This is a genomic window from Kitasatospora sp. NPDC029367 (assembly GCF_055569135.1).
In genome coordinates this window covers 1-56,161 of the sequence record NZ_JBVHYH010000021.1, presented here as the reverse complement: position 1 = coordinate 56,161, position 56,161 = coordinate 1, and the positions used below count along the sequence as shown (strand labels likewise).

The following is a 56,161-nucleotide window of genomic DNA, read 5'->3' as shown; positions in this document are numbered from 1 at the left end:
GCTCTTGAGGACGGTGGTCAGGCCCCGGACGGCACGGACGGTGAGTCTGCGCGCCGCGCGACGACGGCTCTCCGCGCGCTCCTGGGCGGGGACGACGATCCCGGGGTGCTCGGGGGCGAGGGCGGTGAACAGCCCGTGCGCGGCGGCCTTGGACTCGTAGCGGCGTACGGCGGCCAGCTCGGGCCCCTCGCCCTGCGCGGTGGTGCGGCCCCAACTGACCACCGGACGGCCGGACTCGGCGATCCTGGCGGCAAGTGCGGGGCGGGCGGCGAGCGCCTCGGCGAGCGTCCGGTCGGCGGCCACCCCGGTGTGCACCTCGACCGGCCCCCAGGCGAGTTCGCGGCCCAGCCAGTCGGTCCAGGCCCGGTCGACCTCGGCGGGCAGCACCAGCACGGCCGGTTCCGGGCTGTAGCCGACGGCCAGACAGGCGTAGTGGTGCGCCTGCCGCAGCCGCCGCGCCCGCTGGGCGGCGTCCATGCCCGGGGCGAAGAACTGGGCGTTGAAGTCCGCGACGTTGCCCAGGTGCACCGCCGCCCGCCCGCCGGTCCAGGCCCCCACCCATCCGTCCATGGAGCGGAAGCATAGGGCGTCGCAGCGCCGACGGGCCCCGCCTCGGTAGTCGACCGTCACGACGGCAGTGTGGACGGCTTGTTAAGTTCCGATCATTTTTGACTGGACCAGGACACAACTTGGCAAAGTTATGACTTTTCCTCTAGCCCGATCTGACTGATCGCCGTCAATCTCGGTCGCAGCTCTTTGCAGCCCCTTTTCCTGCACCCCACCCCCACTGGAGTCAGAGTGAGCCCCAACTCCTCCTCCCGTCGTGCCCGCACGGCCGGAGCGATAGCCGTCGTCGCCGCCCTCGCCGCCGTGGCCGTCCCCACCACGGCCTCCGCCGCCCCGGTCGGCCGCGAGGCCGCGATCGCCCAGGCCCGCGCCAACGTCACCCACAACCCCGGGGTGTTCGGCTACGGCGCGGGCCAGGACCTCGTCCTCAAGGACGTCGTCCTCGACCCCGACGGCACCTCGCACATCCGCTTCGACCGCACCTACCAGGGACTTCCCGTGGTCGGCGGCGACCTGGTCGTCCACCAGGACGCCCGCGGCAGGCTCAAGGACTCCTCCCGGGCGGCCGCCCACGACGCCGCCGTGAAGACCACCGTCCCCAAGGTCCCCGCCCAGGCCGGCGCCGCCGACGCGCTCTCCGCCGCCCCCGGCGTCCGGGACGCCACCAGCAGCCCCGAACTGGTCGTCTGGGCCGCCGACGGCACCCCGCGACTGGCCTGGCGCACCGTCGTCGAGGGCACCGGCGAGCACGGCCAGCCGGCCGGCAAGGTCGTCGTCACCGACGCCACCACCGGCGAGCAGATCGAGTCCTACGACGCCGAGCACCAGGCCGCCGGCACCGGGAACTCCGAGTACACCGGCCAGGTCACCGTCGACACCACCCCGGCCAACGGCGGCTACACCCTCACCGACCCGGTCCGCGGCCACGTCACCAAGGACGCCGGCAACCTGTCCGCGAGCTCGATCAAGGCGAGCTCCGGCACCCCGTTCACCAGCACCACCAACGTCTGGGGCGACGGGAGGAAGTTCTCCACCAACCGTGCCACCGCCGCCGTCGACGCCCACGCCAACACGGCCTGGACGTACGACTACTACAAGAACGTGCACGGCCGGAACGGCATCAAGAACGACGGCAAGGGCGCCACCGTCTTCGTGCACGTCGGCACCAACTGGGACAACGCCCAGTGGTCCGACAGCTGCTTCTGCATGATGACCGGCGACGGCGACGGCACCACCGACCCCGAGCAGGTCGACCTCGACACCATGGGCCACGAGATGACCCACGGCGTCACCAGCGCCACCGCCAACCTGCGCTACAGCGGCGAGTCCGGCGGCCTCAACGAGTCGACCAGCGACATCTTCGGCACCATGGTCGAGTGGTACGCCAACAACAGGATCGACACCGGCGACTACCTGTTCAGCGACCAGTCCACCCCGCCGTGGCTGCGCCGCTTCGACAAGCCCTCGCTGGACGGCAAGTCGGCCGACTGCTGGAGCAGTTCGGTCGGCAAGCTGGACGTCCACAACTCCTCCGGCGTCGGCAACCACTGGTTCTACCTCGCCAGCGAGGGCAGCGGCAGCAAGACCGTCAACGGGGTCGCCTACAACAGCCCCACCTGCAACAAGTCCACGGTCACCGGCATCGGCAACCAGAAGGTCGCCAAGATCTGGTACCGCGCGCTGACCGTCTACATGACCTCCACCACCAACTACAAGGGCGCCCGCGCCGCCTCGCTCAACGCCGCCCGCGACCTCTACGGCGCGGGCAGCACCGAGTACAACGCGGTCGCTGCGGCCTGGAGCGCCGTCAGCGTCAACTGATGCGTCAAGCAGTGCGTCACAAGTAATGCGTCAACTGATGCGTCAACCAGTGTGCGGAGATCAGCTGTTGAACCCGACGTGGACGTGGTCGTGATGGGTGTCGTCGGTGAAGAACTGGTTGCCGACGCCCGCGATCGCCACCGGCCCGCCCACGTTGTACGAACCGGCCGCCGCCGCGTCCCGCATGAAGGACTCGATCAGCTGCCGGGGCGTGGCCGGGTCCACCACCGCCCGGCCGTCGATCCGCCAGACGTCGAAGGCCCGGCCCAGCGGATGGTCGCTGGGCCGGGTCGTCCCGAAGACGTCCAGGGGGTGGCCGGTGCGCACCACGCTCACCGACAGCGCGTACGGGCCGGCCAGCCGCAGCATCGCCGTCAGGACGGTGTCGTGGACGGTGCCGCTGAGCAGGTCGGCGGCGGCCTCGGGCGGCAGTTCGATCCTCGGCTCGGCCAGCACCTTCGCCACCGCGGGGGCGGGTGAGGCGGTGGCCGGGCCCGGGTCCCCCGGGTTCACGGCGGTGACCGTCCAGCGCGGCGCCGCCCGGCTCAGCCGGACGTCCACCGTGATGCCGCCCGCCGCCACCGAGCCGTCCGGCCGCCTGGTCCACTGGCGGCAGACCACCAGCACGCTCGCCGAGTCGGCGAGGATCCCGCCGTACTGGGCGTCGATCACCTCCAGGGCCGCCTCCGGCGCCGCCGGGGCGAGCCGCCCGGCCCCGTCCGCCAGGCCCGGCGGCAGGCCCAGCGCGGCCACCCGGGCCCGGGCCGCCCCGGCCCCCTGGCCGCCGGGCGGCCAGGCGCCGAGCGCGGCGACCAGCTCGACGGCGCGGCGCTTGACGTCGGGCTGGATCTCGCCGGGGCCGGGCTGCCAGAGCGGCGGGGTGGGCAGCGGGGTCGGGGGCTGGGTAGGGGGCTCTGTCGTGGTCGGGGCCGTCGTGGGAGTTGGGGTGGGCCGGTCGGTCGAGTGCGGGGTCGGCGGCGAACTCGCTGGGGCCACGGCGGACTTCGCTCCGCTCGTACACCCCACCGCGCCCAGCAGCACCGCCGCCGCACCCGCCCGCAGCACCCCGCGTCGGCCCGTACCCCGGCCACCGTCTCCGCTCGTCATGCCGTCAGTATGCGACCGGCGGCCGGGCCGGGGCGCGGGCGTCAGCCCAGACGGCGGATCGGCTCACCCGCCAGGAACGCCGCGATGTCCTCCACCGCCTCGGTGAAGTACCGCCGGTAGTTCTCCTGCGAGACGTACCCCAGGTGCGGGGTGGCCAGCAGCCGGGGCGCGCGGCGCATCGGGTGGTCGGCGGGCAGCGGCTCGACGTCGAAGACGTCCACGGCGGCCCCCGCGATCCGGCCGCCGGTGAGGGCGGCGAGCAGCGCGTCCTGGTCGACGATCGCCGCCCGGGAGGTGTTCACCAGGTAGGCCTCCGGCTTCATCAGGGCGAGCTCGGCGGCGCCGATCAGCCCCCGGGTGCCCGCGTCGGACGCGAGGTGGATCGACACGAAGTCGCTCTCCCCGAGCAGTTGCTCCTTCGAGGCGGCCCGGCGCACACCGGCCGCGGCCGCCCGTTCGTCGGTCAGGCTCCGGCTCCAGGCGAGCACCTCCATGCCGAAGGCCAGCCCGACCCGGGCCACGGCGCCGCCGATCCGGCCGAGGCCGAGCACTCCGAGCGTCCGGCCGTGCAGATCGGCCCCGACGGTGCTCTGCCAGGGCCCGCCCTCGCGCAGCGCGGTGTTCTCCTGGACGATGCCGCGGGCCAGACCCAGCAGCAGCGCCCAGGTCAGCTCGACCGGCGGGGTGCCGGAGCTGGCCGTACCGCAGACGGTGACGCCGTGCGCCGCGGCGGCCGGGAGGTCGATCACCGAGTTGCGCATGCCGGAGGCGATCAGCAGCTTGAGGCGGGGCAGCCGGGCGAACAGCGTGGCGGGGAACGGCACCCGCTCGCGCAGGGTGACCACGATGTCGAACCCGGCGAGCACGGCGGCCAGTTCCGCCTCCGAGGCGTGGTGCTCGCGGAAGGCGGTCACCTCGACCCGGTCGGCGACCGGGGTCCAGTCGGCGGAGCTGGTGGCGACGCCCTGGAAGTCGTCCAGGACGGCGCAGCGAAGGAGCGGAAACGTCATGCCCGCAGCTTCCCAGACGGCGGCGGACCGGGGGGCCGCAGGCCGTAGCGGTCCCGGTCCCGTTCCCTGTCCCTTTCCCGGACGATCCACGGGGGCTCGCCGAGCTTGGCCCGCAGGACGGCCATCGGGTGGCGCAGCTCCCGGGGGTCGAACAGGCCGTCCCAGCCGTGCTGTTGGATGTCCAGCAGGTCGTGCATTCCCTCGCCGAGCTCGATCAGGGTGCGCAGCACCCGGGTGTCCTGGCGGGTGAGCGGGACCTCCCGGCCGTCCACGGTGGCGATCCGGGTGGTCAGGTCGAGGACGATGCGGCCGTCGAAGGCGGTCAGCGGGCCCGGCGACTCGTCCACGGGGTGTTCCTGCTCCATGCCGGGCAGCCTATCCATTTGCGGCTCCGCGCCGAACTCCCCCCGGCCCGAGGGCACATGACCGGCGGACCGGGTTCGTGGCCCTGGCCAGGCGGCCGGGGGAACAGCGGCCGAGAGAGCGGCCGCGCCGCTCAGCCGTCCGGGGCGAGCAGCGCCTCGGCGGTGGCCGTCCGGGCGTACAGCACCCAGCGGCCGGCGCGGTGGGCGCTGACCAGGCGGGCGTCCCGCAGCGCCGTCAGGTACTGGGAGACGGCCGAGGGGGACAGGCCGGTGCGGTGGGCGAGATCGGTGGTCGAGGCGGGGGCGGCGAGTTCGGCGAGCAGCAGGGCGCGGGAGCGGCCGAGCACCGCGGCCAGGGCCGCCGTGCCGGGGGCCGGTGCCTCCGCGGTCCAGAGACGGCCGATCCCCCGTGCCGGGTAGGCGAGTTGGGGCGGGGCCGGCGGGGCGAGCAGGGTGAACAGGCCGGGGCCGGTGAACGCGGAGGGGATCAGCAGCAGGCCCGGCCCGGCGGTGCGGCGGGGCATCGGGCGGGAGCGGTGGCTCAGCCGTAGGGCGCCGTCGGTCCAGCGCAGTTCGGCGTGCAGGTCGTTCAGCACCCGCTCGGCGCCGTGCTCGGCGGCCTGCCGGGCCCGGTACAACACGTCGGCGTCGAGCACGGCGCGGATCCGCGCCCAGTACGGCGCGAGGGCCAGCTCCCAGTAGGCCTCGACCGCCTCGGCGAGCCGGGCCAGCCCGGCCTCCGGGTCGGCGTGCAGGGCCCGCAGCCTCGGGCCGAGCCCGCCCTGGTCCGCGTGGTGCGCCCGGTCCGTCCGGTCCGTCCGGTCCGTCCGGTGCGGGCGGTGCGCCCGGTCCGCCTGGTCCGCCTGGTCCGCCTGGTCCGCCGCCAGCCGGTCCAGGTCGCGCCGGACCTGCGCGGCGGGGGTGGCCCGGATCGCGGCGAGTTCCCCGGCCAGGGTCGGCGCGGGGCCGGTCGGGGCCGGGTTGAGGAAGTCCGGCACGTAGCCGGTGGGCGGCACGAGTTCGGCGAGCAGCCCGTACGCCGGGCCGAGCGCCGCCAGCCGGGGCCGGACCTGCTCCACCCAGGGGCCGTGGACGGCGTGCGGCACTCCCGAGCGCAGCAGGCGCAGGCTCGGCCCAACCTCCCACATCGGTGCGACCACGAACCGCATCCGGGCCAGGTCACCCGCCGTGAACAGCAGTTCCGCCAACGCCCGCCCCCGTGGATTCACACATTCCCGAATCAGTGGCGATCAGGTTAGTTCAATGGCGATCATGACCAGCATGACTTCCGACACCACTCTGACCGCCCCCTCCGTGTCCGCCGCCTCCTCCGGCACCTGGCAGCTCGGCGACCGCACCGTCCACCGGATCGGCTTCGGCACCATGCGCCTGCCGCAGACCGGACCGGCGCTCGTACCGGAAGCCGTGCCGCGCGACCGCGACCAGCCCTGCGGGTGCTGCGCCGCGCGGTCGAACTGGGCGTCAACCACATCGACACCGCCGCCTTCTACTTCTCCCCGCTGCGCTCCGCCAACGAGCTGATCAACAGCGCCCTCGCCCCGTACTCCGACGACCTGGTGATCGCCACCAAGGTCGGCCCGGCCCGTGGCACCGACGGCCAGTGGATCGACCACGCCCGCACCCCCGAGGCCCTGCGCGCCCAGGTCGAGGAGAACCTGCGACAGCTCGGCCGCGACCACCTCGACCTGGTCAACCTGCGCATCCTGGGCACCGACTCGATCGCCGAGCGCTTCGGCGCACTCGCCGAGTTGCGGCAGGCCGGACTGATCCGACAGCTCGGCCTCTCCAACGTCCACCCGCACCAGCTCACCGAGGCCCAGGCCATCGCCCCGGTCATCTGCGTACAGAACCCGTACGGGATCGGCGCCTCGGCCGCCCAGGACGAGGTGCTGCGGCTCTGCGGCGAGCAGGGCATCGCCTTCGTCCCGTTCTACGCCATCGCCGGTGCCGGGCGGGAGGGCGGCGCCGGCGGGACGGAACCCGGCGAGGTCCGGACGGTTGCCGAGGCGCGCGGCGTCAGCACGGCCCAGGTCCGGCTCGCGTGGACGCTCCACCGGGGCCCGCACGTCCTCGCCATCCCGGGCACCGGCGACGTGGCGCACCTGGAGGACAACCTCGCGGCCGGCGCCCTGCGGCTGACGGCCGAGGAACTCGCCCTGCTGAACCGGGCCCACACCGGCTGACCGGGAACCACCACCGACCGAACGGGCGTCACTCCGGGGCCAGACCGTCGCACCGAACGAACCCCGGAGCCCGCCCGTGCCCGACAGCGCCACCCGCTACCTCTACCTCGCCCGCCACGGCGAGGCCGCCCACCACAGCCCCACCGACAAGGAGTCGGGGCGCGAGCCGGAGGGCGAGTCGGAGAGCTGCGGACTCACCCCCACCGGCCGCCGGCAGGCCGTCCTGCTCGGCCGCCGCCTGGCGGAGCGCCCCCTCACGGCCGTCCACCACGGGCCGCTCCCCCGGGCCGCGCAGACCGCCCGGCTGATCGGGGAACAGCTCGGCGGGGTGCCGGTGTCGGCCTGTGAGGAGGCCGGCGACTACGTCCCGTACGCGCCGTCGGCCGACGAACTGCCGCCCGACAGCGCAGAGTTCCTGCTGCGCTTCCTGGCCGGAGCCTCCGCCGAGGAGCTCTCCCGCGGGCCGGAACTGGCCCGCCGGGCCGTCGACCGCTTCACCGGACCGGTCGACGGCCCCGAGGACCGGCACGAACTGGTCGTCACCCACGCCTTCCTGATCGGCTGGCTGGTCCGCCACACCCTGGATGCCCCCGCCTGGCGCTGGCTCGGCCTCAACGCGGCCAACTCGGCGCTCACCGTGCTCCGCTTCGCTCCCGGCCGCCCCTCCGCCGTCCTCCTCCTGAACGACCAGTCCCACCTGCCCGAGGAACTGCGCTGGACGGGCTTCCCGCCGGAGCTGCGGGCCTGAGCAGGCGTCGCTGAGCAGCCGTCGCGAGGCCTCCGCCCGGGCTGGCGCGTTGAGACGAGTGGGGGCAGGTCCGTCGGCAGGCATGCGGCCGCCAGAATTGTGGTCGACAGGAATATGCAGACCGGTCTACAGTCTCCATCCATGGGAGCAAAGGGCGAGGAGACCCGGGCCCGGCTGATCGCCGGCACCCGGGAACTGATCGAGCAGCACGGGTACTCCGGCACGGGCCTCAACCAGGTCCTGGCCGTCACCGGCGCACCGCGCGGCTCCCTCTACTTCCACTTCCCCGGCGGCAAGGACCAACTGGTCGCGGCCGCACTGCTGCAGTCCGGCCAAGAGGTCGCCGACCTGCTGACCGGACTCGCCGCCGACGGAGCCGACGCCGCCGCGCTGAGCCGGCACCTCACCGAGGTGTTCGCGGACCGCCTGGCCCGCTCCGACTACACCAAGGGCTGCCCCATCGCCACCGTCGCCCTGGAGGTCGCCGGCACCAACGAGGCACTGCGCGCCGTGTGCGCCGAGGTGTACGAGGGCTGGCAGCGCATCCTTGCCGAGCAGCTGACCGCCGGCGGCTTCCGCCCGGCCGAGGCTGCGGTGGCCGCCGGCCAGGCCCTGGCCCTGCTGGAGGGCGCGGTGCTGCTGGCCTCGGTCCGACGCAGCCGCGAGCCCCTGGACGACGCCCGGCACGCCGTCCTCCACCTCCTCGGCGCGAAGGCGTCCGGCCGCTCGTAGCCGTCGCGCGGGCACCCCGTGGCCGGGGCCGTACCCGTAGCCGTGGCCGGCCGGTTGCCGCGCCGACCGCTCGGCCAAGAATATGCAGACCGGTCTACAGACCAACTGTGCGCCTGCCATCCCACTAACCCCTCCCCCTTCCACTTCCACTCCCCGCCCCGCCCCACCATGACCAGAAATTATGCAGATCGGTCTACAGAAATATGCCGACCGGTCCACAGAAAGCAGGAACACTCACGCCATCCGCTCCCCCGCCCCCGCCCCCGCAGACCCTCGTCCTCGGCGCCGGCGGCTTCCTCGGCCGCTGGCTGATCCTCGAACTCCTCGGCCGCGGCGAGCCCGTGGCCGCCGCCGTCCGCACCACCGGGAGCGGCACAGCCCTCCGCGCCTGGCTGCGCGAGCACGACACCGACCCGACCCCGCTGACCACCGTCACCGCCGACCTCACCCGCCCCGGCCTCGGCCTCTCCCCCGAGGACGACGCCCGCCTCGCCGAGGTCCGCGACGTCCACAACCTCGCCGCCCGCTACCAGTTCGGCCTCACCCGCGCCCAGGCCGAACCCGCCAACCTCCACGGCGCCCTCCACGCACTGCACTGGTCCGCGACCCGACCCCGGCTGCGCCGCCTGGTCCACCTCTCCGGCTACCGCGTCGGCCGCGACCCCCACCCCCGCCACCCGCTCGACCAGGGCGCCACCGCCGCCCTCTACGCCCGCCTCGGCGCCTACGAGGCCTCCAAGCAACTCGCCGACGCCGCCGTCCGCGTCACCGCACCCCGGCTCGGCGTCCCGCTCACCACCGTCAACCCGAGCAGCGTCATCGGCCACTCGGCCACCGGCGAGGCCGGCCAGTACCTCGGCCTCGCCCAACTGGTCCACCAACTGCACCGCGGCCGCCTCCCCCTGCTGCCGGGCACCCGCCGCACCTTCGTCCCCGTCGTCACCGTCGACCACCTGACCCGCTTCCTGGCCGCCGTCCCGGCACACGACCACGCGCCCAGCGCCGCCCACACCGTCCTCGACCCGACCACCCCCGCCCTCCCCGACCTGGTCGCCCTCCTCGCCACCCACCTCGGCGTGCGCCCACCCCGCGGCCTGATCCCCGTCCCCCTCGTCCGCCGCCTCCCCCGCGCCCTCACCGGCGCCGACCCGGAGACCCTCAGCTTCCTCTCCGAGGACCGCTACGACACCACCTCCGCCGACCACCTCGCCACCGCCGCCGGCCTCACCCACCCGCCCCTCACCCCCGCCCTCCACCACTGGGCCGACCGCCTCGTCCACGACGCCTTCGGCACCCGATAGCCACCCCCGCCCCGCACCGGAAGTCGACCCACCCGACTTCCGGTGCGTCCCACACCCACCCGCCGCAAGTGGACCGTCTGGATCATCGGTTGAGGTGTGCCGTCGCGTGATGCCCAATGAGCCGGGATCGAGCCGCTGTTGCCGGATCCGGCTCCGAAGAACGGTTGGCGTTGGCGCGCGGACGACGCTGGAGTCGACCGCCACGACCCTGCCGAGATCGCCTTCGGCATCGGCCTGAGCGAGCAGGGCGGTGGAGATCCTCTCCCAGGTTCCGACAGCGGCCCGGTTCCTCAGTTGCTCGTGGGCGCCACTCCACTGCTCCGGGGCAGGCCCACAGCTTGGCCCAGTCACCGCGCGCACAGCCGGTCCAGGGCCGCGCGGCTCTCCTCGTCCGCGGCGCGGTAGACCAGCAGGCGCAGTTCCGGATCCTGGAGCGGCAGCAGGACTTCGAAGTCGACGGTGATCGCACCGGCGACCGGATGCCGCAGCAACTTCCGGCCGCGTCCGTTGACGCCGACCTCCCGCTCCGACCACAGGCGGGCGAAGTCCTCGTCCTGCGTGGCGAATTCGGCGATGAGGCCGGACAGCTCCCGGTCCGGCGGATGCGCGGCCCATGCCGCGCGCAGGTGGGCGATCCCGTCCCGCAGCGCCTGCTCCCGGTCGACGTAGAAGCCGCGCATCGCCGGGTGCAGCAGGCACAGCCACATCGCGTTGCGCCGTGACGGCAGCACGGCCTCGAAGTCCGGTAGCAGCCGGGCCATTTCGGGGTTCCAGGCGAGGATGTCGTAACGGTGGTCCAGCAGCATGGCCGGCAGCGGCGAGAGGTCATCCACCAGGCGGGCCAGCGACGGCGCCGCACCGGCGGCCGGCCCACCGGTGGTGCCGGGACGGCGGTGTCCGGCCAGGTCGAAGAGGTAGTCGCGTTCGCTCGGGTCCAGGCACAGGGCCCGGGCCAGCGCCGCCAGCACCTCTGCCGAGGGCCGCAGCCCGCGGCCCTGCTCCAGCCGGACCACGTAGTCGGTGCTGACCCCGGCCAGTTCGGCGACCTCCTCCCGGCGCAGCCCCGGCGTCCGCCGGGCCCGCCGGTGCGACGGCAGGCCCATCCGGTCGGGGTCGAGGCGTTCGCGCCTACTCCGCAGGAAGGCGGCCAGCTCCTGGGTGGTGTCCATGGTTCGGGTCGTCATGACCGGTCCAACCGCCAGGGTGGGACCGGCCTTCCCAGGAAGTGCCGTCCCTTACCTCCGGACCGCCGCCGCCACAGACTCGGTCCCGGCAACGGATCACGAGCACAGGAGGACCTGATGGCACTGACCCTCGACGCCTACCGGCTGCTGGGCCGCTCGGGACTGCGGGTCTCACCGCTGGCCCTGGGTACGGCGACCTTCGGCACCGAGTGGGGCTGGGGCGCCGAACGGGCCGAGGCACGCAAGCTGTTCGACCACTACGTCGGGCTCGGCGGCAACCTCCTCGACACCGCCGACACCTACACCGACGGCAGCTCCGAGCGACTGCTGGGCGAGTTCGCCCGCGAGGAGCGCGAACGTCTGGTGCTGGCGACCAAGTACTCGACGCTGCGCCGCCCCGGCGACCCCAACTCCGGGGGCGGTCATCGTAAGGCCCTGTTCGGTTCGGTGGAGGGGAGCCTTCGGCGGCTGGACACCGACTACCTCGACCTGCTGTACCTGCACGTCTGGGACTTCCGGACGCCGGTCGAGGAGGTCCTGCGCGGCCTGGACGACCTGGTCCGGCAGGGCAAGGTGCTGTACGTGGCGATCTCCAACACCCCAGCCTGGCAGGTGTCCCGGATGCAGGCGATCGCCGACCTGCGCGGCTGGTCGCCGCTGGTCGCACTGCAGGTCGAGTACAGCCTGCTCGAACGCACTGCGGAGCGCGACCTGATCCCGATGGCCCGGGAACTGGGCCTGGGCGTGGTCCCGTACTCGCCGCTGGGCGGCGGGGTACTCAGCGGCAAGTACGGCCGGGACGACCTGAGCGCGACGGGTGCCGCCGCCGGCGCCAGCACCCGCAGGGGCGTCAACCTCGCCCTGGGCACGCTCACCGAGCGCAATCTTGCCGTGGCCGGGGCCGCCCGGGAGGTCGCCGCCGAGCTGGGCCGCACCCCGGCCCAGGTCGCGCTGGCCTGGACCTTGCGGAACCCGGGCGTGGCGACCACGCTGATCGGGGCGCGCACCCCCGCCCAACTGGAGGAGAACCTGGGCGCCCTGGAGGTCGAGTTCACGGCCGCCCAGCTGGCCCGCCTGGACACGGCGAGCGCGATCGAGCTCGGCCAGCCGCACGACCTGCTGGCGAGCGACCACATCCGCCGGGTGACCACGGGCGGCCTGCGGATCGAGACCCGCCGCTGAGGGCCGACGGTCAGCCTGGGCATGCGCTGCCGCCAGCCTTGCGGTGCCGGATCCGCCTCCAGTCCTCGCCGGTCAAGTCCTTGATGATGTCGCTGGCGGCGAGGTGCAAGGGCGGGGCGAGTCCCCGATTTCGGGTAAGAGCCGTGGCAGAGTCCGTCGATCCGGTCCCGCTACGCGAGGCGTGCCACGGCCAGGGCCAGTGCGCGGTCGAGCGCCGCATCGGGGTCGCACGGCACGTCGGGACGGACGCCGGTGCCCTCCCAGTTGGTGCCCGAGACCGGGTTGAGCGCGCGGGCGACCGGCACGCTGAGTTCCAGGTTCGGGTGCACCGTCCAGCCCTCGCGCGGGTGCGCGCCGCCCCGGGTGGCCTCCCCGACGACCTCGGCGCGGCCGAGCTGCTGGAGGTCGTAGGCGAGTTCCTCGCCCGCCGAGAAGGTGTTCCCGCTGGTCAGCACGTACAGCGGCTTGCTGCCGCCGAAGCGGGCGCCGGGCACGAACGGGGGCGTCCAGGACTGCTCGGCCACCTCGCCCTGCCGCGAGAGCAGGGTGTTGAGGTGCGTACGGCGGTCGAGCAGGTAGCCGCAGACGAAGGCGACCGTGTCCGGGTCACCGCCGGTGTTGCGGCGCAGGTCCAGGACGAGGGCGCGGGCGGGGGCCACCAGCGAGAGCGCCGCGGCCAGCGGCTGTGCCGCCCAGTCCAGCGGGAACATCTTGGGCCCGATCTCCAGGACGGCGACGCCGCCGTCGAGCAGTTCCACCCGCGGCACACCGCCCAGGGAGGAGTCGAAGTCCCGCCGCATCGCTGCGAGTACGGCCGCGCCGCGCTCCGGCGGCACCGGCACGGCATGGTGCTTGAGGGCCAGGTGCAGGTCGCCGTTGACGGACCGCAGGTCGGTGGTGACCGCGTCGGCCAAGTCCTCGATGTTCAGGGACCGGTAGCAGCCCTCGGCGTTGCGGCGGCGCAGCAGGTCCGCCAACTGCCTGGCGGCGTCGGGGAAGACGTAGTTCTCGCCGACCAGGTCGGCGATCGACTCGACGACGGTGACGGCGTCCAGCGGCACGGACAGCGACTCGGACAGCGACTCGGACAGCGACGTGGGCAGCGACGTGGGGGAAGGTGTGGAGGTCATGGGAGGGAGTAGACCAGCGACTTGCAAAAGCGTCAACCGTACTTAACGCTTGATTGGGTGAGCCATCAACAGGACGAAGTCGAAAGCGAAGACGTGCAGCGGATCACCACGCCGCTCCAGCACACCGCGCTCGCCCACCCCATGCGCCAGCGCCTGCTGTTCGCCCTCAGCACCCGGCCGTCGACGATCAGCCGACTCGCCGCGCAGCTGGGAGCGAACAAGGGCAGCGTCTCCCACCACCTCAGGGTGCTGTGCGAGGCGGGGCTGGTCCAGGACGCGGGAACGCGGCGGGTACGCGGCGGCACCGAGAAGTACTACCGGCGGGCCGCCGAACGACTCCTCGTCGCCGAACCTCGGGCCGAGGGCACGGCCGCGCTGTTCGGGGCCGTCGCCCAGGAGCTGGACCGCTCACCCGTCGACCATCTCATGACGCTGCGTCACCTGCGGCTCAGCCCGGCCAAGGCGGCGAAGCTGGCCGAGGCGCTGGCCGCACTGGTCGACGGGGCCGAGGAGGACCCGGAGGGCGAGCCGGTGCACGGCCTCCTGGTGACGCTCTACCAGCAGGCCGGGGGGTAGCAGGTGGCGGCCGCCCCCGGTCGGCCGCCGGTCGCAGAGGGGCGGCCGGCGTCGCGGAGAGGGCCTGGAGAACGGTGACGTAGGAGCGTGCCGCCGCCGTACCCGCTGCCGTGCCGAGGTCGACGGCGATGTTGGTGGTTCGGAAGCCCCCCAGTTCATCGACAGAGTCCGCGACATCGTGGGCCTCTGAGGCGAGCCGCTGCAGGATCTCGTCCGCATCCTTCGTCCAGAGATCTTGATCGAATTCCTGGCGCAGGACGCTAGCCAGGCGTTATCTTCGCGATCATGAACAGAGTGCGAGCCACCAGGCTCATCGGGGCGGGCTTCGGGCTCGTCTTCGTCCAGGCCAACGCCGGTGCCCTTCCGAACGCCGCCGGCGTGCCCCTTCGGGTGCTCTCCATCGTCGCCTTCCTCTTCCTCGGGGTCTTCAACCGCCAGCCCATCCCCGCGACCGCCACGACCGTCTCCTCACCGCGGTTCGGTCGGCGCTACTGGCTCGTCGTCGCAGCCGAAGTCGTCGCCATAGCCGTCGGCCTCGCCGTCATCAACAAGGCCCTCCACACCCCCACGGCCACCGTCGGCTGGATCGCCTTCGTCGTCGGCGTCCACTTCTTCGGGCTCGCGACAGCCTGGAGCCGCCCCCAACTCCGCATCCTCGGTGGCTCGATGGCGGCCTGCGGTGCCCTCGGCATGGCTCTCGCCTTCCTCGGTGCCCCCACCGCCGCCACCTCCACCGTTGCCGGCATCCTCCCCGGTGCACTCCTCTTCGGCTCGGTCTGGTGGTCGAGCCGCACCACGGCCTAATTTCCTGCTCCAGGAACCGATCAGACAGGCCGTCCAGGCGGGCGTCCAAACAGGCCGTCCAGGAGCAGGCCGGCGACCTCGCGTGCGCGGGAGCAGGGCTCATGCCCGGATCGTTGCGCCCCCGGGGACCGCTGTCAGAGCAACGGCGGCGGAGGCCGGTGGCCGCGCTGAAAGACCAGCTCGGTCCAGCTCACGTCCGCGCGGGCGTGAAGGTCGGACCGCTCGCCCTGGTGGAGGAGGTGGAGGCCGTGGGCTTCCGCGAGGGCGGTGGTGTGGTCGGGCGGGAGGTCGAACATCCGGCGGCCGGGCGGGACGGGGCCGTGGCGCAGGGTGAGGGCGAGGCGGGCGCCGGGGGCGAGGAGGCGGGCCACAGCCCGCATGGCGGGCGGGCGTTCGGCGGGGGCGAGGTGCATCCACACGGCGGTGACCAGGACGAGGTCGTACTGCTCGCCCCGCGCCGTCAGCTCGGGCAGGTCGGGCAGAGCGTCGGCGATCCAGCGGATGCCTGCCCGAGGGTGCAGGCGGGCGCCGACGGCGCGCAGTTCGGGGGTCGGCTCGACGGCGGTGACCCGGTGGCCGAGGGCGGCGAGGGCGGCCGCGTCGCGGCCGGTGCCGGCGCCGATGTCGAGGACGGCGGCGGGCGCGGCCGGATAGAGGTGCAGCAGGGAGCGGTGGACCTCGGCGAAGTCCACGCTCTCGTACTGGACGGCGAGTTGTTCCGCCGCCTCGCCGTAGCCGACCGTCCCCGGCGGGCGCTCCTGGTCCGCCAGGCGCGCCGGGTCGGCGGGCCCTATCGGATCGGCAGGGCGTATCGGTTCAGTGGATCGCATCGGTTCCCTCATGCGGATTCCCGGACGACGACGGCATCCCCCGCAGCGGCCGCGCCGGCGAAGAAGTCCCGCAGTTCGCGCAGGTCGTTGACGACGCGGGCGGCCCAGGACTCGGACCAGGGCGGTTCGAGGTCGAGCTGGGCGACCCGCCGGGCGAGCACCGTGTCCTGCTGGCGGACGAGTTCGCCGAGCGCCGAGTCGCGCAGGAAGGTGAAGGCGGCGGCCACCTGGTCGGGCCGCAGCACCGGCATCCCGACCCCGATGTCACGGCGGGTGCCGCCGTAGACGGGGAGCCGGGCGGCCGGGTCGGGGTGGAGGCCGTTCTCGGTGAGGGCGAGTTCCATCAGGACGGCGGTCCGCCGTACGCCGAGGGCGAGTCCGGCGGCGACCAGCCGGTCGTAGCGGACGTCGCGGCTCCGGGGCACGAGTTCGCCGAGTTCCTCGGGCGAACAGGCGTCCACGGCCTGACCTGGCAGGCGGCGCCAGAAGTGATCCACGCTCACCCGGAAAGCGTAGCGAACCCGTCGTCGGGGCGATCACTGACTCAGGCTTCGCCGGGGTGCCAACTCGGCCACTCCCAGGGGCGGTCGGCCCAGTGCACCTTGACGGGGTCGTGCGGGTCGAGGTCGGGGAAGACCTGGTGGAGGCGGGGTTCGAACTCCTCGGGGGCGAGGGGTTCCCAGCCGTGGCCTTCGAGGTGGACGAGGCGGTAGCGACTGTCGGTCCGGAACTCGGCCACCTCGACCAGGTGTGCGGACGTGCTGTTGGTCTCCATGACCCCAGCATGTGGGTCGGCGGCAATCAGCGCCCGTCCAGGCCCCTCTTCCGGGTCATGTCCCGTGGTCGGCGCGCTCGTTGAGCACGGTAGAAACGGCGGGGGCGGCGCTGGAAGGACGAGCACATGACTGGGCAGCCCACCGGAGGACAGTGGCAGTGGCCGTCGAACGCCTGGCAACCACCTCCCGTACCCCTCCCGATCCCGTCGCAGGCGGAGCCGTTCCGCACGGCGCCCCCGCAGGCCGGGCCGTCGCAGGCGGAACCGCCGCCCGGCGGCACACCCCCGCCGCGGCGCCGGTCGCGGAAGGCCCGGGCGGTGGCGGCCGGCGGGACGCTGGTGGTGCTGGCCGCATTGCTGGTGATGTGCGGTCCGGGGTCGGGCGACGACGTCCGGGTGGTGGCCCTGCCGGAGGCCTCGCCGTCGGCCACGCCGTCCGGTCTGTTGCCGCTCGCTCCGCCGGCCGGCACGCCCTCGCCGTCCCCCGGCCCCTCCCCCACGCTGGCGGGCACCCCGGCCCTGCCGGGCGGCGGCGACCCGGCCGCGGCGGCCGCCCCGGGCAGCGGGGCGGAGCAGACGGGGGCCCAGCACGCCTCGGCCTCGCCGCACACCAAGGCGGGCCGCAGCCCGCGGCCGAGCCCGTCCGGCCGCCCGGCACCGAACGCGGGCCCGGGTGCGCCGGGGCTGCCCTCGCTCGGCCCGGGGACGATCTGCGACCAGGCGGAGCGGGTGGGCCGCTGGCCGGCCGGTTCCGAGCAGGCGCGGATCTGCCGCGGCGTCTACGGCTGACCGGAACGCCGACGCCCGCGCCAACACCGACCTCCACGCCCGCACCCACACCCACACCCACACCCGCACCCACGCCCAGGGCCCGATCGCTATACCACGGCGGGCCCGCCCCCGCCCCCGGAACGCCGGTGTTTCCCGAGGATCGGTGCCCTGCGGGGTGCCGGACCCGGCAGTGCACGGCCCGGTGCACCAGCATGGTCGGCGAGAGGGCCGTCGGGAATCAACGGTGCGGTGGGTGCGAGGAGTTGCTCGGATGCAGATGCTGGCTGCATGCCTGTGGGGGTTCGGTGGCGCGGCTGCCATCGAGGCGTGGACCCTCCACGAGCGGATCAACTCCGTGGGCGGCTTCCCGTGGACGTACCGGGGGCAGATGAAGCTGGCCCCGTACGTGGTGGCGGTGGCGATCCGGCTGAGCGTCGGGGTGATCGTGACAGCGGCGTCCACCGCCTCGAACCAGGTGGCGGGCCCAGTGGGGGCGTTGGCGATCGGCATCGCGGCGCCGCAGATCCTGCAGCAGATGTTCGCGCGCGGCCCGTCACGTCCGGAGCTCCCCTCGCCGCCCCGGACCGGTTCCGAGCCACGGCCCGGACCGCGCCGGACCCCGATCGTGCCCCGGGTGGACGACAGGGTGAACAACCGGGTGAACGACCGGGTGAACGCCAGGATGGGCGTCAGGTACGGCCCCGCCGACGGGGCCGACCAGCGGAGGAGGCGTCGTGGCCGGTGATTCCGTACGGGACGGACGGGGGTCGGCGGCGGCCCGGCCCGCGGAGCCGCCGAGGGAGGGCTTCCGGACCTGGCTGCGGGCCGCGCTGGCCTTCGAGCCGCTCCGGGTGCCCGGCCCGGGCGCGGTGCTCCACAACGCCGAGCTGGCCGGAGCCGACCTGTCCGGGGCGGACCTGCGGGCGGCGGACCTGACGGGCGCGAGCCTGGCCGGCGCGCGCCTGCACGACGTGGACCTGAGCTCGGCGATCATGACCGACATCAACCTCTGCCAGGCCGAACTGTGGCGCGCCGACCTGTCGGACGCGACGCTGGACGACGCGAACCTGTACGCCGCCGACCTGTCCGGCGCCACCCTGGTGCGGGCCCAGCTCTTCAACGCCCACCTGGCGGGCGCCCGGCTCCGCGACACCCGGCTGCCGGAGTCCGACCTGCGCTACGCCCTGCTCACCGGCGCCGCCATGGACGGGGCGGACCTGCGCCGGGCCCAGCTGTGCGGGGCGGTGCTGGCCGGGGCGACGCTGCGCGGCGGGGCCCTGGCCAGGGCCGACCTGAGCCAGGCGTACGTCACCTCGGCGGACCTCACCGGCGCCGACCTGTCCCGCGCGACCCTGGACCACGCCTGCCTCGCGGCCGCCGTCCTGGTCGACGGGAACTTCACGGGCGCCGGCCTGGCCCACGCCGATCTGACCGACGCGGACCTGACCGGCGCCCGGCTGGACGGCGCCGATCTGATCGGCGTCAGCTGGTCGCTGCGGACGGAGTGGCCCGCCCACCTCTACATGGACATCCGCAGCCGCTCCGAGGAGGTGGGGCCGGGGGTGTTCCGGATCGTCGGGGCGGACTCCCGCCTGGAGGAGCTGCCCCGCGAGCCGGTGCTGATCTGAGCCCGCGGGGCAGCGCGGGGCGGCAGGTCGGCGAGGGGAGGCGGGGGCGGCGCGGGGCCGCACGGCGTCCGTCACGCCCACCGGGTGCTCACTGCGCGCCCAGCACCCCCTTGTCGATCCGCGGCGCCAGCACCCGGGCCAGGGTGTCCGTGATGTGCCCGGTGTCCCGGTAGAGCACCACGCCCTCCAGCACGGCCGGGCAGCTCGCCCCGCTGCCCGGGCAGAGCAGCGGCCCGAGGTCGAGGGTGCGGACGCCGTAGCGGGCCGCGAGGCCGCCGTCGAGCATCGGGTCGGGCTCGAAGGCGGTGTCGCGGGGGAAGAAGCAGGCGTCGGAGCGGCCGTCGGAGGCGGCCAGGCAGGTGGGGATGTCCTTGCCCGGCATCGGGGTGTCGCCGAGGTAGGCGAGCGGGGCGCCGAGGGCGGTGAGGCGGTCGAGGGTGCGGGTCCAGCCCTCGGTGCGTTCCTCCTGGCTGCCGTAGCGGTTGAGGCCGGAGAACAGAACCAGCCGGGGCTTGGGCCCGGAGGTGAGCCGGGTGAGGGTGTTCTCGCGCCAGCGGTCGCACTCGTCGAAGGTGCGGCCGAGGACGTTGTTGCGCACGGTCAGGGTGGCCAGCGGGCAGCCGGGCTTGACCAGCACTTCCAGGGCCCAGTGCCGCTGCTCGGCGAGGGCGAGCCCGGCGGAGATCCACTGCCCGGCGTGCGAGTCGCCGAGCAGCACGATCCGGTCGGGGCTGTCCTGGTTGCCGAAGAGGCAGCGGGGGCTGCTGTCGGCGTTGAGCGGGATCTCGCAGCCCTTGCCGGGCGGGAAGTCCTCCCGGGCGCGGGCGAGCGAGGGGGTGAGGCCGAGCACCCGGGTGCCGGGCGCGAGCAGCGCGGGGCCGTCGACGGCCCCGGCGGGGGCGACGGTCCGGGCGTCCGCGGTGCCGCCGAGCGCGCGGACGGTGCCGCCGCCGAGGGTGAGTGCGGCGATCAGCGGGATGACGAGCGCGCTGGCGCCGACGGCGAGGCCGCGCCGGGGTGCCGGGCTGCTGCCGTACCGCAGGGGCTGTTCGACGAGCCGCAGGGTGAGCCAGGCGGGCAGCGCGCTGGCGGCGGTCAGGGCGAGCAGCACCGGCCAGGTCAGCTGGCCGTACCGGGCCTGGGCGATGGTCAGCACCGGCCAGTGCCACAGGTACCAGGCGTACGAGAGGCGCCCGGCGGCGCGCAGCGGGCTGCTGGCGAGGACGCCGCCGAGGATCCGGTCGGCGGGGGCGGCGAGCAGCAGGGCCGCGGTGCCGAGGACGGGCAGCAGGGCGGCCGCGCCGGGGAAGGGGGTGGTGCGGTCGTACCGGAGGACCGAGCCGAGCACGGCCGCCAGGCCCGCCCAACCGAGCAGCCGCAGCACCCAGGTCGTGGCCCGTCCGGAGCCGCGCCCGGCGACGGGGGCGGGAACGAGGTCACGGGCGCCAGAACGAGCGGCGAGGGCGCTGCCCAGCAGGGCGGCGCAGGCCCCGGCGGCGAACTCCCAGAGCCGGCTGCCGGTGGAGAAATAGGCGAGCGGCGCCGAGGTCGCCGTCCAGCGCAGGCAGAGCGCCAGCGAGGCCCCGCCGACGGCCAGGGTGGCGAGGGTGATCGCCAGGGTCCGGCGGCGCCCGTGCAGGTAGCGGGCGAGGCCGAGCAGCAGGACACCCCAGAGCAGGTAGAACTGGTTCTCCACGCCGAGGGACCAGAAGTGCTGGAGCGGGCTGGGGTCGTGTTCGGCGGCGAGGTAGTCGGTCTGTTGGCCGACGAAGCGCCAGTTGGCGAACTGGCCGGCGGCGGCGATCAGGTCGTGGGCGAGGTCGGTGCCGCGCAGCGGGTCGAGCAGGGCGCCGCCGGCGGCGGCGGTGGCGACCAGGACGGTGGCGGCGGCGGGCAGGATGCGGCGGGCGCGGCGGGCGGCGAAGTCCCACAGGCCGATCGGGCGGCCGGTGAGCAGACCGGTGATCAGGAAGCCGGAGATGACGAAGAAGACGTCGACGCCGACGAAGCCGCCGGTCGGGCCGGGGACGGCCGCGTGGTAGGCGAGGACGGAGAGCACGGCGATGCCGCGCAGTCCCTCGATGTCGGGACGGAAGGCGGCGCGGCGGCGGGGCTCACCCGTCGACGCGACGATGCCGGAGGCGGAGGAGGTGCCCGGGGCGGAGGCGGAGGTGGTTCCGGCGGCAGCGGCCTGCCGGTCCACCCGGACGACTCCGGGCAGCAGTTCTTCGGAGGACGTGGACGACGTCGGTGGTGGTACGGCCGTTGGCACGGCGGTGCTCCTTGCTGGGCTGGCGGCGATGGTCGGGCCCGCCGGGCCGATGGGGCGGCCGGGCGGCGGGGGTCCGCGCCGGTGGGGCGACGCGCAAGGAAACGCAGCGGGGAAGAACGAGCGGTTCAACAGGTCAACTAGTCAACAGGTCAACAGGTCAACCGACCGTCTGGTCGGCCGACCAACCGCTCAGAAGATCAGCGGGTCGGCCCAGCCGGAGGCGAGCACCCCGCAGAGCAGCAGCACCGCGGTGACGGCGACGGCTTCCGCCCGGCCGAAGCCGAGGTCGGGTCCGAGCCCGGTGCGGCGCCGCGTCGGTGCGGCGACCTCTCCGACGGCGGCGCCCTTGCCACCGTCCGCGGCCCGCACGGCCCGGCCCGCGCCGAGCAGCGGCCACAGCGACCTGATCAGCGGGATCATGGTGTACGCGGTGAGCCCGAGCAGCGCGGCGAGCGCCCAGAAGGGTCGCCAGCCGTACTCCAGCCCGGCGCGCACCAGGCCGGCCGTGCCCGCGAGGACGACGAGGCCGAGCCAGCCGACGCCGAGGCGGGCGACGCCGCGGGCCAGGGCGGTCCCGCCGGAGACGGCACCGGTGGGCACCCAGTCGGCGGAGCGGCGGCGCAGCGCGTGCGCGATGGCGACCACGTGGCAGAGCCCGCCCAGGAGTTGGACCCGGGTGACCTCGAAGCGCCAGCGGGTGCGGGACATCGCGGGCAGCAGCACCAGGGCGACCCAGATCGGCGGCAGGAAGGGCAGGACCTGCCAGGGCTGGATCTCCTCGGGCGCGAAGAACAGCATGATCAGCGCGGGCAGCGGCACGGCGAACACGTTCACCGCGCTGGTGACGTAGCCGAGGATGCCGTTCCAGAAGCACAGCCGGGCCGACCGGGGCAGCGGGCCGCCGCGGAAGTCCGGGTCGCGGACGAGGGCGAGCGAGCCGAGGCACCAGCGGTACTGCTGGCTGATGAAGGCGGGCAGGCCGGTGGGCGACATGCCCTTGGCGACCAGCGCGGGGACGTACCGGGTGCTCCAGCCGGCCCGGGCGAGGGCGAGGCCGGTGTAGAGGTCCTCGCTGTGGTCGATCTCGGCGAAGCCGCCGATCCGTCGCAGGGCGGCGCGCCGGTAGAGCGCGTTGGTGCCGCAGCAGACGGTGCCGTCCTGGGCGTCCCGGGAGGGCTGGATCCAGCGGTAGAAGATCTCCTGGGTCGCCCCGGCGGCGCGTTCGAGCCAGGACATGTCGGCGTCCGTGTCGAAGCACTGCGGGCTCTGCACGATGCCGACCTCGGGGTTGTCGAGGTAGGGCACCAGGTGGTGCAGGAAGTCGGGGCGGGGGCAGAAGTCGGCGTCGAGGACGGCGATGACCTCGCCGGTGCCCTCGGCCAGGCCGTGGTTGAGGTTGCCGGCCTTCTTGAAGCGGCCGCGGTCGGGGCGGGCGCGGTACTGGAAGCCGTAGGAGCGGGCGAGTTCGCGCACCTCGGGGCGGTCGGCGTCGTCGAGCACCAGGACGGTCAGCTCGCCGGGCCACTGGACGGCGGCGGTGTGCCGGTAGGCGTTGTCGAGGACGGCGAGCGGTTCGCCGGCGGTCGGCAGCAGCAGGTCCACGCTCGGGTGGCGGGCGGGGCTCCAGGCGCGCAGCAGCAGGTCGTGCGAGTCGCGGGTGAAGCGGCGGGCCCGCTGACCGTCGGTGAGCGAGAGCAGCCAGGTGGCGGCGTTGAGCACGGTGAGCACCAGGAACGGCCAGAGCAGCGGCTTGCTGAGGGCGAACAGGCCGAGGGTGGCGGTGGCTCCCGCGTAGGAGAGGGTGGCGCAGAGCAGCACCCAGCGGCGCTGCGGGCCGAAGTACCAGTAGAGCTCCTGGTCGTCGGGCGGGCTGGGGAGTCGGAGGTCGGGGTCCGCGGGCGTCCGGCGCGGACCGGTGTCGGGCGCGGACATGGCGGTGCCATGGAGTACGGGCATGCGGAAATGGCCCCCCTGGGCATCGGACGGAACTTCTCCGTACGTCCTCAGCCTCTCACATTGGTCTGGACCAATCATGAACGAGGTGTGACATCTCCGCATCGCCCCTGTTCAGCGACTTGACGTCGCATCAGTAGGACGACAGACCGTCAAACGATCAACGAATCCGCCCCTCGCCCGAACCCTCCCCGCACCCTCCCCGCACCCACCCCGGCACCCTCCCCGCACCCACCCCGACACCCCCGCGCCCCTACAGCTCCTTGACCAGCTGCTCGAACCGGAGGTCCGGACGGCGCGGGACGCCGAAGCGCTCGTCGCCGTACGGGAACGGGCTGTACACGCCGGTACGGCGGAAACCGCGGCGCTCGTACCAGGCGATCAGCTCCGCGCGCTGCTCGATGACCGTCATCTCCATCGCGCCGACCCCCCACTCCTCGGCGGCCAGCCGCTCCGCCTCGGCGAGCACCAGCCGCCCGATCCCGCCGCCCTGGAGGCCGGGGCGCACCGAGAACATGCCGAAGTACGCCCGCTCGCCCCGCCGTTCCAACTGGCAGCAGGCCATCAGTTCGCCGTCGCGCTCGGCCAGCAGCACCAGCCCGTCGCTGTGGCCGACGGCCTCCGCCACCCCCTCGGCGTCGGTGCGCTGCCCGCCCAGCAGGTCCGCCTCGGTGGTCCAGCCGGCCTTGCTGGCCTCACCCCGGTAGGCGGACTCGACCAGCTCGACCAGCGCCGGGACGTCGGCGAGGGTCGCGGGGCGGAAGGTCGGTTCACCGGGGGTCCTGGCGGCGGTCTCGGGCATGGAGCTACCTCGTTCTCGGGACGGTCGGCATTCCGGTGAATGTCGACTTTTATGCATCGTGCCACATCGCCCCTCTCCCCCTCCCCCGCCACCCCTCCCTCTCCCCCGCCGCTGAGGCCCCCGACTCAGCCGGCGCGAGCCGGAACACGGAGGCCAACGGGGGAGCTGCCATTCCGTGGCACTCCCGTCCGCCAGCAGGTGCTCCGCGATGAGGAGCGGGACCACGTCCAGGGGCACACCGCGGACGGTCCACCCGGACAGGCCGAACGGTCGACGGCTTCCGATTCAACTCGATTACTGGGGCAACAAGGTCCCCACCGGCTGCGCCCCCGACATCGGTGCCCACCAGTACTCCGCCCCCGACGACGCCTCCTGCCCGGGCGGCGGCCCGCACACCGGCCCGCTCGCTTCCGACACGGCCGGCAGCACCGCCCACGCCGCCCCGGCCACCCGCACGGCCACCCGCACCGCCCTCGCCACGACGTGTTCGCAGGCGTACCTCCCGCTGCCCGACCCGTCCTGCACCCCGGGCGTCACCAACCCGGACGTCAGCCAGGACACCATCGACGACACCATCTGCGTCCCCGGCTACAGCAAGTCGATCCGCCCGCCGACGAGTTACACCAACCGCTTGAAGGTCCAGCAGATCGGCGAGTACGGCTACGAGGACACCGACACCGCGGACTACGAGGAGGACCACCACATCCCGCTCTCCCTGGGCGGCCACCCGACCGACCCCCACAACCTCTGGCCCCAACCGCGCTACGGCACCGGCCCCGACGGCCTCACCGCCGCCGACAAGGACAAGGTCGAGTACAAGCTCTACCGCGCGGTCTGCAACCACCAGGTGAACCTGGACCCCGCCCAGCACGCCATCGCCACCGACTGGACCACCGCCCTCGCGGTACTCGGCCTCGACTGAGCCGGGTCATGGGCCGAGTCATGGGCCGGAACGGGGCCGCTACCCCGTTCCAACCCCGCGCGCGGCCCCATGGGACGCGCCCCTGGGCGAGCCTTGACAGGTCTGGTCGCGCGCCCCGAGACTCATCGCACCCGAAGTGTTCCGGCCACGCGGCCCCCGAAGATGTGCGAACGACCGGCAGTCCCCCTGCTCGCGTCCACTGCCGGGGCCGGCGCCGCCGAGCGGGTCAGTGGCTCCATGTTCCATGGAATCAGGGTGATGAACCATGACCAACATCCCGGCTTCCGGCGCATATTCCGCGCCCGGAGCGGTGCGTCCGCCGTCGATTCGATGGCCCGGTTCGGTCCGCAGGCCCGGCACGAGGGAGTTCGAACGGTCCGCAACGGACTGGCTGTTCGACCTGGCCCCGGCGCGCTGGCGACACGAGCAGGTGTTCCACCGCAATCCGCTGCACCTGGCCCACCTGGTCCGGCTCCACCTGGATGCCGAGATCCTCGCCGTGCAGGCGGGCTTGCGGGCGCTGCGAACGGCCCTGCTCGGCGCGCCGCGGCGCGCCGACGACACGGAGACCATCGAGGCCTACCTCCGCGAGCAGACCTGGGCGAAGGCCGTCCGCGAACAGGTCGGGCTGGTCGAGGACGCACTCCACCGGGTGCACCGGCGGTAGGCCGCACAGCGCACCGTGATCGTCCTGTAACGGACCGAAGCCGCTGCCGGTGCGCCCGTCACCGGCGCCGCCCGACCGACCCGGCCCATGCTCACCGAATCCTCAGCTGCTCCCAGCCAGGCTGTCGCCACGTACCGACGGTGGACGCAGGACGGAGCAGAGCCATGCAGGAGTCCATACGGAACGACCGGAAGGCCCGCCATCCGAGCGCTCGGCCCGGGACGGCCTCCCTGGTCCGGGCGGTACGGAAGCGCTGCACCTTCGCCGTGGTCGCCGCCCGGCGGCAGGTCGTCCGGCACTGGCGCCGGCTACCGGCGCGGGCCGGATCACTCCTCCGGCGGGCCTGCTTGGTGGCGGTCGTGCTGGCGGCGCTCCTGGCAGCGGAGGCCGCGCTGAGGACGACGGCGAGCCCGAGCGCGGTTTCCCCGAAGACGGTCTGTCGGCAGGCCGCAGCGACCGGGCAGCACCGGATCGCCGCTCGCCACTGCCGGGGCAACTCGGCCCGCTTCGTGGCAGGGATCAAGTCGGCGACCGGAGGCCATACCGACGCTCATCGAATCCTCAGGTTCCTGCTGCGATGATCCTCGACGTCGGCGGCGACGCCTTCCCGGTTCACGCGGAGGGGGAGGCAGCCGTGGACAACGCCGGTCCGTTGCCGTAGCGGCGGCCGCGGACCGGCGACTGGCTGTGCACCTCCCAGGTGTCGAATCCCCCCGGGCACGGGGAGGTGCACGGCCCTCTTCGGCACAGCCGTCCCGCATCGGGAGCTCCGCCGCCCGTCCGCCGACGCCTCCGTCATCGGGCGTCATTACCCTGAACGACATGCGAGTACTGGTGGTCGAGGACGACGAGGACCTGCGGTTCGCCGTAGCGGCCGCGCTGCGCGGCAACGGCCTGGCGGTCGATGAGGCCGCCGACCTTCCCGAGGCCGACGAGGCGTTGTTCGTCACCGCCTACGACTGCGTCGTGTTCGACCGGATGCTGCCTGCCGGTGATTCCGCGGACTACGTGCGCCGAATAAGGTCCGAAGGCCAGACCCTGCCCGTCCTCTTCCTCACCGCGCGTGACACCGTCGCCGACCGGGTCGAGGGCTTCGCCACCGGCGGCGACGACTACCTGGTGAAACCCTTCGCCGTGCCGGAACTGGTGGCCCGGGTCCGCAACCTGTGCCGGCGCACCGCCGTCACCCGCCCACCGGTGGTCCGCTGCGGCGGCCTGGAGATCGACACGGCCGGCCGCACGGTGCACCGCGACGGTGTCCTCCTGGCCCTCACGATCAAGGAGTTCGCCCTTCTGGAGACCCTCGCCGCCCGGCCCGGCGAGGCGGTCCGCCGCACCGAACTCATCGAACGCTGCTGGGACGAGCTGACCGAGCCCAACTCGAACGTGGTCGAGGTCCTGGTCTCCCAGCTCCGCCGCAAGCTGGGAGACCCGCCGCTGATCCACACCGTGCGCGGGGTCGGCTACCGCCTGGAGTCGCAGGCGTGAGCCGTCCGGCCCTGGCCGACCGCATCCGCCGCCCGCGCCGCCGCCGGACCCCGCCGACGCCGAAGGGCCGGATCCGGCGGCTGCGGCGCCGCATCGCCCTGCTCTTCGGCCTGGTCAGCGCGCTCGGCCTGGTCGGCATGGCGATCGTCGCCGTGCAGGGGGACGACCGGTCCTGGCGCGCCCAGGTCGACACCGAGCTCAGGCTCCGGACCAGCGAGATCGTCGCGAACCTGCATTACGACGAGGACGGCGACCTCAGCTACCCCGACCCGAAGGAGGGCGACTACGACTGCCCCCCGGTGACCCTGTTCAAGGAGTCCGGCGGTCAGGTCTCCCCGATCGCCGCTCCGCACCGGCCCTGCCTGGTCGTCCCCGCCGACGACCTGCAGGCCGTCGCCGACGAGGCCGGACGCGAGCAGGACACCGCCGAGAGCACCACGACGACACCGGACGGCCACCGACTCCACCTGTACGCCCAGCCGTTCCCCGGTCCGGGCGCGAACGACTCCGGGGCCGTCGCGGTCGCCGCGGTCGACATCTCGGGCAACGTGGACGACCACCAACGGCTGACCCTGCTCCTCACCATCGCCTGCGCGGTCCTGGTGGCCGCCTCGGCCGCGGCGGGCCGCTGGCTCGCCGGACGGGCCGTACGGCCGGCCCTGGCGGCACTCGACCAGCAGGAGGCGTTCTTCGCGGACGCCGCGCACGATCTACGCACCCCCGTCGCCTCGTTGCGCGTACTCGCCGAGACGGGGCTGCGCGGGGAGGCCGACAGCACCGAAGTCATGCGCCGCACGCTGCGCCAGTCCACCCGGATGAGCGAGCTGGTCGACGACCTGCTCACCCGGGCCCGGCTGCGGGCCGGTGCCGTACAGCTGGACCGGGAGCCGCTGCGGCTCGACCAGCTCGTCGACACCGTCGTCGCCGACACCCCGACGGACGGGCACCGGGTGACCGTCCGGACCGAGGCGGTGGTCGTGCTCGCCGACGCGGGCCTGCTGCGCCGCGCCGTCGCCAACCTCCTGGGCAACGCACTCACCCACGGCCACGCCCCGGGGCAGCCGGCCGACATCGAGATCACCGTCGCCTCGGACGGCACCGTCGCGGTGGACGACGCCGGTCCCGGTATCCCACCCGAGCTGGCCGAGTCCCTCTTCGAGCGGTTCCGCAGCGGAAAGGGTTCCAGCGGCCTCGGCCTGTCGATCGCCGCCTGGGTCGCCCACGCCCACGGTGGTTCGCTCACCGTCGCCACCAGCGACCGGGGCGGGACCAGGTTCCTCCTGCGGCTGCCCGTCCAGAAGCGCTGACGCTCCCGCCCCGCCCGCGGCGGGCGCAGGCTCATCGCGGAGGTGCCCGATTCGGCCTCACCGGCACCCGACGTCAGATGTCGGCCTGTCGGCCGGTCTGGACACTCCCGACGTATACCCGTAGGTCGGAGCGCCCGGTCGGCACCTTCCACCGGTTCAGAGCGTCCGCTACGTGGTACGGCCAGCCGACGTCGTCCTGGTCGGCGAGGAACCGCACGACCCGCTGCTGCACGTCGCTCAGATCTCCGAAGGACTGCGGCACTTCGGCGGGCTCGCCCGGGAAGACCAGCGTGAACAGCCCGTGTGCCGTGTAGTACCTGTCGGGGTGCCAGTCGACGCCCGTGCAGTCGGCCAGGCCGACAAGCATGGCCTCGACCGCCCGGGGCGTCGTGGCCTCGGACGTCTCGGCCAGGGCCAGCACTGCGAGGCCTCTGTAGGAGCCGCTCAGGAAAGGCATGGTCTCGGTCCTCTCCGGCGGCCTGGCGATGACCCGGATCAGCACGTCGACGACGGCCGGGTCGGCGATGCCGAGCCGTGTCAGCGCGAAGGCGGAGGCCCAGCGCAGCTCGACGACAGGGCTGTCGAGGTAACGTTCGACGAAGGGGACGGCCGCCGGATCGCCGAGCAGCCCGAGGGCGACCAGGCCCGTCGCCGCGACGCCGGGCGAGGCCTCATCGGCGACGAGCGCCTCCAGCAACGGAATCGACGTCGAAGCCGACTCGGGGAACCACGCGAACAGGTTCGCCGTCTCGGCGCGCAGCTCAGGGCTGTCCGAGGTCAGCAGGACGGCGAGTGCGGGAAGTGCCTCCCGAACGGCGTTGTAGGAGGACACGATCGCTTCGGCGTCGATGAGGATCTGCTCGCAGCTCGCCTCGCGCCACTGGCGCTGCTCGTCGTCCGTGGCTTCGGCGATCCACCTGGCCCGGTCCTCGGCCTCACCTCGCAGCGTTGCCAGATGGCCGCGGTCCTCCCGGGGGTCGTAGCCGTCCGGCAGGTGGTTGTTGTCCAACCCGATCGCGATGGCGACCAGCAGAGCAACGAACCGGTGCCTGTCGACCAACCTCGGATCGAGCGCCATCCGCACAAGAAACGGAACGGTGTACACCGCAGCCTGCGATCGCGTGCCCTGGTGCACGATGTGGTTCGCGAGCTGCACACTCGGCGGGTAATCGCCCTCCCGGTCCCCCGCCTGCATCGCCCTGAGGTGTCCGGGAACGTCGTCGGCCCTGCCGTAGGAGTGCCGCAGTTCAGCCCAGGGCACATCGTCCAGGCCGGCAAGAGGGTCGCTGATCACAGCGACAGATCCTGGCACATCAGGGGTTCGACTTCGACTTCGAACCTGCCGCAGAGGCTGTCCCCCTCCTCAGCACCGTGGTCCGTCCCTCCAAAGGCCTCTGAACCCAACCCCGTTCGCTTCCTGACCTGGCCGTCTGTTGCCCCGGACCTTCGGAAGCCGGCTCTCACCCGGGTGCGGCAGCCGCCAGTGCGTCGCGGGCTGCCGCCTGCCCGAGCGCCAGGGCGCCCAGGAACGGGGTGTTGAGGGGGAAGTCCGCCAGGACGAGGTCCGGCGGGTGGGGCACGGCGGCGGCGAGGGCCCTGCTCAGCGGCGGGTGCAGGACGTCCCAGGCCCGCGCCATGCTGCCGCCCACCGCGATGCGCTCCGGGTCGACCGCGATGGCCAGGTTCGTGAGGTGGAAGGCCAGCTCGGCGGTGAACTCGGCCAGAAGACCGGCCAGTTGCGGGTGTCGGGCAGCATCGGCGAGGGCGTGGCACGCGTTGTCCAGGCCCGGGAGCACGGTGAGGGCTTCTTTCAGGAGTGCCTTGCCGCTGACGGCCTCCTCCAGCAGGATCCGGTCCTCGGTCGGCTGCCCCACGTCGGCGATCCGGCGCAGGTTGCGGCCGATCCCGCCGGCGGTGCCGTTGCGGCCGAGGACGACCTCGCCGCCGACCACGATGGCGACGGCCAGGCCGGTGCCCAGGTTCAGGTAGACCGCCGGGTCGGCGCCGGCCAGGGAACCGTACTCGGCCTCCACCCGGGCGGCGGCCATCACGTCGGTGGCGACCCGGACCCGGGCGCCCCCGAACGCGGACGCGAGTTCGCGGCGCACGGCCGGGCTGCTCCAGTCCTGATCGGTCGGCGGGGCGGCGCCCGCCCGTTCGCCCAGGACGCCGAGCATCGAGACCCCGACCCCGATCGTCGCCCGGCCGGGCGCCACCCGCTCCAGCAGGACCCTCGCGGCACCCACGGCCCGGGCCAGGCAGCCTGCGGGGCTCGGCTCGGTGTGCGTCGGCACCACGTCCGACCCGAGCCGGACACCGCCCGTGTCGGTCGCGGCGACGGCGATCCGGGTCCCGCTGATGTCGAAGCCCAGCACTACAGGCGATGGCACGCGCCGCTCCTTGCTCCTGGATGTCGCCGGGGGGCTCTCCGCCGCACCCCGGCCAGCCACTCACAGTGCCACGGGGACCCTGAGGATCTGATGAACCGTCCTGCCCCGCCCCGCCGTCCCACCGTCCGCTTCCGCCGGGCGGTTGCCCTCCCACCCAGATATAGTTAAACTTCGTTACGAAGAAGCCGCGGCTCCCCTGGTCGGCGTCCGACGGCGGACGGCCCGACCCACCGACCGGTCCGGTGTGTGCCACTCGTTCCGCACAACGAGCGGCACCCACCGGGCCCTCAACCCCCGACCCCCAAGCAGGAGAGCAGGAACCGCTTCACCTGGGTGGCGTGGAAGCGGTCACGGGCGTACTCGCGGCTGGAGCACAGCAGAACGGGGGCGTCCTGCGGGTCGTCCGGGAGGCGGCCGTGGCTGCCGCGGACGCAGGACGGGTCGGTGGGCACCACCGACTCCCGCGCCAACGCCGCCATCGCCGAAGTCGGTCTCCACCGGCGGGTCACCGGACTCGCGGCCACCTGCCCTCCGGGAGCGCGCTCCCGCCGGCCTGCGCGGCACCCGCGCTGCACGTCTTCGCGGCCGACGTCAGCAACCGCGTGGTCAGCCTGCGCGCCCACGCCGACCACCGGATCGTGTCGGCGACCGACGCGGGCGCCTCGCCGCTGGTCGCCGGCAGCACCTCCGTCGGCCCCGCGGAGAAGTCCGACCTCATCGATAGCTGACGGACCGTCAAGAGCATGTCTTCCCGTGCCGCTTCCGACGCGGACGGGGCTCCGGCACGCCACCGAAGTGGTCGGGCCCGGGCCGGGGAGAGAAAGGCCGGAGCGGCGCGACCAGTTCCCCCGATGGACTGGTGGCGCCGCTCCGGCGGTTCAGGTCGTGGGACCGGTCACTCCTGTTTCTCGCCGGAGGCGTAGCGGGAGATGATCAGCGCGATGATGATGATCGCGCCGTTGAGGAACTGGTTCCACAGGGGTGGCACGCCGGCGAGGGTCATGACGTTGACCACCAGCTGGAGGGTGAGGACACCGGTGAGGGCGCCGAAGAGGGTGCCGCGGCCGCCGTTGAGGCTGACGCCGCCGATGACGGTGGCGGCGAAGACCTGGAAGATCCAGCCGTTGCCCTGGTCGGCGGAGATGGAGCCGTAGTGGCCGGTGTAGAGGATTCCGGCGAAGGCCGCGAGCAGGCCGCCGAGGATCAGCACGGCCCAGACGATCCGGTCGACGCGGATGCCCGCCGCCCGGGCCGCCTCCGCGTTGCCGCCGATCGCGTAGAGGGCGCGGCCGTGCCGCAGCCAGGCGAGCGCGCTGCCGCCGGCGAGGAAGAGCAGGGCGCAGATCCAGATCGCGGCCGGGACGCCGAGCCAGCTCGCGCTGCCGAGGTAGCGGAAGGAGTCGGGCACGTTGACGATGGACTGGCCCTGGGAGACGGCGACTTGGAGGCCGCGCAGCAGGGTGAGCGCGCCGAGGGTGACGATGAAGCCGTTGAGGCGCAGCTTGAGGATCAGGAAGCCGTTGATCGCGCCGATGAGCGCGCCGACCAGCAGGCACAGTGGGATGGCGGTCCATTCGGGGAACAGCCCGAGGCCGTTGAAGCGGGCGCCGTGGTCGGGCAGGACGAGCCAGACGGCGATCACCGGGGCGACGCCGATGGTGGACTCCAGGGAGAGGTCCATCCGTCCGGCGATCAGGATGAGCGCCTCGGCGAGGACCAGCAGGCTCAGTTCGGTGGCCTGCTGGCCGACGCCGAGGAGGTTGTCGGAGGTGAGGAAGGCGGGCGAGACGATGAAGCCGATGACGCCCAGCACGAGCAGGACCGGCACGAGGGAGAGGTCGCGGTAGCGGGCGAGCTGGAATCGGCGCTCGGCGCCACCGGCGACGGCGGTGGCCGCGTGGGGGCGGACCTCAGTGGTGGGAGGCATGGGGTTCCTTCGTATCGGTCGGGCCGGACACGCCCTCCATGGCTGCGACCAGCTGTTCGTCGCTCCAACCGTGCTCGAACTCGGCGACGACGCGGCCGTGGAACATGGCCAGGACTCGGTCGCAGACCCGCAGGTCGTCGAGTTCGTCGGACACGATCAGGGCGGTCCTGCCGGCCTCGGCGACCTCGCGCACGGTGCCGAGCAGGGACTCCTTGGACTTGATGTCGACGCCGTTGGTGGGCCGGATCGCGACCAGGACGTGCGGTTCGGTGGCCAGCGCCCGGGCGATCACGACCTTCTGCTGGTTGCCGCCGGACAGGGCCGACACCGGGGCGGAGGCGCCGGGCGTCTTGATGTCCAGGTCCTTGATCATCCGCTCGGCGAACGCCCGGGTGCGTGCGGGCAGTACCGTGCCGAAGGGGCCGAGCTGGTCGGTGACGGTCAGGGTGGCGTTCTCGGCGACGCTGCGCTGGGGGATGATGCCCTGGACGTGCCGGTCCTCGGGGACGAAGCCGATGCCGGCCGCGAGGGCCGCGTGGACCCGCCCGGTGCGGACCGGACGGCCTGCGACGGTGACCGTGCCGCTGGCGGGCCTGTGCAGGCCGGCGAGGGTCTCACCGAGTTGGACGTTGCCGCTCGCGGCCGCCCCGGCCAGCCCCACCACCTCTCCGGGGCGCGCGGTCAGGGAGAAGTCCGCGTAGGCGCCGGCCAGGGTGAGGCCGGAGACGTCCAGCAGCGGGTCGGCGGCCGGCAGCGGGTCGCCGTCCGGGCGCCTCCGCCGCTGCACCGACCACGCGGGTTCGCTGCCGCCCGCCCGCTCGCCCGTCATCGCCTCCACCAGTGCCTGCTGGTCCAGTTCGGCGACCGGTGCGGTGATGATGTGCCGGGCGTCGCGGTAGACCGTGACGGTGGCGCAGAGGTCGTAGACCTCCTGGAGGTGGTGGGAGATGAACAGGAAGGCGACGCCCTGCTCCTGCAGTGCGCGCAGCTTGTCGAAGAGCCGCTCGATGCCGCGGGCGTCCAGCTTGGCGGTGGGCTCGTCCAGGATGATGAAGCGGGCCCCGAAGGACAGGGCCCGGGCGATCTCGACGAACTGGCGCTGCTCGACGGTCAGTTCCTCGGCGCGCGCGGTGGGGTCGACGTCCACGCCGTACTCGGCGAGCAGTTCGGCGGCGCGGTGGCGCAGCTGCTTCCAGCTGATCGGGCGCAGCGCGGAGCCGCCCTTCCTGTTCAGGCTGTCCCTGTTCAGGCTGTGCCGGTTCAGGCTGTGTCTATTCAAGAAGAGGTTCTCGGCGACGGTCAGCGCGGGAATGATCATGGAGCGCTGGTAGACGCAGGCGACCCTGGAGCGCCAGGCGTCGGTGTCGCCGGGGGCCGGTGCCGGTTCGCCGTTGAAGCGCAGGGTGCCGGTGTCGGGGTTCTGCAGGCCGGTGAGGATCGACACGAGGGTGGACTTGCCCGCGCCGTTCCGGCCGACGAGGGCGTGCGACTCGCCGGGCGCGACCGAGATGCGCGCGTCGCTGAGGGCTACGGTGGCGCCGAAGCGCTTGCTGATCCCGTCGGCCTCGACGACGGGGCCCCGGACGGGGCTGGCGTCCGCCATGGGGGATGTCCTTTCCGCTGGGGGATTTCCGGGAGTGGCGGCTCGGGAACCGTGCCCGCCGCCGCTCAACGGGGTCCGGGGGACTACTTGCTGACGCTGTTGCCCCAGAGGCTCTTGTCGTCGACGTTGTCCTTGGTGACGAGGGGCGCGGGCAGTTGGTCCTCGAGGCCGTTGGGCAGCTGGATGACGGTGGACTGGTGGTCGGTCGGGCCGGGCTGGAAGGTCTTGCCCTCGGCGCCGGCCTGCGCGTAGAACAGCGCGTACTTGGCGTAGAGGTCGGCGGGCTGGGAGACGGTCGCGTCGATGTCGCCCTTGCGGATGGCGTCGAACTCCTGCGGGATCCCGTCGTTGGAGACGATGGCGATGTGGCCCGGCTGGCCGGCCGGCTTGAGCAGGCCCTTCTGCTGGAGCAGCGCCAGGGTCGGCTGCAGGAAGACTCCGCCGGCCTGCAGGTAGATGCCGCCGAGGTCGGCGTTGGCGGCCAGCGTGGACTGGAGCTTCGCCGAGGCGACGTCCCCCTTCCACTCGGTGGCCAGCTCGATCACCTCGATGCCGGGGAACTTCTCCTTCATGCAGGCGGAGAACGCCTCGGAGCGGTCGCGCCCGTTGATGGAGCTCAGCGCGCCCTGCAGTTCGGCCACCTTGCCCTTGCCGCCGAGCTGCTTGCCCAGGAACTCGCACGCCTTGGTGCCGTAGGCCTTGTTGTCGGCGCGCACCACCATGTAGACGTTGCCCTTGTCGGGGCGGGTGTCGACGCTGACCACCGGGATCTTCTTGGCGGACAGCTGCTCGAGGGTGGAGGCGATCGCCCCGGTGTCCTGCGGAGCCATCACGACGGCCTTGGCGCCGGTGTTCTGGAAGACCTGGACGTTGGCGACCAGCTTGGTCACGTCGTTCTGCGAGTTGCTGACCGGCAGGGTGTTCAGGCCCTGGGAGGAGGCGTCCTGCTTGACGTACTGGGCGTAGGAGTTCCAGAAGTCGGAGTCCGCACGGGGCAGGTCGACGCCGATCGCCGGCTTTCCGCCGCCCGAGGCGGACGAAGTCCCGTCGCTGCCGCGGTTGCAGGCCGTGGCGAACCCCGCCAGGACGACCACGGTGGCGGCCGTGGCCGCGATTCTGGAGGAGCGAAGCTTCATGGTGCTGATCTCCTTGGCTGGGATGCCGGCGTCCTGGGGACTGGGTGGGAACCGGTTCGGTCCGCGACGGAGGAGCGGATCACACCTCCCGCAGTCATCGGATGGCTTGCGGTAGTGAGGACCTTACGAGGCTGTCATCAGGCTGACAAGAGAAGACCTCGGATGATTCCGAACCGTAACATCAAGGTTTCCAACCCGCAGGGAAAAGACCTGTGACCTGCACTCTGACCTGCACATATGCCAGAGCTGGCGGCTCGGCGCCGCGACCGGCGCCCGATGACTCCTTGCGATGACGCCACTCCCGCTCGTATGGTCGGAGCCCGGCAGATTCATCCGATGTATTGCCGGTGGAGGGCGACGACCTCCGGAATGACGACAGGAGACCCGGCATGAAGCTACTGCGCATCGGCGCTCCGGGGGCGGAAGTCCCGGCGGTCCTCGGCGAGGACGGTGCGGCCTACGCCCTCTCGGAACTGACCGACGACATCGACGGACCCTTCCTCGCCTCCGGCGGACTCGACCGGGCCCGGGAGGCACTGGCCGCGGGTGCGCTGCCGCTCATCGACCCGGCCGGCCGGCGGATCGGTCCGCCCGTCGCCCGGCCGGGCAAGGTGGTGTGCATCGGCCTCAACTACCGCGACCACGCCGAGGAGACCGGGGCCGCCGTCCCCGAGCGCCCGGTGGTCTTCATGAAGGACCCGTCCACCGTGGTCGGCCCCGACGACCCGGTGCTGATCCCGCGCGGTTCGGTGAAGACCGACTGGGAGGTGGAACTCGCGGTCGTCATCGGCCGGGAGGCCCGCTACCTCGCCGACCCGGCGCAGGCCCCGGAGTGCATCGCGGGGTACGCGATCAGCAACGACGTCTCCGAGCGGGAGTTCCAGCTGGAGTACTCCGCCCAGTGGGACCTGGGCAAGTCCTGCGAGACCTTCAACCCGCTGGGACCCTGGCTGGTCACCCCGGACGAGGCCGGCGATCCCCGGGCGCTGGGCCTGCGCCTCGCCGTCAACGGCGAGACCCGCCAGCGCGGCAACACCAAGAACATGATCTTCGACGTCGGGTACGTCGTCTGGTACCTCAGCCAGTACATGGTGCTGCGTCCCGGCGACGTCATCAACACCGGCACCCCGGCCGGCGTGGCCCTGGGCCTGCCCGGCACCCCCTATCTGCGCGCGGGCGACACCGTCGAGCTGTCCATCGACGGCCTCGGCACCCAGCGTCAGACCTTCGTCAACGCGTGAAAGGCACTTCGTTGTCCGCAACCGCCGCGCGGATCACCGCCGTCGACACCTACGACATCCGCTTCCCCACCTCCCGGGAGCTGGACGGGTCCGACGCCATGAATCCCGACCCCGACTACTCCGCCGCCTACGTCGTCCTGCGGACCTCCGCGGGCGGCCACCAGGGCCACGGCTTCACCTTCACCATCGGCCGCGGCAACGAGGTCCAGGTCGCCGCCATCGACGCGCTGCGCCCGCACATCCTCGGACGTCCGGTCGCCGAGCTGTGCGCCGACCCCGGCTCGCTCTCCCGCGACCTCGTCGGCGACAGCCAACTGCGCTGGCTGGGCCCCGAGAAGGGCGTGATGCACATGGCCATCGGGGCCGTCGTCAACGCCGTCTGGGACCTCGCGGCCAAGCGGGAGGGCAAGCCGCTCTGGCGGCTCCTCGCCGACGCCGACCCCGCCTGGCTGGTCTCCCAGGTCGACTTCCGCTACCTCACGGACGCGCTGACGCCCGACGAGGCCCTGGAACTGCTGACCAAGGGCAAGCAGGGGGCGGTCGGGCGGGCGGCCGAGCTGCTGCACCGCGGCTACCCCGCGTACACCACCTCCCCCGGCTGGCTGGGCTACTCCGACGAGAAGCTCACCCGCCTCGCCCAGCAGGCCGTCGCCGACGGTTTCACCCAGATCAAGCTGAAGGTCGGCGCCGACCTGGCGGACGACATCCGCCGCTGCCGCGCGGCCCGGGAGGCCGTGGGCCCGGACGTCCGGATGGCCATCGACGCCAACCAGCGCTGGAACGTCGCCGAGGCCATCGAGTGGACCAAGGCCCTCGCCGAGTTCGACCCCTACTGGATCGAGGAGCCCACCAGCCCCGACGACGTCCTCGGCCACGCCACCGTCCGGCGCGGCGTCCACCCGGTCAAGGTCGCCACCGGCGAGCACGTGCAGAACCGCATCGTCTTCAAGCAGTTGCTCCAGGCCGGCGCCATCGACGTCCTCCAGCTGGACTCGGCGCGGGTCGGCGGCGTCAACGAGAACCTCGCCATCCTGCTGCTCGCCGCCAAGTTCGGCGTCCCGGTCTGCCCGCACGCCGGCGGCGTGGGCCTGTGCGAACTCGTCCAGCACCTGTCCATGTTCGACTACGTGGCGCTCACCGGCACCACCGAGGACCGCGTCATCGAGTACGTCGACCACCTCCACCAGCACTTCCTCGACCCGGTGGTCATCACCGACGGCCACTACCGCGCGCCCACCGCGCCCGGCTTCTCCGCCGCGATGCGCCAGGCCGCCCTCGACACCTACCGCTACCCCGACGGCACCTTCTGGGCGGCCGACCTGGCCGGACCGGACACGGAGGAGGACGCATGACGACCGACCTCGACGGGCTCACCGCCCTGGTCACCGGGGGCGCCTCCGGCATCGGACTCGCCACCGCCCAACTGCTCAGCGAACTCGGCGCGGACGTCGCCGTCCTCGACCTCGACCCCGGCGGCGCCCGCGCCCCGCTGCACGGCTTCACCGCCGACGTCGCCGACGACCGCTCCGTACGCGAGGCCGTCCGGGCGGCGGCCGAGACGCTCGGCGGGATCGACATCCTGGTCAACAACGCCGGCATCGGCGCCGCCGGAACCGTCGAGGACAACCCGGACGAACAGTGGCACCGCGTCCTGGACGTCAACGTCCTCGGCATCGTCCGCACCACCCGCGCCGCCCTGCCCCACCTGCGCCGCTCCGCCCACGCCTCGGTGGTCAACACCTGTTCCATCGCCGCCACCGCCGGACTTCCGCAGCGCGCGCTCTACTCCGCCAGCAAGGGCGCCGTCCTGTCGCTCACCCTGGCCATGGCCGCCGACCACGTCCGCGAGGGCATCCGGGTCAACTGCGTCAACCCCGGCACCGTCGACACCCCCTGGGTCGGCCGACTGCTCGACGCGGCCGCCGACCCGGCCGCCGAACGCGCCGCCCTGAACGCCCGCCAGCCCACCGGACGGCTGGTCACCGCCGAGGAGGTCGCCGCCGCCATCGCCTACCTCGCCTCCCCGGCCGCCGCCAGCGTCACCGGCACCGCCCTCGCGGTCGACGGCGGCATGGCCGGTCTGCGCCTGCGACCGGAGCCCCCCGCGTGAACCTCCACCCGCTCGGCCGCACGGCCGTCCGAGTCGGCCGGCTCGCCTTCGGTGCCGCCGGGATCGGCAACCTGTTCACACCGGTGGGCGACGAGCAGGCCGCCGAGGCCGTGGCCGCCGCCTGGGCCAGCGGCGTCCGGTACTTCGACACCGCCCCGCACTACGGCCTCGGTCTCTCCGAACGACGCCTGGGCGACGCGCTGCGCGGCCTCCCCCGGCACGAGTACGTGCTGTCCACCAAGGTCGGCCGCCTGCTGGACCCGATTCCCACGGCCGGCGACGACCTCGCCAACGGCTTCGCCGTCCCCGCCGACCACCGCCGCCGCTGGGACTTCACGGCCGAGGGCGTACGCCGCTCGATCGAGGACAGCCTGAACCGGCTCGGCCTCGACCGGATCGACATCGCCTACCTGCACGACCCCGACGACCACGCCGAACAGGCGCTTGACCAGGCCTACCCGGAACTCGAACGCCTGCGCGCCGAAGGCGTGCTCGGCGCGATCGGCATCGGCATGAACCGGACCGAACTGCCGGCCCGCTTCGTCCGCGAGACCGACCTCGACGTGGTCCTGCTGGCCGGCCGGTACAGCCTGCTCGACCAACGGGGACTCCTCGAACTCCTGCCGCTGGCCGAGGAACGGCAGGTCGCCGTGGTGGTCGGCGGCGTCTTCAACTCCGGCCTGCTCGCCGACCCGAAACCCGGCGCGACCTTCGACTACCGCGCCGCGTCCGCGGAACTCCTCGGTCGAGCCCTGCAGTTGAAGGAGGCGTGCGGGCGGCACGGGGTGCCGCTGCGAGCCGCCGCCCTGCGCTTCCCGTTCGGGCACCCGAGCGTCGCGAGCGTCCTGGTCGGCACCCGCAGCGCCGCCGAGGTCGAGGACGCCGCCACTATGCTCGACCACCCCGTCCCGGACGCGCTCTGGGCGGACCTCAAGGAACGGGGACTGCTCCCGGTCGACGTCCCGACACCCGAGAAGGAGGGCTGATGCGCGTCGCCCTGTTCGTCACCTGCGTCGCCGACACCATGTTCCCCGACACCGGCCGGGCCGTGCTGACCGTCCTGGAACGGCTCGGCCACACCGTGGAGTTCCCCCAGGAACAGACCTGCTGCGGACAGCTGCACTTCAACACCGGCTACCGCCCGGACGCCGTCCCGCTCGTCGCCCGCTTCGCGCGGACCTTCGCCGAGTACGACGCCGTGGTCACCCCGTCCGCCTCCTGCACCGGCATGATCCGGGACAACCACCCGCTGCTGGCCGAGCGCTACGGGCGCCCCGACCTGCGCCGAACGGTGGCCGAACTCGTGCCCCGGGTCCACGAGTTCACCGAGTTCCTGACCGACGTCCTGGGCGTCACGGACGTCGGCGCCCGCTTCCCGCACCGGGTCACCTACCACCCCACCTGCCACTCCCTGCGCGGACTGCGGCTCGGCGACCGCCCCCTGCGACTGCTGCGCGCGGTCCAGGACATCGACCTGGTCGACCTCCCGGCCGCCGACTCCTGCTGCGGCTTCGGCGGCACCTTCGCCGTCAAGAACGCCGAGACCTCCGGCGCCATGCTCGCCGACAAGGCCGCAGGCGTCCTGGAGACCGGCGCCGAGGTCCTGTGCGCGGCCGACAACTCCTGCCTGATGCACATCGGCGGCGGACTCTCCCGCCGAGGCAGTACGGTGCGCACCGTGCACCTGGCCGAGATCCTCGCCACCACCGAAGGGACCCTGCGATGAGCGACCCGCACCCTCGCAACCCCGCCGACCGCGGCGTCGTGTGGCTCGGCTCCCCCGCCTTCCCCGACGCGGCCCGCAGCGCGCTCAAGGACACCCAGCTGCGCGCCAACCTGAAACGGGCCACCGGCACCATCCGCGACAAGCGCCTCACCGTCGCCGCGGAGCTCGACGACTGGGAGGAGCTGCGGACGTCGGCCGCCGCGATCAAGACCCGCACCTCGCGCCATCTCGACCGGTACCTGGTGCAGTTGGAGCGGTCCGTCACCGCTGCGGGCGGCACCGTCCACTGGGCCGCCGACGCCGCCGAGGCCAACCGCATCGTCACCGCACTCGTCCGGGCCACCGGCGAGCGGGAGGTGGTGAAGGTCAAGTCCATGGCGACCCAGGAGATCAGGCTCAACGAACACCTCGCCGAAGCCGGGATCGCGGCGTACGAGACCGACCTCGCCGAGCTCATCGTCCAGCTCGGCGACGACCGCCCCTCGCACATCCTGGTCCCCGCGATCCACCGCAACCGCACCGAGATCCGCGACCTGTTCGTCGCCCGGATGGGCGACTGGGGCCGACCGGCTCCCGACGGGCTCGGTGACGACCCGCACGAGCTCGCCGAGGCGGCCCGCCGCCACCTGCGGGAGAAGTTCCTCAACGCCAAGGTCGCGGTCTCCGGCGCCAACTTCGCCGTCGCCGACACCGGCACGGTCGTCGTCGTCGAATCCGAGGGCAACGGCCGGATGTGCCTGACCCTCCCGCAGACCCTGATCACCGTGATGGGCATCGAGAAGGTCGTCCCCACCTGGTCCGACCTCGAGGTGTTCCTCCAACTGCTGCCCCGTTCCTCCACCGGCGAGCGGATGAACCCCTACACCTCCACCTGGACCGGTACCACCGACGGGGACGGCCCCTCCGAGTTCCACCTGGTGCTCCTCGACAACGGCCGGACCGACACCCTCGCCGACACCGTCGGCCGCCAGGCCCTCGCCTGCATCCGCTGCTCCGCCTGCCTCAACGTCTGCCCGGTCTTCGAGCGCACCGGCGGCCACGCCTACGGCTCCGTCTACCCCGGCCCGATCGGCGCCGTCCTCACCCCGCAACTGGTCGGCGTCGGGCAGGCGGCCTCCCTGCCGTTCGCCTCCACCCTGTGCGGGGCCTGCTACGACGCCTGCCCGGTCAAGATCGACATCCCTGAACTGCTGCTCCACCTACGGGCCGAGGCCGTCGAGGCCGAGCGGGCCGCGAAACGCCTGCCCACCGCCGAGGCGGTGGCGATGAAGGCCGCGGCCGCCGTACTCGACTCCCCGCGGTTGCTCTCCGCCGCCCAGCAGGCCGGGTCGCTCGGCGGCCGCGCCCTCGCCCGGGGCGGCCGCATCCGCCGCCTGCCCGGGCCGCTGCACGGCTGGTCCGACACCCGCGACACCCCGGCCCCGCCCGCCGAGTCCTTCCGTACCTGGTGGCGCAAGAACCGGGAAGGTGACCGATGAGCAGCCGCGACGCCATCCTCGGCCGCATCCGCGGCGCCCTCGCCGACGTACCGGCCGACGAGCTCCCGACCGACGTGCCCGTCCCGCGGAACTACCGCCTCAGCCACGTCGAGCCCGGTCAGGACACCGTCGCCCTCTTCGCCGAACGGGTCTCCGACTACCGCGCCACCGTCACCCGCACGGACCGGGCCGGGCTGCGCGACGCCATCGCCGTCGCCCTCACCCGGCGCGGCGCCCTGCGCCTGGCCCTGCCGGACGGCTTCCCCACCGAGTCGCTGCCGAGCGGCGGCTGGGAGTGGCACCGGGAACCGCTGGACGTCCCCGCCCTCGACGCGCTGGACGGCGCGATCACACTCGCCGCCGCCGGGATCGCCGTCACCGGCACGGTCGTCCTCGACACCGGCCCCGGCCAGGGCCGACGCGCCCTCAGCCTCGTCCCGGACTACCACCTGTGCGTCATCCGCGCCGAGCAGATCGCCGAGGACGTCCCCGACGCCCTCGCCCGCCTCGACCCCGCCCTCCCCCTGACGTTCATCTCGGGACCGTCCGCCACCAGCGACATCGAACTCGACCGGGTGGAGGGGGTCCACGGTCCCCGCACCCTGGACGTGATCATCGTCGACTCCGCCCACCCCGACCGTTCGGAGCAGCCATGAGGATCGCCCTGCACACCCGCGTCCGCGAGGACCGGATCGCGGAGTACGAGGCCGCCCACCGCGAGGTGCCGGCCGAGCTCACCACGGCCATCCGGGCAGCCGGTGCCACGTCCTGGAGCATCTGGCGCAGCGGCTGCGAGCTGTTCCACCTCGTCGAGTGCGAGGACTACCCCCGCCTGCTCGCCGCACTCGAACACCTCCCGGTCAACATCGCCTGGCAGGCGCGGATGGCCGAACTCCTCGACGTGGTCCACGACTACTCGGCGACCGGCGCCGAGGCCGGGCTCCCGGTGGTGTGGGAGCTGTGACGCCCGCACGGATCATCGACGCGCACCACCACGTCTGGGACCTGACGGTGCGACCGCAGCCCTGGATCACCGGCGAGGCCCTCGCTCCGCTCGCCCGCTCCTTCACCGCGGACGACCTCGCCGCCGAGGCCCGCGCCGCCGGGGTGGCCGGCACCGTCGTCGTCCAGACCGTCTGCGTCCCCGAGGAGACACCCGAGCTGCTCGCCCTCGCCGCCGGCAGCGGCCTGGTGGCCGGGGTCGTCGGCTGGACCGACCTCACCGCCCCGGACGTCGCCGATGCGCTCGCCGCGCTGCGTGCGCTCCCGGGCGGCGACCAGCTGGTCGGCATCCGTCACCAGGTCCAGGAGGAGCCCGATCCCCGCTGGCTGCTCCGACCGGACGTACGCCGGGGCCTGCTCGCCGTCGCCGCCGCCGGCCTCGCCTACGACCTGGTGCTCAGGCCGCACCAGCTGCCGGCCGCCGTACTCGCTGCCGCCGGCCTCACCGGTCTGACCTTCGTCCTCGACCATCTCGGCAAACCTCCGATCGCCACCGGCGCGGTCGCGCCCTGGGCCGCGGACCTGCGCCGCCTGGCCGCCCTCCCGAACACCGTCTGCAAGCTCTCCGGCCTGGTCACCGAGGCGGCCCCGGGGCGCTGGCGGACCGAGGACCTGAGGCCCTACGCCGACACCGCCCTGGACGCCTTCGGCCCGCAGCGGCTGCTCTTCGGCTCCGACTGGCCGGTGTGCACCCTGGAGGCCGGCTACCCGGAGGTCGTGCGGATCGCCGACCGCCTCACGGGCGAACTGTCCCCCGCCGAGCAGCAGGCGGTGTTCCACGACAACGCGGCCCGCGTCTACGGCCTCTGAGCAGCCACCGACCCGCCCCGTCGAACGGGGGCGGGTCTATTCTGGTGAGACATCGGACCACTTGAGGGGCGGAGCTGTGCCAGTCACCGACGAGGCGATCGAGAAGATCAAGGCCATGATCGTCAGCGGGGAGCTGAGCCCGGGCGCCAGGCTCCCGAAGGAGGCCGACCTCGCCGAGCGGCTCGGCCTCTCGCGCAACTCCCTGCGGGAGGCCGTCAAGGCGCTCTCGCTGATCAGGGTGCTCGACGTCCGCCAGGGCGACGGCACGTACGTCACGAGCCTGGCACCCGACCTGCTCCTGGACGCCCTGGGCTTCGTCGTCGACTTCCACCAGGACGACACGGTGCTGGAGTTCCTGGAGGTCCGCCGCATCCTGGAGCCGGCGGCCGCGGCCATGGCCGCGCGCGCGATGTCGGACGAGGACATCGCCGAGCTCGGCACCGTGCTGGCGAGCCTGAGCGACGACGCCTCGCTCGACGAGCTGATCGAGAACGACCTGGAGTTCCACCGCAGGCTCGCGGCCGGCTCCGGGAACGCGGTGCTCGGCTCCCTGCTCGACGGCATCTCCGGGCCGACCGCGCGGGCCCGGATCTGGCGCGGCCTGACGGAGGAGGGCGCCGTCGAACGCACCCGCCAGCAGCACCGGGCGATCCTCGACGCCATCGCCGCACGCCGACCCGACCTCGCCCAGGCCTGGACGACGGTCCACATCGGCGGGGTCGAGCAGTGGCTGCGCGGCACCCTGGGCGCGGCGGGCTCGGCCCTCGGCTGACCGGCGCGCCGGGTGCCCCTGTCGGTGGCACCGACGGGGGGCGAGGTGCCCGGCGGATCAGGGGATGACGGTGAACCCGTCGACGATCATGTAGCCGCCGCTCCTCATCACCCCGGTGATGGTGTGCGGGCCCGGGGTCAGGCCACCGACCGAGTAGACCGTCTGCTGGTACCTGCGGCTGCCGCTGTAGGCATCGACGCTCTTCCGGAAGACCCCGTCGATCGAGATGTCGATCCGGCCCTCGTCGGTGTTGGTCTCGCTGATGAGCTCGACACCGGTGCCGTTGAAGGTGTAGCTGAACGAGTCACCGGTTCTGGTGGTGGCCCAGAGGTCGTCCACCAGGGGTTTCGCCCCGCCGATGGCCGCCTAGTGCCAGCTCCAGCCGCTGCCGGAGTAGGTCACCCCGGCGGTGTCGTTGTAGGTCTGGGCGGTGAGCGGCTTGGTGACCGTCACGGCGGTTCCGCCCCGCTGGTTGCGCCACACGTCGAGGGCGGCCGTGCTTCCGGGGGCGATGCTGTTGTAGACGGTCCAGAAGCTGTTGCGGTCGGTGACCGCAGTGCCGTTGATCCCGCGGATCACGTCGTTGCCCCGCAGGCCCTGGAGGCGGGCGGGCGAGTCGGTGGGCACGGCGGTCAGCAGGAAGCCGTTCTGGTCCGGGAGGCCGGTGGCGGACTGGTCCGCGCTGCCCGCGATGTCCTTGGCCGTGGCGCCCAGGAAGAGCTCCTTCTGGTCCTTGACGGTCGGTACGACGGGCGCAGCGGGCCAGGTGACGGCGGGCGGGGTGGCCTCGCCGGCGTTGCCGGTACCGAACCGGTCCATCGGGAAGTCGGTGAAGCCGAGCGCCCGGGCCGGGGAGCCCGCGGCGACGGTGTAGTCCTTCATGGCGGGGTCGGTCCAGGGCGAGTCGTGGGTGAACAGCGGGTCGGCGGTGGCGGAGTGGGCGTCCATGCCGTTGGCCGCCCACGTCCCGTCGAGACCGGTGACGGCCCCGCCGTTGTTCCAGAACAGGTTGTGGTCGACGGTGTACTTCGCGGTGCCGCAGCCGATCACCGCCACCCGCTCCCCCGCCAGCGGCAGGTCGGCGGTGTTCGCCTCCAGTGCCGTGCGCCAGCGCTCGGGCTGGCTGGCGATCTCCTGCTGGACATGACTCATGACGGCCTCCATGGGCGGTCGAGGAGGGTTGCTCATACTTGCGCATTTCCCAATGCATCAGAGCAGATATGAGCATCATCATGCAGGCATCACTCGGCTCCGCGCCAGGCCTTGACCCGAGGGAATAAAGGAATTTAACTTATTGAGCCCGAGCCGAACCCTCGGTGCCCCCTCCTGCCCCCGGACAGCGGGTTCGGTCGGCCTGCCAGCCCGCAGCCGACCCGGAGCCCCGCACGAGAGAACCCCTCGGATGCTGACAGAGACGCCGTTGCACCCCCACACCCACCACCGCCCGGCACCCGGGACGGCCGACGCCCGACCGGCCCACACAGTCATCGGCGTCGACTTCGGTGGCACCAAGACCGAACTCGCCCTCGCCGACCAGCACGGGACGATCCTCGTCCGCAAGCGGCTGGCGACACTCGCCGAGCGAGGACCCGACCAGGCCCTCGTGCGCGCCGCCGAGGCCGTCCGGCAACTGGCCCTCGAATCCGAGACCCGCTTCGACGCACCGGTCACCGCCCACGCCGCCGTCGCACCGGGCATCATCCAGTCCCACCGCATCCTGCTCACCCCCAACCTGCCCGGCTGGGAGGAGCTCGCCCTGTCCGCGCGCCTCGCCGAGGAGTTCGGTGTCCCGACCGTCCCCGTCGCCAACGACGTCCGGGCCGGCGCACTCGCCGAGCTTCGCCTCGGCGAACTGCGCCACGTCGACCCCGGCCTCTACATCAACCTCGGCACCGGCCTCGCCGCCGCGCTCGCCGTCGGCGGACGCATCGTGTACGGCGCCAACCAGGCGGCCGGCGAGATCGCCTACGTCAACCCCGGCGACGCACCGCTGAACGCCGTCGCCACCGGCCGCGCCCCGCTCGAAGAACTCCTCGGCGGCAGGCAACTGGCCGAACGCGCCAAGGAACTCCTCGGCGAGGCCGCCACCGGCGGCGACCTCTTCCGCAGCACCGACCCCGCCGCGCGGGCGCTGGCCCACCGGACACTCACCGTCCTCGCGACGGCGCTCGCCAACATGGCCGCCCTCGTCGACCCCGCCCGCATCGTCCTCGGCGGCGGAATGATGTCCGCCGCCGCCGAGATCCTCCCCGCACTCGAGCGCCTGCTGGCCGACGCCCTGCCCTTCCCCACCGAGCTCAAGGTCGCCCGGTTCCGCCGGGACGCCTCCCTGCACGGCGCGATCGTCCTCGCCCTGGACGACCTGCGCGCACGGGGCGCCCACCCCGGCCTCGCCGACGACCCCGACGCGTCCTGAGGCCCGACGCGTCCTGAGGCCCGACACGTCCTGAGGCCCGGCGTCCCCCACGACGCCTCCCCGGGGCGGGTCGGACCCGCCCCACCAGCCCGGTCGACCCCCCTCGACCGGCCACCGACACCCGGACCGGGTCCGGAGCACCGGTCACCATCCGTACGACCGCACCGGTGCCGCCATCCGACCCGTCAGTCCGGTTGGAGCCGCGAAGTCTGCCCCCCACCTGACATCCCAGGAGGTTCCAATGTCCTTGACCAGTGCACTCACGCGACGCGGCAGTGCCGTGCTCGTCGCGGGGATCATGGTCGCCGCGGCGGCCGTGGGAGGGCCGCCCCTGCACGCGAGGGCGGCCACCCCGGCCGTGCCCGTGGTCGCCGCCACCACCGTCACCGACGCGCCCGGCTCGGCCACCGCCCTCAAGGGCTTCGCCATCGAGTCCTCGGCCGACGTGCCGGACAGCGGTGAGGCCATCTCCCGCCCCGGCTACCAGCCGGCCGGCTGGCACGCGGCCGGCTCCCGCTCCACGGTGTTCGCCGCACTCGTGGCGGACCACACCTTCAAGGACCCGTTCTACTCCGAGAACATGAAGGAGGTGGTGGAGGACCACGGGCAGGAGTTCAAGGTGCCCTGGTGGTACCGCTCCGAGTTCACCGTCAACGACACCTCCGCCCGGACCTACCTGAACGTCACCGGTGTCGTCTCCGCCGCCGACGTGTACGTCAACGGCACCCTGGTCGCCACCGCCGACCAGATCGCGGGCATGTACACCGCGCACGAGCTGGACATCACGGACCAGGTCCGCCAGGGGCCCAATGCCGTCGCCTTCCTGATCCGGCAAAACGACCCCAAGAAGGACTTCACCTCCGGCTGGATCGACTGGAACCCCGCCCCGCCGGACAACAACATGGGTCTGGTCTACGACATCAGCGTCCGGCGCGCCGGCGCGGTGTCCCTGACCGACACCCATGTGATCACCTCGGTGGACGTGCCCTCCCTCAGTTCCGCCCGGGTCACCGTCAAGGCCACGGCGCGCAACGACACCGACCGCACCGTCACCTCCACCGTCACCGGCAGCATCGGCGACCTGACGTTCGCCAAGGACGTCACGCTCGCCCCCCACGCCTCCAAGCTGGTCGTGTTCACTCCTGACGACACCTCGCAGCTCAAGATCGACAACCCGCGGATCTGGTGGCCGGCCGGCATGGGCGACCAGGCACTGTACGACCTCCAGCTGACGGCGAGGACCGACGGCGCCGTCACGGACACGGCACACAGGAGCTTCGGCATCCGGGACGTCCAGGCCCCCCTGAACCAGGACGGGGCGCGCTCGTACATCATCAACGGCCACCCCCTCCTGATCAGGGGTGCCAACGACTCGACCGACCTGCTCTGGCGCTGGAACGCGCAGGAGGTCTCCGACCGGTTCGCCTACGCCCGCAACCTGGGCATCAACGCGATCCGGCTGGAAGGGCACCTGGAACCGGACGAGTACTACGAGATGGCCGACAAGGCGGGCATGCTCCTGCTGCCGGGCTGGGAGTGCTGCAACAAGTGGCAGGACCAGGACTCCGGCCCGTACACCGCACACGAGCACAAGATCAACCGCGCCTCGATGGCCGCCGTGGCGGCCCGCCTGCGCAACAACCCCAGCGTGATCTCGTTCCTCATCGGCAGTGACAAGGCCCCGACGCCGGAGTCGGCGTCGGACTACAAGGAGGCCCTGAACGCGGCGGACTGGACGCTTCCGGTCCTCAGCGACATCAACCGGGAGAGCGTCCTCGACTACGAGAGCGGCATGAAGATGACCGGCCCCTACGAGTGGGTGCCGCCGGTGTACTGGTACCTCAAGAAGGACGGGGGTGCCGAGGGCTTCAACTCCGAGACGAGCGCCGGCGCGAGCATCCCCACCCTGGACACCCTCAAGCGGATGATGAAGGACGAGGAACTCACGGCCATGTGGACGAACCCCAAGGCGGTGCTGTACCACCGGTCTCCGGGCACGGCCTTCGAGACCCTGAAGGACTTCAACACGGCACTGTCCGCGCGCTACGGCACGCTCACCAGCCGCGAGGACTACGTCCGCAAGGCCCAACTCGCCCAGTACGAGGCGGTGCGGGCCCAGTTCGAGGCGTACGGCCGCAACTTCACCGACGAGAAGAACCCCTCCACCGGCCAGATCTACTTCCTGCTCAACTCCCCCTGGACGTCCCTCCACTGGCAGCTCTTCGACCGCTACTCCGACCAGGGCGGCGCGTACTTCGGGGCCAAGAAGGCCAACGAGGACGTCCACATCCAGTACTCCTACGACAACCGCTCCGTCGTCGTGGTCAACCGGCGCACCGACGCCGCCCCGGGACTCACCGCTCACGTCGACCTCTACAACATCGACGGCACCCAGCGGTTCCACCGGGACTCCGACGTGCCCACCGTCCCCGGCGACGGCGGCAAGGCCATCGCCCTCAAGGAAATCCCCAAGGACATCCCGAACCTGGACACCACCTACCTCGCCAAGCTGACCCTCACCGACTCCGACGGCAAGGAGGTCAGCCGCAACGTCTACTGGCTGTCCACCGAGCCGGACGTCGTCGGCGACTACAACTGGCCGAACAACCCCACCACGTCCTACGGGTCGCTGGACGGCCTGAACCAGCTGGCCAAGGACAAGGCCCAGGTCTCCGCCACGGCCACCAGCAAGAGCAAGGGCGACACCACCGAGGTCACCGTCACGCTCACCAACACCGGCACCGGCCAAACCCCCGCCCTGCTCACCGACGTCCACCTCGTCGACGGCCAGGACAAGCCCGTGCTGCCGGTGACCTGGTCCGACAACCAGGTCAGCCTCTGGCCCGGCGAATCCACCACCCTGACCGCCACCGTCCGCACCTCCGACCTCAACGGCGCCACCCCGAACCTGCGCGTCTCCGGCTGGAACATCCCCACCGGCAACGTCGTGGCCAAGCCCACCTCCTGACCGCGGCACCCGCTGACCCGCTGCCCCGCTCCACCGCTGTGACCGGCCCGGCTGCCCGGGCCGGTCACAGCGGCACGTACGGGCCCGGCCGAGCCGGGAGCATTTGCCGGGCGCCTTCACGAACTCTTGACGGACGCGCCCACGGGTGCACACTATGAGAAATCTCTTTTACGAAAACCTCCTTTACCAAGGCGCGCACCACCGTCACCACCGTCACCACCGTCGCCACCGCCGCCCCGCGAGGAGGCCATCGATCCACGGGCGGCACCGCGCCGGCCCGCCGTGAAGGACGCACATGTTCCTCAACTCACCGACACCTCGGACGGATCCACCGCCGGCCACGCTCCAACCCTGGCTCCCGGACGACCCGTACGGCCTGCGACTGGTCGCCCTCGGCGTCGACTTCGACGCCGTGAAGGTCCCCCAGCCGCTGGCCCACTCCGTGCGCACCGCCCTCGGACGGCACGAGACCAGCTACATCGAGGACCTCCTGGACGGCTCCCACCTGTGGCTCGTCGCCCCCGGCAGCTGCTCCTCGACCGGCTCCCGCCACCTGGTCCTCTCCACCGGCTGGCACATCGCCATTCCCGGTCCGCGCTGCACGGCGCGGCGCCGCTGGAACTGCCCGTGGCCGACCCTCACCTCCGCCCGCCTCCTCCAGGGCGCCATCGAGGCCGCGTCCGGCCCCACGAAGGGGCGTTGAGACGCCCACCCGAACCGACTTTGCGCCCCGTTGCCGCCCGCACCCCGCCACCCGGCCTCGCACGACTCACGCGGACCGTGACCCCACCGCCACGGTCCGTTCTCCATGTCGTGGGCAGGGATCCGAATGCCACGGGCAGGGCTCCTACCGGCCGTGCCGGGCCTGGCAGATCGGAGCACATCGGCCGGTCGGCGCCGGTCGCGACCGTATAGGCTCAGGTGACGCCCGAAACCCTCCGCACCCGAACGCCCGGCCGAAAGGAAGCGCCGACCACCGTGGAAGCCGCATGGAACCGCAGCGTCTTGCGAACCAACAACGAGCGGCTCCTCCTCGATCGGCTCCGCACCGACGGTGCCACCTCCCGGGCCGAGCTCGCCCGGATCACCGGGCTGTCCAAGCCGACCGTCTCCACCGCGCTGAGCCGCCTGCAGTCCGCGGGCCTGGTCCGCGAGCTGGGCAAGGTCGTCGTGCCCGGCCGCGGCCGCTCCCCGGTGCTCTACGAGGCCGATCCGAGCGCCGGGCACGGGCTGGGGGTGCACGTCGGCCGCCGGTGGGTCCGCGTGGCGCTGACCGACCTGGACGGCCGGATCCTGGCCCGTCATGACGAGCCGAACGACTCCGGCGACGCCCACGGCGCGGTGTCCAAGGTGATCGCCCTGGCCCGCAGGGTCACCGCCGAGGCGGACGTGCCCCCGGAGAGCGTCCTCCACACGGTCATCGGCGGGCCCGGCGCCGTCGACGAGCACGACGCGGTCCGGTACGCGGTGGGCCTCCCGGGCTGGGGAATGCCGGGCATCGTCAACCGCCTCCGGACGGAGCTGGGCACCGGCCTGACCCTGGTGAACGACGCCAACCTCGCGGCGCTCGGCGAGTACGCGGGCGGCGTCGGGCAGGGGCGGCGACTGTTCATGTACCTCCTGGTCGGCGCCGGCGTGGGCGGCGGCATCGTGGTCGACGGGAAGCTCTTCCCCGGCGCGCACGGCGCCGCCGGGGAACTCGGCTACCTGCCGTGCTGCAGCGCGACGGGAGAGGGCTCGGCCGGCGGGACCCGGCACGCCCTCCTGGAGGAGTCCGCCGCCGGCGGGGCCGTGGTCGCCATGGCCCACGCCAAGGGCCTGCTGGACGTCACCACCGCGAAGCAGGTGTTCGACGCAGCCCGGGCGGGCGACGAACTCGCCCGCAGCGTCGTCGCGGAGGAGGCGCAGCGCCTCGCCCACGGCATCGCCTCGGTCGCCGCGGTCATCGACCCGGAGCTCGTGGTCCTCGGCGGCGGCATCGGTAGCAGCGCGGACCTGCTGATCCCGCTGATCCGCGCGGCCCTGCCGCGCATCACACCGCTGCGGCTGAACCTGGCGGCCTCGGAGCTCGGCGACGGCGCCGTGCTGCACGGCGCGGTAGCCATGGGGGTGGAGATCACCCGGGAGCTGGTCTTCGAGAAGTGGCAGCGCGCCCAGGAACCGCTGGACGAGTAGCGGCGGCCCGCGTGCTGCCACGCGGTTCGAGGGTTCCGTCCGGGTCGGTCGGCGGAGTACGGTCGTTCGAAGGCCGACCACCTGGCGACGGCCGACCCCGCGGACCCGCACCAGGGTCCGCCGTACCCCGGTTCCGAGCGGACCGGCCGCCCGGCTCCGTGCAGTCCGGGCACAGTTGAACCGCGCGGGCGGTGGTGCCGCACGAGAACGCCGGGACACCACAACGCTGGCACACCACAACGCCGGCACACCACCGATCCGCCGAAGAGGCCCGTCACCGCGCGGTGGCACCGCACCCCTCCTGCCACCGACGCCGTTCGCGCCGCCGATCGCCGCGCCGGACCCGAGGGCTTCACCGCACGGCCCCTCGCCAGACCGGCGTCCCGAAGTGAACCCGATCCGTGACCTGCTCCGCTCTTGACCGCGATCCTGTTAAGGAATTTTACTTTTCCCACACCGCCACCTCTAGCCCCCAGGAGGCACCCTTTGACCACCCAGCAAGGCCCCGGTCTCATCAGAGGGGTCGGCCTGTTCCAAGCCACCGCCATCAACATGAGCCAGATGGTCGGCTGCGGTCCGTTCGTGACCATCCCCCTCATGGTCGCTGCCTTCGGTGGCCCCCAGGCCGTCATCGGCTGGATCGCCGGCGCACTCCTGGCCTTGGTCGACGGCCTCGTCTGGGCCGAACTGGGCGCCTCGCTCCCGGGTTCCGGCGGTACCTACGTCTATCTCCGCGAGGCGTTCCAGTACCGCACCGGGCGTCTGATGCCGTTCCTGTTCGTCTGGACGGCGATGCTCTTCATCCCGCTGATCATGTCGACCGGCGTCCAGGGGCTGGTCCAGTACCTCGGCTACCTGTGGCCCGACATGAGCACCGGTCAAGGGGACCTCGTCGGTGTCGGCGTCGTCGCGCTCGTGGTCCTCCTGCTGTGGCGCAAGGTCGAGAACATCGGCAAGGTCACGGTCGTCATGTGGATCGTGATGCTCGTCTCCGTGGCCGCCGTGATCCTCGCCTCCTTCACCCACTTCCACCCGTCGATGGCCTTCAGCTGGCCCGAGCACGCCATCGAGCTCGGCAGCGGCACCTTCTGGCTCGGATTCGCCTCGGGCCTGACCATCGGCATCTACGACTACCTCGGGTACAACACCGCCGCCTACATGGGCGCCGAGGTCAAGAACCCCGGCCGCGTGCTCCCCCGCTCCATCGTCTACTCCGTGCTCGGCGTCATGGTCATCTACCTGCTGCTGCAGATCGGCGTCCTCGGCGTCGTGCCCTGGAAGGACATGCTCGACCCCAACAGCCAAGCCTCCCAGTCGGTGGTCTCCCTCGTGCTCGAACAAACCCTGGGCAAGACCCCCGCCAACATCATCACCGTCCTCATCCTCGTCACCGCCTTCGCCTCGGTCTTCACCGGCCTGCTCGGCGGTTCCCGCGTCCCCTACGACGCCGCCCGCGACCGCCTCTTCTTCCGCTCCTTCGCCAAGCTCCACCCCAGGCACAACTTCCCCACCGCCGGCCTGCTCACCATGGGCGTCATCACCACCGCCGGCTACCTCCTGGCCCGCCACATCGGGACCTCCGCCGACCACCCGCCCCTGACCATCCTGATCACCCTGCTGACCACGGTCATGGTGATCATCCAGGCGCTCGCCCAGATCGCCGCCGTGACCGTGCTGCGGAAGCGGCAACCGAACCTGGCCCGCCCGTACAAGATGCTGCTCTACCCCCTGCCGAGCGTCATCGCCGGCATCGGCTGGCTGGCCATCTACGGATACGCCGACAAGGCCAACCCCGGTATCCACCCCATCGAGTGGTCCATCGGCTGGGTCGCCCTCGGCGGCGTCGTCTACCTGGTCTGGTCCCGCGTCGAGAAGGTGTGGCCCTTCGGCCCCAAGGAGATCCACGAGGAGTACCTGACCGAGCAGCAGGCCGCCGAACACGTGGCCGCCTCCTCCTGAACCACCCCTGACCTGCGGGCCCCGACCGGTCGCCCCTCCCCCGGGCACCGGCCGGGGCCCGCCCGCCGTTCAGGTACGACGGACGTCACGAAGCCGAGCTCCCAGCGGACTTGACGGCCCTCGACGGCCGTCGGCGGATCAGGATTCCGGGCACGCCTGACAGCGGCTCAACGGGGTGCGGACTCCGTCCGGTCACCGGGGTGGCGACAGGCCTCCGGGTCGGGTGCGGGCCCGGCCTCGCACACGTAGCCCTGGTCGTCCTCGTCATGGCTGAGGTAGCGGGCGCTGCACTCGTCGGAGCCGAGCCGGTCGCAGTAGGCGAGGGCCTCGAAACCGTCGGCGAACTCCCCCGGCGCACGGACGACCCAGGCGTCCGGAGGCAGGGAGGCCCAGGTGTCGCTGTCGACGAGCGAAGCGCCGGGCACTCGCTCCTGGAGCTCGGCGACCTGCTGGTCCCGTTCCTCCCGGTCCGTCGTACGGGGGATCTCGGCGAGCCCGACGATCCAGGTGCCGGACGGGCCGGCCGCCGGAGTCCCAGCGGCCTGCCCGCTCCGCTGCGAGAGCATCAGGGCGGTGGCCGCGGCGACCACGACGGCACCCACGACCACGTCGAGCACCACGGCGAGCCGGCGGCGCCGACGAGGGCTCGGCGCGGGTCCGGATTCCGCACGCGGCCGGGCGGCGCCGCTGGCGGACTCCGCGGACTCCGCAGGCGTCGGGGGCTCGGAGAGCACGGCGGTTTCCCTTCCACTCCGGTCGGATCGAATGTGCGGCTGCCGACGGGGATTCTTTCAGGACAATCCTGAGGTTTTGATGAGGTCGCCCGGGACCACGCATCGGCGAAATCCGTTACTTCGGCACGGGTGGAAACCATGTCTAGAGTGGTCCCCCTGGCAACGCCGACGACGAGGGCCTTCCCCACCCCACCACGTCTCCCACCGGATCGGAGAAGACCACCCCGTGACAGCAATTCGGGACCGCTACATCGATACGATTCGTGCACTGGCCATTGTGCGGGTGATCGTCTATCACGCATTGAATCTGGGCTGGCTCACGATCGTCTTTCCGTCGATGGGCATCATGTTCGCCCTCGCCGGCTCCCTGATGGCCGCGTCGATGGACAAGTCCGGGCTGGTGACGGTCGGCCGCCGTCTCCGCCGCCTGCTGCCGTCGTTCTGGGTACTCGGTGCGGTGGCCGTCTCGGTCATGCTGATCCACGGCTGGACGGTGGACGACCGGACGGCGGCGACCGACCCCAGAATGCTGTTCTGGATTGTTCCGCTGAATTCCCCACCGGCCAGCGACTGGGGCCAGGAATTCGTCGGAGTCCTGTGGTACATCAGCACCTACCTGTGGTTCGTACTGCTGTCGCCGGTGCTGCTTCCGCTGTTCCGCCGCCTCCCGGTGGTCATGCTCGCCCTGCCGTTCCTGCTGGTGTACCTGTTCAGTCTGAATTCGTACGGGATGAGCGACGAGATCACCGGGCCGATCACCGATCTCTGCAGCTACCTGGCCTGCTGGCTGCTCGGTTTCGCCCACCACGACGGCACCCTGCGCCGACTCAAATGGCGGTTGGTGGTGCCGGTCGCCCTGGCCGCATTCGTGGTCGGCGGCTGGCTGGCCTGGACCAATCGGGCGGATTCGAATTTCGATCTCACCGCGGATCCCATGGCCAACACCTACTGGTCGTTCGCCTTCGTGCTGCTGTTGCTGCGGTGGCAGCCGAAGATGTCCTCGCCGAGCCGGATTCCGGTGCTGGACCGGTTGGTCTCTCTGCTCAACGCCCGGGCGGTCACGATCTACCTCTGGCACAACCCCGGCATCTTCTTCACCGGCCTGCTGCTCGCCGAGGTCGGGCTGGACACCGCCCCGGTCAACGATGCCGTCCTGCTGCTGGGCACGCTCCTCTGGACCTTGGCGGCCGTGCTGCTGTTCGGCTGGATCGAGGACCTGGCGGCACGCCGACGGCCGAGGCTCCTCCCGGTCGGCGGCGGGACGCGCCGGGTCGCGGCCCCGGCCGCCGCCGAGGCCGGTGATCCGTCCGACCAAGGCGACCAAGGCGACCAAGGCGGCCAGGGCGGCCAAGGCGGCCAAGGCGGCCAAGGCCACGAACTCGACCAGCAAGGACGGCATTCCGCTCGGCGGTGACCGGTGCCGAGGGCTACCGGCCGGCTCCAGGGAGGACACGGCTGTGGGGGGGGGGGGGGGGGGGGGGGAGGAGGGGGGGGGGGGGGGGGCGGGGGGGGGGGGGTGGGGAGGCCACTAACAGCCACAACGGCGTCTCCGGGCTGATCTCGATCAG

53 protein-coding genes and 1 pseudogene (1 of these 54 cut by a window edge) are annotated in these 56,161 nt (G+C 72.7%); 32 read left to right on the top strand and 22 right to left on the bottom strand.

Annotated features, from left to right (window positions below; genetic code table 11):
* On the bottom strand, positions 1-570 hold the 5' end (the start) of the coding sequence (locus tag ACZ4W5_RS14340) for a hypothetical protein (protein WP_465654594.1). 759 nt of this gene lie to the left of the window's left edge; only the first 570 of its 1,329 coding nucleotides appear in the window; it begins with the start codon at positions 568-570; its stop codon lies off the left edge, out of view.
* Positions 571-798: 228 nt separating this feature from the next.
* On the opposite strand from ACZ4W5_RS14340, the gene ACZ4W5_RS14335 reads away from it, so the two are divergent.
* Positions 799-2,388 carry a M4 family metallopeptidase gene (locus ACZ4W5_RS14335; protein ID WP_360230682.1) on the top strand — a complete coding sequence of 530 codons (1,590 nt, stop codon included), beginning with the start codon at positions 799-801 and terminating at the stop codon, positions 2,386-2,388.
* Between the two features lie 60 nt (positions 2,389-2,448).
* Here the strand turns inward: ACZ4W5_RS14335 and ACZ4W5_RS14330 are convergent, their stop codons facing one another.
* From ACZ4W5_RS14330 to ACZ4W5_RS14315, 4 genes are all read right to left on the bottom strand, one after another.
* The gene (locus tag ACZ4W5_RS14330) at positions 2,449-3,495 is read right to left on the bottom strand and encodes a hypothetical protein (RefSeq protein WP_465654592.1); all 1,047 of its coding nucleotides are present in this window, start codon (positions 3,493-3,495) and stop codon (positions 2,449-2,451) included.
* Positions 3,496-3,536: 41 nt separating this feature from the next.
* Complete coding sequence (locus ACZ4W5_RS14325) at positions 3,537-4,505, bottom strand: D-2-hydroxyacid dehydrogenase family protein (RefSeq protein WP_465654590.1); 969 nt, start codon at positions 4,503-4,505, stop codon at positions 3,537-3,539.
* Positions 4,502-4,870, bottom strand: coding sequence for a hypothetical protein (locus tag ACZ4W5_RS14320; RefSeq protein ID WP_465654588.1), 369 nt, complete (start codon positions 4,868-4,870; stop codon positions 4,502-4,504). Before ACZ4W5_RS14320 ends, ACZ4W5_RS14325 begins: the two co-directional genes overlap by 4 nt.
* A 131-nt stretch (positions 4,871-5,001) precedes the next feature.
* A complete protein-coding gene (locus ACZ4W5_RS14315; RefSeq protein ID WP_465654665.1) occupies positions 5,002-6,069 on the bottom strand; it encodes a DUF5937 family protein in 1,068 nt (355 codons plus the stop codon).
* Positions 6,070-6,142: 73 nt separating this feature from the next.
* On the opposite strand from ACZ4W5_RS14315, the pseudogene ACZ4W5_RS14310 reads away from it, so the two are divergent.
* From ACZ4W5_RS14310 to ACZ4W5_RS14295, 4 genes and pseudogenes are all read left to right on the top strand, one after another.
* Positions 6,143-7,074 (top strand): annotated as a pseudogene (locus ACZ4W5_RS14310) (aldo/keto reductase).
* Positions 7,075-7,150: 76 nt separating this feature from the next.
* Complete coding sequence (locus ACZ4W5_RS14305; protein ID WP_465654586.1) at positions 7,151-7,822, top strand: histidine phosphatase family protein; 672 nt, start codon at positions 7,151-7,153, stop codon at positions 7,820-7,822.
* Positions 7,823-7,963: 141 nt separating this feature from the next.
* On the top strand, positions 7,964-8,554 hold the full coding sequence (locus ACZ4W5_RS14300; protein ID WP_387717060.1) for a TetR/AcrR family transcriptional regulator: 591 nt from the start codon (positions 7,964-7,966) through the stop codon (positions 8,552-8,554).
* Positions 8,555-8,757: 203 nt separating this feature from the next.
* The gene (locus tag ACZ4W5_RS14295) at positions 8,758-9,855 is read left to right on the top strand and encodes an SDR family oxidoreductase (RefSeq protein WP_465654584.1); all 1,098 of its coding nucleotides are present in this window, start codon (positions 8,758-8,760) and stop codon (positions 9,853-9,855) included.
* Positions 9,856-10,202: 347 nt separating this feature from the next.
* Here the strand turns inward: ACZ4W5_RS14295 and ACZ4W5_RS14290 are convergent, their stop codons facing one another.
* Positions 10,203-11,039, bottom strand: a complete 837-nt coding sequence (locus ACZ4W5_RS14290) for a helix-turn-helix domain-containing protein (protein WP_465654582.1) — start codon at positions 11,037-11,039, stop codon at positions 10,203-10,205.
* Between the two features lie 117 nt (positions 11,040-11,156).
* On the opposite strand from ACZ4W5_RS14290, the gene ACZ4W5_RS14285 reads away from it, so the two are divergent.
* Positions 11,157-12,221: an aldo/keto reductase gene (locus ACZ4W5_RS14285; protein WP_465654580.1), complete on the top strand. Its 1,065-nt coding sequence runs from the start codon at positions 11,157-11,159 to the stop codon at positions 12,219-12,221.
* A 170-nt stretch (positions 12,222-12,391) separates the two neighbouring features.
* Here the strand turns inward: ACZ4W5_RS14285 and ACZ4W5_RS14280 are convergent, their stop codons facing one another.
* Entirely contained in the window at positions 12,392-13,351 is a 960-nt protein-coding gene (locus tag ACZ4W5_RS14280) for a S41 family peptidase (protein ID WP_465654578.1), read from the bottom strand.
* Between the two features lie 57 nt (positions 13,352-13,408).
* Here ACZ4W5_RS14280 and ACZ4W5_RS14275 point away from each other — a divergent pair, with 57 nt between their 5' ends.
* Together ACZ4W5_RS14275 and ACZ4W5_RS14270 are read left to right on the top strand one after the other, a co-directional pair.
* Positions 13,409-13,927, top strand: a complete 519-nt coding sequence (locus tag ACZ4W5_RS14275) for an ArsR/SmtB family transcription factor (protein ID WP_465654577.1) — start codon at positions 13,409-13,411, stop codon at positions 13,925-13,927.
* Between the two features lie 285 nt (positions 13,928-14,212).
* Positions 14,213-14,731 carry a hypothetical protein gene (locus tag ACZ4W5_RS14270; RefSeq protein WP_465654575.1) on the top strand — a complete coding sequence of 173 codons (519 nt, stop codon included), beginning with the start codon at positions 14,213-14,215 and terminating at the stop codon, positions 14,729-14,731.
* A 134-nt stretch (positions 14,732-14,865) separates the two neighbouring features.
* Here ACZ4W5_RS14270 and ACZ4W5_RS14265 read toward each other — a convergent pair whose 3' ends face one another.
* Genes ACZ4W5_RS14265 through ACZ4W5_RS14255 form a run of 3 tightly spaced genes read right to left on the bottom strand, consistent with a single transcriptional unit; the run spans position 14,866 to position 16,336 of the window.
* Positions 14,866-15,561 carry a class I SAM-dependent methyltransferase gene (locus ACZ4W5_RS14265; protein ID WP_465654573.1) on the bottom strand — a complete coding sequence of 232 codons (696 nt, stop codon included), beginning with the start codon at positions 15,559-15,561 and terminating at the stop codon, positions 14,866-14,868.
* Positions 15,562-15,569: 8 nt separating this feature from the next.
* Positions 15,570-16,064 (bottom strand): hypothetical protein, encoded by a 495-nt coding sequence (locus tag ACZ4W5_RS14260; protein WP_465654571.1) that lies wholly within the window; start codon positions 16,062-16,064, stop codon positions 15,570-15,572.
* Positions 16,065-16,105: 41 nt separating this feature from the next.
* Entirely contained in the window at positions 16,106-16,336 is a 231-nt protein-coding gene (locus ACZ4W5_RS14255) for a hypothetical protein (protein ID WP_360230653.1), read from the bottom strand.
* Positions 16,337-16,462: 126 nt separating this feature from the next.
* Between ACZ4W5_RS14255 and ACZ4W5_RS14250 the strand changes: the two genes are divergently transcribed.
* From ACZ4W5_RS14250 to ACZ4W5_RS14240, 3 genes are all read left to right on the top strand, one after another.
* The gene (locus ACZ4W5_RS14250) at positions 16,463-17,125 is read left to right on the top strand and encodes a hypothetical protein (protein ID WP_465654569.1); all 663 of its coding nucleotides are present in this window, start codon (positions 16,463-16,465) and stop codon (positions 17,123-17,125) included.
* Between the two features lie 253 nt (positions 17,126-17,378).
* Positions 17,379-17,852 carry a hypothetical protein gene (locus tag ACZ4W5_RS14245; protein ID WP_465654568.1) on the top strand — a complete coding sequence of 158 codons (474 nt, stop codon included), beginning with the start codon at positions 17,379-17,381 and terminating at the stop codon, positions 17,850-17,852.
* Positions 17,842-18,735 (top strand): pentapeptide repeat-containing protein, encoded by an 894-nt coding sequence (locus tag ACZ4W5_RS14240; protein ID WP_360230647.1) that lies wholly within the window; start codon positions 17,842-17,844, stop codon positions 18,733-18,735. Before ACZ4W5_RS14245 ends, ACZ4W5_RS14240 begins: the two co-directional genes overlap by 11 nt.
* An 88-nt stretch (positions 18,736-18,823) precedes the next feature.
* Here the strand turns inward: ACZ4W5_RS14240 and ACZ4W5_RS14235 are convergent, their stop codons facing one another.
* The 3 genes from ACZ4W5_RS14235 to ACZ4W5_RS14225 form a co-directional block, all read right to left on the bottom strand.
* A complete protein-coding gene (locus ACZ4W5_RS14235) occupies positions 18,824-21,007 on the bottom strand; it encodes an acyltransferase family protein (protein ID WP_465654566.1) in 2,184 nt (727 codons plus the stop codon).
* A 189-nt stretch (positions 21,008-21,196) separates the two neighbouring features.
* Entirely contained in the window at positions 21,197-22,963 is a 1,767-nt protein-coding gene (locus tag ACZ4W5_RS14230; RefSeq protein ID WP_465654564.1) for a glycosyltransferase family 2 protein, read from the bottom strand.
* A 250-nt stretch (positions 22,964-23,213) separates the two neighbouring features.
* Positions 23,214-23,762, bottom strand: a complete 549-nt coding sequence (locus tag ACZ4W5_RS14225) for a GNAT family N-acetyltransferase (RefSeq protein WP_465654562.1) — start codon at positions 23,760-23,762, stop codon at positions 23,214-23,216.
* 208 nt (positions 23,763-23,970) lie between these two features.
* Here ACZ4W5_RS14225 and ACZ4W5_RS14220 point away from each other — a divergent pair, with 208 nt between their 5' ends.
* The 4 genes from ACZ4W5_RS14220 to ACZ4W5_RS14205 all read left to right on the top strand — a co-directional run bounded on the left by ACZ4W5_RS14220 (position 23,971) and on the right by ACZ4W5_RS14205 (position 28,146).
* Positions 23,971-24,684, top strand: a complete 714-nt coding sequence (locus ACZ4W5_RS14220; protein WP_465654560.1) for a hypothetical protein — start codon at positions 23,971-23,973, stop codon at positions 24,682-24,684.
* A 265-nt stretch (positions 24,685-24,949) separates the two neighbouring features.
* Entirely contained in the window at positions 24,950-25,351 is a 402-nt protein-coding gene (locus ACZ4W5_RS14215) for a hypothetical protein (protein ID WP_465654558.1), read from the top strand.
* A gap of 822 nt (positions 25,352-26,173) precedes the next feature.
* The gene (locus ACZ4W5_RS14210) at positions 26,174-26,839 is read left to right on the top strand and encodes a response regulator transcription factor (RefSeq protein ID WP_360230635.1); all 666 of its coding nucleotides are present in this window, start codon (positions 26,174-26,176) and stop codon (positions 26,837-26,839) included.
* A complete protein-coding gene (locus ACZ4W5_RS14205) occupies positions 26,836-28,146 on the top strand; it encodes a sensor histidine kinase (RefSeq protein ID WP_465654556.1) in 1,311 nt (436 codons plus the stop codon). The genes ACZ4W5_RS14210 and ACZ4W5_RS14205 overlap by 4 nt, the downstream gene beginning before the upstream one ends.
* Positions 28,147-28,219: 73 nt before the next feature.
* On the opposite strand, the gene ACZ4W5_RS14200 is transcribed toward ACZ4W5_RS14205, so the two are convergent.
* The 3 genes from ACZ4W5_RS14200 to ACZ4W5_RS14190 all read right to left on the bottom strand — a co-directional run bounded on the left by ACZ4W5_RS14200 (position 28,220) and on the right by ACZ4W5_RS14190 (position 31,015).
* Positions 28,220-29,440, bottom strand: coding sequence for a HEAT repeat domain-containing protein (locus tag ACZ4W5_RS14200; RefSeq protein WP_465654554.1), 1,221 nt, complete (start codon positions 29,438-29,440; stop codon positions 28,220-28,222).
* Between the two features lie 166 nt (positions 29,441-29,606).
* Positions 29,607-30,536, bottom strand: coding sequence for an ROK family protein (locus ACZ4W5_RS14195; RefSeq protein WP_465654552.1), 930 nt, complete (start codon positions 30,534-30,536; stop codon positions 29,607-29,609).
* A gap of 287 nt (positions 30,537-30,823) precedes the next feature.
* Positions 30,824-31,015, bottom strand: a complete 192-nt coding sequence (locus tag ACZ4W5_RS14190; protein WP_465654550.1) for a hypothetical protein — start codon at positions 31,013-31,015, stop codon at positions 30,824-30,826.
* Between the two features lie 123 nt (positions 31,016-31,138).
* Here ACZ4W5_RS14190 and ACZ4W5_RS14185 point away from each other — a divergent pair, with 123 nt between their 5' ends.
* Entirely contained in the window at positions 31,139-31,264 is a 126-nt protein-coding gene (locus tag ACZ4W5_RS14185; protein WP_465654548.1) for a hypothetical protein, read from the top strand.
* Between the two features lie 167 nt (positions 31,265-31,431).
* On the opposite strand, the gene ACZ4W5_RS14180 is transcribed toward ACZ4W5_RS14185, so the two are convergent.
* The 3 genes from ACZ4W5_RS14180 to ACZ4W5_RS14170 all read right to left on the bottom strand — a co-directional run bounded on the left by ACZ4W5_RS14180 (position 31,432) and on the right by ACZ4W5_RS14170 (position 35,202).
* Positions 31,432-32,463, bottom strand: a complete 1,032-nt coding sequence (locus ACZ4W5_RS14180) for an ABC transporter permease (RefSeq protein WP_360230623.1) — start codon at positions 32,461-32,463, stop codon at positions 31,432-31,434.
* Positions 32,447-34,066, bottom strand: coding sequence for a sugar ABC transporter ATP-binding protein (locus tag ACZ4W5_RS14175; protein WP_465654545.1), 1,620 nt, complete (start codon positions 34,064-34,066; stop codon positions 32,447-32,449). Before ACZ4W5_RS14175 ends, ACZ4W5_RS14180 begins: the two co-directional genes overlap by 17 nt.
* Before the next feature lie 83 nt (positions 34,067-34,149).
* Entirely contained in the window at positions 34,150-35,202 is a 1,053-nt protein-coding gene (locus ACZ4W5_RS14170; protein ID WP_465654543.1) for a sugar ABC transporter substrate-binding protein, read from the bottom strand.
* 389 nt (positions 35,203-35,591) lie between these two features.
* Here ACZ4W5_RS14170 and ACZ4W5_RS14165 point away from each other — a divergent pair, with 389 nt between their 5' ends.
* From ACZ4W5_RS14165 to ACZ4W5_RS14120, 10 genes are all read left to right on the top strand, one after another.
* Complete coding sequence (locus ACZ4W5_RS14165; protein ID WP_465654542.1) at positions 35,592-36,443, top strand: fumarylacetoacetate hydrolase family protein; 852 nt, start codon at positions 35,592-35,594, stop codon at positions 36,441-36,443.
* Between the two features lie 11 nt (positions 36,444-36,454).
* A complete protein-coding gene (locus ACZ4W5_RS14160) occupies positions 36,455-37,795 on the top strand; it encodes an L-fuconate dehydratase (protein WP_465654540.1) in 1,341 nt (446 codons plus the stop codon).
* Positions 37,792-38,553 (top strand): SDR family NAD(P)-dependent oxidoreductase, encoded by a 762-nt coding sequence (locus ACZ4W5_RS14155; protein WP_360230614.1) that lies wholly within the window; start codon positions 37,792-37,794, stop codon positions 38,551-38,553. Before ACZ4W5_RS14160 ends, ACZ4W5_RS14155 begins: the two co-directional genes overlap by 4 nt.
* Complete coding sequence (locus tag ACZ4W5_RS14150) at positions 38,550-39,539, top strand: aldo/keto reductase (RefSeq protein WP_465654539.1); 990 nt, start codon at positions 38,550-38,552, stop codon at positions 39,537-39,539. The genes ACZ4W5_RS14155 and ACZ4W5_RS14150 overlap by 4 nt, the downstream gene beginning before the upstream one ends.
* Entirely contained in the window at positions 39,539-40,279 is a 741-nt protein-coding gene (locus ACZ4W5_RS14145; protein ID WP_465654537.1) for a (Fe-S)-binding protein, read from the top strand. Before ACZ4W5_RS14150 ends, ACZ4W5_RS14145 begins: the two co-directional genes overlap by 1 nt.
* On the top strand, positions 40,276-41,757 hold the full coding sequence (locus tag ACZ4W5_RS14140) for a LutB/LldF family L-lactate oxidation iron-sulfur protein (protein WP_465654536.1): 1,482 nt from the start codon (positions 40,276-40,278) through the stop codon (positions 41,755-41,757). The genes ACZ4W5_RS14145 and ACZ4W5_RS14140 overlap by 4 nt, the downstream gene beginning before the upstream one ends.
* The gene (locus ACZ4W5_RS14135) at positions 41,754-42,413 is read left to right on the top strand and encodes a LutC/YkgG family protein (RefSeq protein ID WP_465654534.1); all 660 of its coding nucleotides are present in this window, start codon (positions 41,754-41,756) and stop codon (positions 42,411-42,413) included. The genes ACZ4W5_RS14140 and ACZ4W5_RS14135 overlap by 4 nt, the downstream gene beginning before the upstream one ends.
* Complete coding sequence (locus tag ACZ4W5_RS14130; protein ID WP_360230604.1) at positions 42,410-42,721, top strand: L-rhamnose mutarotase; 312 nt, start codon at positions 42,410-42,412, stop codon at positions 42,719-42,721. The genes ACZ4W5_RS14135 and ACZ4W5_RS14130 overlap by 4 nt, the downstream gene beginning before the upstream one ends.
* A complete protein-coding gene (locus tag ACZ4W5_RS14125) occupies positions 42,718-43,569 on the top strand; it encodes an amidohydrolase family protein (RefSeq protein WP_465654532.1) in 852 nt (283 codons plus the stop codon). Before ACZ4W5_RS14130 ends, ACZ4W5_RS14125 begins: the two co-directional genes overlap by 4 nt.
* A gap of 76 nt (positions 43,570-43,645) precedes the next feature.
* Positions 43,646-44,341, top strand: a complete 696-nt coding sequence (locus tag ACZ4W5_RS14120) for a FadR/GntR family transcriptional regulator (RefSeq protein ID WP_360230600.1) — start codon at positions 43,646-43,648, stop codon at positions 44,339-44,341.
* Between the two features lie 57 nt (positions 44,342-44,398).
* Here the strand turns inward: ACZ4W5_RS14120 and ACZ4W5_RS14115 are convergent, their stop codons facing one another.
* Both ACZ4W5_RS14115 and ACZ4W5_RS14110 read right to left on the bottom strand, forming a co-directional pair.
* On the bottom strand, positions 44,399-44,680 hold the full coding sequence (locus tag ACZ4W5_RS14115; RefSeq protein WP_465654531.1) for a hypothetical protein: 282 nt from the start codon (positions 44,678-44,680) through the stop codon (positions 44,399-44,401).
* Between the two features lie 27 nt (positions 44,681-44,707).
* Positions 44,708-45,493 carry a PDZ domain-containing protein gene (locus ACZ4W5_RS14110; protein WP_465654529.1) on the bottom strand — a complete coding sequence of 262 codons (786 nt, stop codon included), beginning with the start codon at positions 45,491-45,493 and terminating at the stop codon, positions 44,708-44,710.
* Positions 45,494-45,743: 250 nt separating this feature from the next.
* Between ACZ4W5_RS14110 and ACZ4W5_RS14105 the strand changes: the two genes are divergently transcribed.
* The 5 genes from ACZ4W5_RS14105 (at position 45,744) to ACZ4W5_RS14085 (ending at position 53,859) form a co-directional block, all read left to right on the top strand.
* Positions 45,744-46,757 carry an ROK family protein gene (locus tag ACZ4W5_RS14105; protein ID WP_465654528.1) on the top strand — a complete coding sequence of 338 codons (1,014 nt, stop codon included), beginning with the start codon at positions 45,744-45,746 and terminating at the stop codon, positions 46,755-46,757.
* Between the two features lie 241 nt (positions 46,758-46,998).
* Complete coding sequence (locus ACZ4W5_RS14100) at positions 46,999-49,725, top strand: glycoside hydrolase family 2 protein (RefSeq protein ID WP_465654526.1); 2,727 nt, start codon at positions 46,999-47,001, stop codon at positions 49,723-49,725.
* Between the two features lie 295 nt (positions 49,726-50,020).
* Positions 50,021-50,428, top strand: coding sequence for a hypothetical protein (locus tag ACZ4W5_RS14095; RefSeq protein WP_360230580.1), 408 nt, complete (start codon positions 50,021-50,023; stop codon positions 50,426-50,428).
* A 302-nt stretch (positions 50,429-50,730) separates the two neighbouring features.
* Positions 50,731-51,900, top strand: coding sequence for an ROK family transcriptional regulator (locus ACZ4W5_RS14090; RefSeq protein WP_402477033.1), 1,170 nt, complete (start codon positions 50,731-50,733; stop codon positions 51,898-51,900).
* A 486-nt stretch (positions 51,901-52,386) separates the two neighbouring features.
* A complete protein-coding gene (locus tag ACZ4W5_RS14085; protein WP_465654525.1) occupies positions 52,387-53,859 on the top strand; it encodes an APC family permease in 1,473 nt (490 codons plus the stop codon).
* Positions 53,860-54,026: 167 nt separating this feature from the next.
* Here the strand turns inward: ACZ4W5_RS14085 and ACZ4W5_RS14080 are convergent, their stop codons facing one another.
* On the bottom strand, positions 54,027-54,593 hold the full coding sequence (locus tag ACZ4W5_RS14080; protein WP_465654524.1) for a hypothetical protein: 567 nt from the start codon (positions 54,591-54,593) through the stop codon (positions 54,027-54,029).
* Positions 54,594-54,819: 226 nt separating this feature from the next.
* Here ACZ4W5_RS14080 and ACZ4W5_RS14075 point away from each other — a divergent pair, with 226 nt between their 5' ends.
* Complete coding sequence (locus ACZ4W5_RS14075; protein ID WP_465654522.1) at positions 54,820-56,007, top strand: acyltransferase family protein; 1,188 nt, start codon at positions 54,820-54,822, stop codon at positions 56,005-56,007.
* The last annotated feature ends 154 nt before the right edge of the window (positions 56,008-56,161 follow it).

Excerpts from the sequence above, each read along its gene's own strand:
- ACZ4W5_RS14250 (WP_465654569.1), top strand. The coding sequence starts at position 16,463 with ATGACTGGGCAGCCCACCGGAGGACAGTGGCAGTGGCCGTCGAACGCC.
- ACZ4W5_RS14175 (WP_465654545.1), bottom strand. The coding sequence starts at position 34,066 with ATGGCGGACGCCAGCCCCGTCCGGGGCCCCGTCGTCGAGGCCGACGGG.
- ACZ4W5_RS14270 (WP_465654575.1), top strand. The coding sequence starts at position 14,213 with ATGAACAGAGTGCGAGCCACCAGGCTCATCGGGGCGGGCTTCGGGCTC.
- ACZ4W5_RS14190 (WP_465654550.1), bottom strand. The coding sequence starts at position 31,015 with ATGGCGGCGTTGGCGCGGGAGTCGGTGGTGCCCACCGACCCGTCCTGC.
- ACZ4W5_RS14135 (WP_465654534.1), top strand. The coding sequence starts at position 41,754 with ATGAGCAGCCGCGACGCCATCCTCGGCCGCATCCGCGGCGCCCTCGCC.
- ACZ4W5_RS14110 (WP_465654529.1), bottom strand. The coding sequence starts at position 45,493 with ATGAGTCATGTCCAGCAGGAGATCGCCAGCCAGCCCGAGCGCTGGCGC.
- ACZ4W5_RS14280 (WP_465654578.1), bottom strand. The coding sequence starts at position 13,351 with ATGACCTCCACACCTTCCCCCACGTCGCTGCCCACGTCGCTGTCCGAG.
- ACZ4W5_RS14255 (WP_360230653.1), bottom strand. The coding sequence starts at position 16,336 with ATGGAGACCAACAGCACGTCCGCACACCTGGTCGAGGTGGCCGAGTTC.
- ACZ4W5_RS14100 (WP_465654526.1), top strand. The coding sequence starts at position 46,999 with ATGTCCTTGACCAGTGCACTCACGCGACGCGGCAGTGCCGTGCTCGTC.
- ACZ4W5_RS14265 (WP_465654573.1), bottom strand. The coding sequence starts at position 15,561 with ATGCGATCCACTGAACCGATACGCCCTGCCGATCCGATAGGGCCCGCC.
- ACZ4W5_RS14105 (WP_465654528.1), top strand. The coding sequence starts at position 45,744 with ATGCTGACAGAGACGCCGTTGCACCCCCACACCCACCACCGCCCGGCA.
- ACZ4W5_RS14215 (WP_465654558.1), top strand. The coding sequence starts at position 24,950 with ATGACCAACATCCCGGCTTCCGGCGCATATTCCGCGCCCGGAGCGGTG.
- ACZ4W5_RS14210 (WP_360230635.1), top strand. The coding sequence starts at position 26,174 with ATGCGAGTACTGGTGGTCGAGGACGACGAGGACCTGCGGTTCGCCGTA.
- ACZ4W5_RS14095 (WP_360230580.1), top strand. The coding sequence starts at position 50,021 with ATGTTCCTCAACTCACCGACACCTCGGACGGATCCACCGCCGGCCACG.
- ACZ4W5_RS14220 (WP_465654560.1), top strand. The coding sequence starts at position 23,971 with ATGAGGAGCGGGACCACGTCCAGGGGCACACCGCGGACGGTCCACCCG.
- ACZ4W5_RS14140 (WP_465654536.1), top strand. The coding sequence starts at position 40,276 with ATGAGCGACCCGCACCCTCGCAACCCCGCCGACCGCGGCGTCGTGTGG.
- ACZ4W5_RS14230 (WP_465654564.1), bottom strand. The coding sequence starts at position 22,963 with ATGCCCGTACTCCATGGCACCGCCATGTCCGCGCCCGACACCGGTCCG.
- ACZ4W5_RS14300 (WP_387717060.1), top strand. The coding sequence starts at position 7,964 with ATGGGAGCAAAGGGCGAGGAGACCCGGGCCCGGCTGATCGCCGGCACC.
- ACZ4W5_RS14130 (WP_360230604.1), top strand. The coding sequence starts at position 42,410 with ATGAGGATCGCCCTGCACACCCGCGTCCGCGAGGACCGGATCGCGGAG.
- ACZ4W5_RS14245 (WP_465654568.1), top strand. The coding sequence starts at position 17,379 with ATGCAGATGCTGGCTGCATGCCTGTGGGGGTTCGGTGGCGCGGCTGCC.
- ACZ4W5_RS14295 (WP_465654584.1), top strand. The coding sequence starts at position 8,758 with ATGCCGACCGGTCCACAGAAAGCAGGAACACTCACGCCATCCGCTCCC.
- ACZ4W5_RS14320 (WP_465654588.1), bottom strand. The coding sequence starts at position 4,870 with ATGGAGCAGGAACACCCCGTGGACGAGTCGCCGGGCCCGCTGACCGCC.
- ACZ4W5_RS14155 (WP_360230614.1), top strand. The coding sequence starts at position 37,792 with ATGACGACCGACCTCGACGGGCTCACCGCCCTGGTCACCGGGGGCGCC.
- ACZ4W5_RS14170 (WP_465654543.1), bottom strand. The coding sequence starts at position 35,202 with ATGAAGCTTCGCTCCTCCAGAATCGCGGCCACGGCCGCCACCGTGGTC.
- ACZ4W5_RS14325 (WP_465654590.1), bottom strand. The coding sequence starts at position 4,505 with ATGACGTTTCCGCTCCTTCGCTGCGCCGTCCTGGACGACTTCCAGGGC.
- ACZ4W5_RS14330 (WP_465654592.1), bottom strand. The coding sequence starts at position 3,495 with ATGACGAGCGGAGACGGTGGCCGGGGTACGGGCCGACGCGGGGTGCTG.
- ACZ4W5_RS14145 (WP_465654537.1), top strand. The coding sequence starts at position 39,539 with ATGCGCGTCGCCCTGTTCGTCACCTGCGTCGCCGACACCATGTTCCCC.
- ACZ4W5_RS14225 (WP_465654562.1), bottom strand. The coding sequence starts at position 23,762 with ATGCCCGAGACCGCCGCCAGGACCCCCGGTGAACCGACCTTCCGCCCC.
- ACZ4W5_RS14285 (WP_465654580.1), top strand. The coding sequence starts at position 11,157 with ATGGCACTGACCCTCGACGCCTACCGGCTGCTGGGCCGCTCGGGACTG.
- ACZ4W5_RS14165 (WP_465654542.1), top strand. The coding sequence starts at position 35,592 with ATGAAGCTACTGCGCATCGGCGCTCCGGGGGCGGAAGTCCCGGCGGTC.
- ACZ4W5_RS14180 (WP_360230623.1), bottom strand. The coding sequence starts at position 32,463 with ATGCCTCCCACCACTGAGGTCCGCCCCCACGCGGCCACCGCCGTCGCC.
- ACZ4W5_RS14290 (WP_465654582.1), bottom strand. The coding sequence starts at position 11,039 with ATGACGACCCGAACCATGGACACCACCCAGGAGCTGGCCGCCTTCCTG.